Here is a 57,671-nt window from a genome sequence, read left to right on the forward strand (position 1 = left end):
ATGAGCCGCTGAGCCCGCCAGGCATGGCGACGAGGGAAGATTGCCGGTAGTGTCATCCGTTGCGTTCCCGCAACGGGTGAGCAGGAGGATGTTCGTTAATTCTGCTAGCGCGTTCGTCATGTTCTCTAATTCGGCCAATGTGGCTGCTGATCGACGCGACAGGTCCGCGAGCCGCAGGCGGCGGCAAGGGAGATTGACGAAGGTCATTTATTTCGATATTCAGGCGGTGCCAATTTTCTAGGTGAACGAAAACGCCATCCAAGGTGGGACTTTCTGATTTGAGTCGGAATCCTTATCAAGGGCGTGTTTTTCGACGTCAACAACCGAAGTATCGTGCTGCGCCTCGATAGTCGTTCCGGGCAGAGCATTCGTGTTCCGATGGAAAAGCCACGCTAGCAGAATTAACGGACGCCATTAGCGCCCTCATGGGCACCGCACGCTTCGTGAATCACTTTTTCAAACTCGTGATCAAGCTACAACGGCTGGCGTGTCTCATGAGATGATGCCTCTTCTGGGCTCTCATAGATGTACGCTGCGACACTACGTCGCTGCAGTGCATCCCCTAATTTCATCCTCAGGAAACTGCTTGTCGTGTACCGAGTCACGTCCGAGTAATATTTGACAACAAGCCCGGTTACCATCTCGGAATAGGCATCGATGACCTCAGGGGCTATCGAAAAATTATCGTAGTTGACGATAGCATGAGGCCTGACTTTGAGGCCAGATAGAGCAGTCTCGACTTCGGCCTGCACCGCCTCGACGTCGGCAGCGGTTGTGACCTTGTGTCCTTCGAAGTTGATGAAAAACATATTCTTGTCAGCGTCGTAGCTAAACCGCTCGCTGAGCTTTAATCGTAGCAACATTGCCCGCAGACCCATCGGACGGTCTTCGAAAATGCGTGGATCCATGATGCGCGGAGTGGATTTGATAATGGGAGCAAAACCCATCTGCAAAATGATGTCTTGCTGCAAGTCGACTCCAGGAGCAATCTCAACGAGTTCAAGTCCATCTGGGGTCAGCGTAAAGACACATCGCTCGGTGATGTAGAGGACGGGCTGCTGCCTTTCGTTGGCATAGCGCCCTCCGAAGGTTCGATGCTCGACTGTGTTCACGAACTTCTGACACGTACCATCCTTGAGAATCTGCAAACGGCCGTCTTTGATACTTATGTCGAGCTTGCCGGCGTTGAATGTGCCGACAAAGATGACCTTCTTCGCAGCTTGAGAGATATTGATGAATCCGCCTGCGCCGGCAAGCTTTGGGCCGAACCTGCTGACGTTGAGGTTGCCTTCGCGATCTACCTGCGCAAGGCCGAGAAACGCAATGTCGAGCCCACCGCCATCGTAGAAATCGAATTGGTAGGGTTGGTCGATGATGGCGTCCGTATTGGTCGCGGCACCGAAATTCAGGCCTCCGGCTGGGATGCCCCCAATGACGCCGGGTTCAGTCGTCATCGTGAAGAGGTCGCAGACCTTTTCCTCATTTGCGACGCTAGCAATCCCCTCCGGCATGCCAATGCCGAGGTTCACGACGCTATTGGCCATGAGCTCGAACGAAGCACGTCTTGCGATGATTTTCCGCTCACTCATCGCCATCGACGAAATCGAACTGGTCGCGATCCGCAGTTCGCTTGCAAATCCGGGGCTGTATGACTCGGCGAAGGTTTGCCAGTGGTTTTCCTGCTTCGCGACCACAACGCAATCGACCAGTATTCCGGGTATTTTCACCTGCCTCGGATTCAACGTCCTCGATTCGGCAATGCGCTCAACTTGAACTATGACTATGCCACCGGAATTGCGAGCGGCCATTGCAATAGCGAGCGACTCGAGGGTGAGCGCTTCCTTCTCCATGGTCACATTCCCGTTCGCATCGGCTGTCGTTCCTCGGACTATTGCGACGTCAACGGGAAATATCTTGTATAGCAGGCAGTCAGCCCCGTTGACCGATACCAGGCTGACCAGGTCTTCTGTTGTTCGGGTGTTGAGCTTGCCGCCGCCGTTGCGCGGGTCGACAAACGTATCGAGTCCGACCGTGGATAAATGACCGGGCCGATGAGCCGCGATGTCTCGGAACAACTGGGAGATGACACCCTGCGGAAGGTTATAGGCTTCGATGTGGCCTTCTACGGCCAAGCGTTGAAGGCCCGGAACAAGTCCCCAATGGCCGCCGATGACTCGCCTAACGAGCCCTTGATGAGCAAAATGATTCAGACCTTTTCCGGCGCCATCCCCCTGACCGCCCGCGTAGACTAGCGTCAGATTTCGAGGTGCGTCGCCATCGCTCTCGACAGCACTAAGAAACCGTTGCTCCAGTGCGATGGCAACGTCCTCTGCGAAACCAATGCCGACGAACCCACCTGTTGCTATGGTGTTGCCCGAACGAATCAGTCTGACGGCCTCCGGCGCACTGACGATTTTGCCTCGCGCGATGCTGCTCGCCGTTGCGGGGAACGGGTGTTGAAAGCCTGCACTCATGATGTCTCCAGTCTGCACCATGGAGCGAGGCTCCGGCGCTATTTACTAGTTTGGACCAGTTGGGATTCGACCACGTTCTCTGCGTGTCGGTTAATGTCGAATCATTCGCATACTACGGAATGCGTTCAGAAAACCCACATTGAGTTCGAACTCGCTGATGCTGCCCTTCATGCCAAGTATCAGCCGGTCACGATGAGTAATACGGCAATCAGCCGGGCAGTCTCATTGGCAAATAGCAACAGACATGCGGATGCCGGAGAAGTGGGGGGGCATTGACATTGCTTCATCCGTCTCCTGCTGACGCTCGGCAGTCGTGACGCGCGTATCAGCCCGACGCAGCGAACGCGACGGGCTGATACGCGCCGATCGTTGGCTCCGCGCCGCCCGGACACGTTGTGGCTGTCACCATGCCTCTTGCAGCAACTGGATAATCTGCGCTTTGCTAGTGATGGGGACGGGGTTGGTCGCGATGCTGCTGTCGCGAAGTGTCGCGATTGCGATCTGCTCGAACGACTCGGGTGAGACGCCAACGTCTCTCAGCCGGATCGGTACACCAAGCCCGGTTGAGAGAAGTGTCACCCGTTTAGCGACGTCCTGCGCTACATCCTCGACATCCCGGCCCGCGCGGCTCACCCCCATCGCTTCGGCGATCAGACGGAAGCGCTTGTTGAGGGCGCGGGAGTTGAAGGTGATTGTATGCGGCAGGAGGATCGAGTTCGCTTCGCCGTGCGCGAGGTCGCAGATCGCGCCCAATTGGTGGGCTATTGCACTGTTCACTCCTAGCTTCCCTGCACCCATGCCCATTGCGGACTGCCCCATGCTGGCGAGCATACAGGCGCCTTTGATCCGAAGGAGGCGATCCTCATCATTGGTCCATTCTCCTTGGAGGGTAAAGCCCAAGGTGCGAATCGCGTGCAGGGCGAGTGCATCGCTCATCGGGTTGTGCGCCGTGGAGGCATAGGCCTCGATCGCGACTCGCAGTTGCCCCATGGCGGTGCCTACTTGTACCGCGCGAGGTGTAGTTCGCAAAGCCTGGCCGTCGACGATGACTATACGGGGACTTGTCCTTCCGTCCCCGCTCACGATGATCTTGTGGCTGCGCCTTTCGTTAGCGAAGCCGCCTACTGCATGTCCGATCTCCGCTCCTCCCATGGTCGTGGGGATCGCTATCACTCGTGTAGTCACCTCGGGAAGCTGCGCCAGAGGCGGGAGCACCCGATCAGGCGGCTCGAAGCGCATCGCAAAGTCACTGAGGTCACGACTAGTACTCAGCAGCAGGGCGAGTCCTTGTGCAATCGTAACGGTACTGCCGCCGCCGACGCTGATCACCGTATCGGGCTGCTCGCGCCGAGCCACTATGAGTGCGGCTCGAAGAACGTCGATCGGTGAGTGTGGCGCCACGTCAGCGAAGCGGCAGACCAGCCGGTCGCCCGCGGCCCGCTCGACGCGGTGGACGACATCTGATGATCGCAGGATGTTTGGTCCGCAAATCACCATGACGCGCCGCGCGCGAAGCGCGTCCAGGTGCGAACCAAGACGATCGATCTCGCGACCGCCCGATACAATTTTGCTGCTAAGCCCTGGATATGCGTACTCAACGTCGGACATACAGACTCCTATTGAGATCGCCTCAACGAGTGGCAATCGCGGGCATCACACGATAGGCCAATTGTCTGGATCGGATTGGTCAGTATTGGTCGATACAAGATCAAGGCTTGGTGGCGCGTGCCGACCTGCATGCGCGTTTGGTCCGCAATCTTGCGCGATGATCAAGTCCGCAGCACGCCAAGCTATTGCCACTACGGGACCGTAGGTATTTCCGGCGGGCAGGATCGGTGCGATTGATAGATCGACGACATGTAGATTGTGGACGCCGCGAACTCGGGTTTGAGGATCGACAACTGACTCCAGATCAGAGCCCATGCGGCATGTCCCGACCGCATGGAAAACTGGTCCGCCCAGTCGTTGCACGCAGCCTAGAATCTGTTCGTCGGTTTGAAACTGCGCTCCTGGGCGGGTCTCTTCCAGAGCGAAATCCGAGAGTGGCGCCGTAGCCACCATTCTGCGCACAAAGCGTATGGAGTCGATCAATTCGCACCGATCGTCTGCGTCCGCAAGCGCGTCGAAGACGACCTTGGGGCCCTTCGCTGGATCTTTTGACTCGATCCGAACTCGCCCCTTCGAGCGTGGCCGCAGAGGATAGGTACAGATCATGAATCCCGGTGACTGCTCGACGGTTCTTGTGCGATGCGAAGAGTCGGTGAACGAGTGGGGGCCAAAGAAGAGCTGGGCGTTGGGCCGTTCCAAATCAGGCCGCGTTTTGAAAAATCCCGTCACCTCGAAAATTGCGTTGGCCAATGGTCCCGAACGGGTCAAGTAGTACTGCATTCCGCTCAGAACTGCTCCGAGGCCCCGATAGCGCGAGTTATTGGAAAAGCCCTTGGCGCGCCACTGCATGTTGAGGCATGTATGCTCAAGCATGTTTTCGCCGACCGCGGGACTGGAGGCGACTAGGGGGATTCCATGGCGCGCCAGCAGATCGGGCGGACCAATGCCCGATCGCTGCAGAATTGCTGGCGACGCCAAGGTCCCTGCGCTTAGGATGATCTTTTTACCAAACACACGCGTGACCTTGCCACCCATCACGCACTCGACAGCAACCGCCTTGTCCGCGTCGAAGATGACACGCTCAACGAGCGCGCCCGTCCGTATGACCAGGTTATGCCGGCGCTGTATCGGACGGAGGAATGCGACGGCCGCACTCTGTCGCTTGCCCCTATAAATTGTCCGGGGTGCGTAGCCGATCTTCTCACAGCTGTCGGGTTCGTTAATATCCTCCTGATACTTCAGGCCGAGCATCTGTCCAGCAGAAATTGCCGCTTTTAGAAGAGTTTCGTCGCCACTGTCTCCGGGGTAGGTTGTCACTCTGAGAGGGCCAGCGTTGCCTCGGGTTTCGCTAGGCTCGAGATTGTGATGCTCTAATGCCTTGAAAGCAGCACCGATGTGAGCCCAGTTCCAGTCGGCGCTTGTCAACTCGGCCAGTTCGTCATAATCCTTCGGTTCGCCACGCACGTAGACGAGTCCGTTGATCGCGGAACTCCCTCCAAGCGTGCGACCTCTCATCCATTGCTGCGTGGACTCGGCGCTATCGTCACTTTGATACATGTCAAACGACCACATGTAAGAAGAGTTGGCACGGATTCTCCCGATCCCCTTCGGCATATGGATGTAGGGATGCCTATCCTCTGGACCACTCTCTAGCAGCAGGACTCGCTTGTCTAAATCTTCCGACAGTCTGTTGGCGAGGACGCACCCGGCCGGACCCGCACCAACAATGACGTAATCAAAGTTTTCCATGAGTTCAGTGTTTGGGGGAGTGACCCGGCGTCATCACGATCAGGGCAACATATTCCACGGTGTGGACGGTCCCAGGCATTGGCACCGCCGGCCGCTGAGACAAAGAACCCGAGAGCGTTAGGCAATTATCAGGATGCTACGAGTCGGTCGATGGTTCATCTACTTGCCTCGATGACAAGGACCTTTGCGTGCACTGCAAGACCTGTTGGGACACTGTGCATCGCAAGTTATCTCCCCACTGACCGACGATCGAAACCCTCGTCGGAACGTAACTTGCCCTTACGGAATTGTTCAACGCACTATTTATTGTTGACGATCACTACTGCGCACTCACTTGGTTGCGGCAAAAGGCTCGCAACTACGCTGTGCTCTGCCGACGAGGTGGGCCTGAGGATATTTGCGTTTTTCGGGAAGGTGCTTGGTGAACGCATCCATCGACAACAGATGGCCAGCTTCTAAAATCTTCACGGGTGACAATTTCCCCTCCCGTGACGTTCCTCGGTAAGCCGATCTTTGTCTGGGCGAAAGTTTTCCAAATGTACTGCCTACGCGACGCAGGATGTTGGCACTAACCACTGCGATGAAAGGTTCGGTCCGCTCGAACTCGCGGCATTGATTCGTCAGTTACTGCTGCTACGAGGAACGTCCGGCTCTACGCGGATTACGACTTTTTGACCCAGCTGGGATGTCGGCCCAGTTACTTAGTGGACTCGGCGCCCGTCTAAAGTGCTTAACGACTTTCACAATCGATCTCTCACGGAACTAGATCAATATGAAGATTAGTCTCGACAATGCGCGGGAACTGTGCGTCGCCTACCTTGTTCGGCACGAGATGCCCGAAGAACATGCCGGCGTGGTCGCCGAGCACTTGATCTATGCGACGTTGGCCGGCCACGATTACGCCGGCCTGTCTCGACTCCTGCCAATAGCGAAAATGCTGCGTGAGCGTGGACCGGGTGGGACAATCACGACACTACGCGAAACAGAGAAGTCAGCGTTCATTGATGGCGCGAATGTCAATGGCTACGTCACCTCAGTGCTGGCCATGGATAAGGCAATAGCGCTCGCGAAGAAAAATGGCGTCGGCATCGTCGGGTTAAGTAACAGTTGGTTCTCCGGGATGCTGCGCTACTACGTGGAGCGGGCTGCTCGGGCGGGGATGATTGGAATGCATGCTGCCAACTCGACGGCGCGTGTGGCGCCTTACGGCGGAATCGATCGGTTGCTAGGCACTAATCCGATAGCGTTCGCTTTTCCCGCTGGCGACACGCCGCTGGTGGTCGATTTCTCCTGCGCATCGATGATGTGGGGTGATGTCCTCTACCACCAGCAGACAGGTAGGCCGTTGCCTGAAGGACATGCTGTCGATTTGGACGGATTTCCGACCGTCGACCCGGCGAGTGCCCTCGCTGGCGCCATCAGGACGTGGGGAGGCCCGCGTGGGTCCGGTTTGGCCGTCGTCATACAGGCGCTGGGCATCTTGGGCGGGAGCGATCCCATTATCAGTGAGGCCGGAAAGTGGGGTTATTTTTTTATGGCGTTCGATCCTGAGTTGCTCATGCCACTTAACGATTTCAAGAAGAACATCAGTAGCATGCAGGAACAAATCGAAACATCCCGTCCGTCCCCTGGCGGAGCCGCAGTCAGAGTGCCTGGCAGTTCCGGAACAAGGAAAATTCAGGAGGGTCAAGCTCGAGGCTGGATTGAAGTGGATGATGCAATCTATCAGGCTATCACTCTTCCTTGTAATCACTAGTCTGACTCGGATAGTTTTCGGACTGCAAATTTAGTGAATTGATTAGTATTGCGTCGGCTGTGGTCCCAAACAATATATGCAAAGTCGTGACGCAGTCGTGAACGCGGCGCAATGCTGCACGGAGGTAGGCTCTGATGATTTTGCCAGACGGGGCATAGGTGCAGCTGGATCTTTGCATATTTCGGTAAGCACCTTGGCTCCGTACTTTCGTTGACTGATCTCGACGCGTCCCCATCACGTTGTTACTCTGTCTCAAAGCCGCATCTGGACTGCAACCATGAGGGCTGCGATTGAGACAGCCAAAACAGGAGACAAGGTGCCTATGGATACCGTCGAACGACGCACCATGAAGAAGGTGTTCACGCGCCTGATTCCATTTTTAACTGTTTGTTATCTGGTGGCTTATCTTGATCGCGTGAATGTCGGATTCGCTGCCCTCGAAATGAACAAGGACCTCGGGCTGAGCGCGTCAGCATTTGGCCTTGGCGCCGGCATCTTTTTCGTCACGTATTTTATCTGCGAGGTCCCATCGAATTTGCTGCTGGTTCGCTTTGGCGCTCGTCGCTGGATCGCACGCATCATGCTGACGTGGGGTCTGGTGTCCGGTGCCACTGCTTTCACTACAGGACAAACAAGCTTCTATATTTTGCGGCTATTACTCGGCGTGGCCGAAGCGGGCTTCTTTCCCGGGATAGTCTTCTTTTTGACGATGTGGTTTCCGTCCGCTTACCGTGCGCGCGTAATGGGCTATTTTCTTGTTGCGGCTCCGCTATCCTCGGTGATCGGAGGTCCGATTTCGGGGGCGCTGCTAAACCTTGACGGTTCCATGGGGCTTCATGGCTGGCAATGGTTGTTTATCCTGGAGGCGGTGCCGGCCGTGCTGCTGTCAGGCATCGTGCTACTGTTTTTGCAGGATCGACCGGCTGATGCAGGTTGGCTAGCCCCTTGCGAACGCAACTGGCTCGGTCAACGCATTGCAGCTGAAGAACTGAAGCTCCAGACGGTTTCTCAGTACAGCCTTGTGCAGGTCCTCTTCAATCCGCGCGTATTGCTACTGTCTTTGACGCTCTTTCTGCTCGTTCTGACGATTTACGGCGTTAGCTTCTTCCTGCCGCAAATCGTTAAGGGGTTCGGTATGAGCAACCTCGAGACAGGCTTTATCTCCGCGATTCCCTATGCGGTCGCCGTGGTCGGAGTAGTCTGGTGGGGCCGGCGATCTGACGCGACAAAGGAGCGGCGCATTCATACCGCGCTCCCAGCACTGATCGCAGGATTGGCTCTCGCAACCGCAGCGCTCGTGGAGAATCCCGCCGCGAAGATGATCGCATTCAGTATTGCTGCCTTTGGTAGTTTCGGCGCGTTACCCGCCTTTTGGGCGACCTGTACCAACATGCTGTCCGGTCCAGCGGCAGCGGTCGGCATCGCCGCGATCAATGCGATCAGCATTCTTGCCGGGTTTTTCGGACCTGTACTGATGGGCCTCGTCAAGGAACATACGGGAAGTTTCGCGGGCGGACTTTTCGTGCTGGCTGCAGTGGCCATTGTCGCAGGGGGGATTGTGATGGTGCTCCGTGATGATTCGCCGGGCGAGATGGAGGTGCCCCGGGTACAGCCAGTCGAGTAATCTGACGGGCATTTTTTAGGAAGGGCCATCGGAGAAGCGTTAGGGGCTGGCCATGAAGCGCAGCGATCATTTGGTAAGTCGCCAGCTAACGGCGTGTTGCAGGCATGGGAGCAATGTTTCACGGAAGCGTACGCGTATGGTCTCGATCACTGGTGAAAGATTCACTCGACGCGTTCGGAAGTGTAGTTGCCGCTAGGCATCACATATCAGCAGCGCGTTGCGCGTCTGGTCGCAGCCCCCGGGCCCGATTCGAGCGAACTCTTGTCGAGCACTAATCCGCACAGACGACAGCTTTTGCTAAAGTTTGATCGCGATCCGTGGCTTCATACTGGCAGACAGACGATCAGCCGGAGCATCTCGCTGGCCGAAGGGCGCATCAGGTCTGTCGCGATCGTCGGCGCGACAAGTCGAACGCTCTTTTTCGGTTCTTATGCGGAAGTAAGCAACCGTTCGCCCGTAAATCGATCTGTAAGAACGTGCAACGTCTTGCGCAGCCCATTTAAGCGTAAACGCGTCCGTGTGTCCGTCGGGCGGCACGAGTGCGATTGGTACTATCGGAAAGACGACAGGTTGAATGTTCCGGGGCGGCGGGATGTTCGGTTGACGTGATGCACGTCAACCGCCCAAGGTGGATCAGTGACCCCCACCCTCATCGATCGTCAGCGCGTTCTTTACGGACGTAACGCCGGCGACACCGGTCGCTATCGCGCCGGCCTTGTCGATATCGGCCGAGTCTGAAACATGTCCCGCAAGCGTCACTGCGCCACTTTTCGCGATTGCATTGATTCCGGATGTATTAACACCGCCTTTCGCAAGCGACTGCAGCACTTTTTTGCTGAGTGCCCGATTCGCCTTCCTGATTGAGGCCTTCGAACTTCCTACGCTTGACGACGCGGCGCCGGACTGACTGGACGCGGGCGCTGGCTGGCCAGTTTGTGACCACGCATTGATGGACGCGACGACGATCAATGCACCGCCAGTCAACTTGAGTGTCTCGATTGCATTCATTGCTCGCTCCAGTATTTGTAGGTCACTCTAAATCGTATCAGGATCCTGATCTGCCGAAACTGTGCCACCCTTGCACATATGTGCAGTCTTCTGCTGCCGCGCAAGGTCCTCATGCATCGATCTTGTCGACGATTGCACGACTTTCCATTGCGCAGGCAGGCGCGCGAAGCTCAACAAACAATCTGGTCCCGCTTCGTCGGCAACGCCATGAGATTTTGGTCCGATAGACGCATGAAAGCAAGCATGTAAGTATGCCGAGGTCCCCCGCTATCAAACGTCGGGATTCGCTCTGTCAATCGCTTACTAGGCGGCTTAGGGTAAGCGATGGTCCGAAGACGATGAGTCCGATTGGTCCTTCATCGCCATGGCCGCTGTGGCGTCATGTGCAAATCTGGCGAAGTTGGTATTCCGCAAACACCGCATGACGTGGTGACGCCTAGCCGACGGTTGCTCGCAGTTGCCGGATACAAGCGAATCCGGAATTCTGATCCGCGACGTTCGCGGCACGTATGGGGCCCGCCACTTGGGCACTCTGTTCCGGGGCTCTATCCGGTGCGGTTCGGCAAGATTAGCCTCTCTCACACGCGAGGTTCCGGATAGCGCCTCCCCGCCTGAGCCTGGAAGCAGGAGATCATCACGGAACGCTGCAGGGATGGCATTCCGCGACGACAAGTCAAATCACGATGACCATACCAGGCGTCAGTCCACCAGCCACTGCAAATGCTGTGTCTCGAGGAACTCGAGGATCCCATCTTCACCCCATTCACGGCCCAACCCGCTGTGCTTCCAGCCGGACAACACGCCGTCGATCCGCAGGCCACCCGTACCATTGATTGCGATGGTACCGGCTCTAATCTTGGTAGCCACCTCCTTGGCTTCGTCAAGGGGACCCCAAATCGCACCGCCCAGACCGAGATCGGAATCGTTTGCGATCTCGATCGCGTCGTTGACCGTGTCATATGTAATGATGACGCCAACCGGACCAAACAGTTCCTCGCGCGAAATCTCGGCTTGGTTGGTCACATGTCCCACCAGTGTCGAATTCATGTACCAGCCCCGCGGCAGGTCGGGTCGCCCACCTCCGATCGCAATCTTTGCTCCGCTTGCTACAGCTCGGGACACATAGCCTTCCACGCGTTCGCGATGCTTTTCCGTGATAAGCGGGCCGGCGGTGGTCGCGGGGTCCCACGGATCGCCTACCTGGATCTTGGCGTACGCTTCTCGGCTTGCGTCAATGAAATCGTCGAGCTGCCGCTTCTGCACAAGAACTCTGGTCGGAGACATGCAGCCTTGACCAGCGTTGCGTAGATACCGGCCATGAATAGGCAAGGCAATCTTTGCAAGATCGGCGCCTGGCAACACGATAGCGGCTGATTTTCCGCCGAGCTCGAGCACGGTACCCTTGAAACTGTCAGCAGCTTGAAGCGCAACCTGACGGCCAACCTGTACCGAGCCCGTGAAGCTGACCTTGTCGACATACTTATGCATCGTCAGGGCGCGACTGATTTCCAGACCGCCGATGACGACGTTCACCACGCCGGGCGGGAAGCCAGCCTCGCGGATCAGGTCGGCCAGCATAAGTGTGGCGAGCGGCGTCAGAGGGCTGGGCATCAGAACGACGGTGCATCCCGCACTCAAGGCAGCGGCGATCTTGCCGACGGCGATCAGGATTGGAAAGTTGTATGCGCTAATCGCAGCGACCACCCCCACTGGCTCGTAACGGATCAAACTTTCGCTGGCTGGCGGCCCGGCGTCGCGTCCAAGTGAACGCGTCCGATCTTTGGTGGCCGCATTGGCGTTGAATCGCAGCATGCGAATGGGGGCCCCGAGTTGCATGGCGTGACAGATCGAGAGTGGCGTGCCAACTTCTTCGATCAGCGCGGCACAGAATTCATCAGCGCGCTCTTCAAGCAGGTCCGCCAGGCGTAACAGCAAGCGTTGGCGTTCTGCGGCATTACGCCAAATGCCCGAATCAAAAGCCCGGCGTGCGGCAATAACTGCCTTGTCGAGCTGTGCCATCGAGGCTTCACGGGGACTCGCCAGGATCTCCCAAGTAGCGGGGTTCTCGACCGGCAGCGGAACACCGTCTCCCTTGACCATTTCACCATCGATCAGGAGATCGAGGCACCAATTGATATTGCGACTTTGCACGGTGTTATTCATCTCGATAGTCATTCCAAGGGTTCGTGGCCAATTGCATCAGTTCTACGATAGGAGAGCAGCGGGAGCGAATCAACAAGCCCGCGGAGCAAGGAGCTTTGCGTCGCGCGGGAAAGCATCGAGCTTTTGGACCTTGGGTGCCTGTCGTCCAATGTCGAAGGGCAAACTTTGCATGATGGTCGTCGTGAAACACCATGTGCCTCCTACACCCAGCGAGGCCTCTACATCAAGAGGCCAACGTCAAGGTGAAGTGTTCCATGTTCGGCGGCCGCGCAAAGAATTTGCTGACGATTGAACGCCAAACTTCACGTTCAGGGCTATTGATGTAGGTAACCATATGGTCTTCCACCGACTCCCACGAAATCTGCAAGACGTAGCGTTCGGGCGACTCGACGCCCTTATGCAGCTTGTAGTCCGTCACGCCCTTTGCCTTCGAAGTGATTGTTCGCAGTGCCCGTCCGATAGCCTCCTCGAAGGCCTCGTGTTCGCCCGGACGGATGTGAATTTCTGCGATTTCCAAGAACATGCTTTGCTCCTTCTACAGGTTTGAGAGAAGTGTGGCGAAGCCGGGCGTTTAACCTAGTCTTGACGACGCCGTCTGGTCGGGTAAGAAAAGTGGCACACTGCAGCAATACCGAAAACGGCTTCCATACATTCGTGGCCTGTGGATCCTCGAACAAGCTGCAGTCCAAAAGCGAAAGTGGATTGTTTCCGCATGCGTAAGCCTCAATCGTCACCCAGCGGCAATTCGGCGATGCGGCGCCAATGGTCGAACGTTTCGTCACCCAGCGAATCAATCAACGTTTTCAGACCACTCACAGCCGGGTACCTCCCTTGGGCATGGGAGGCCATATCGAATGCCAGGCTCAGGTCCTTGCGCATGATCGCGCTGACCGCCGCGAAGGATGCACGATCTCGAACTAGCTCCGCATAGCCGGCCTGCGGACCTGCAGGATTTTTTGAGCGGGCGCTTCTCCCCGAGCAGGCTTCGAACACCTGGGAGACGCGAGCGGGATCGAGGCCGCGCTCAATGGCAAGCCGGTACGCCTCACCCGCAATGACCGTAACGGAAACGCCAATGATGTTGTTGACGATCTTCATCGTCTGCGCGGCGCCTAGACCACCGCAATGAATCTGCTGTCTACGCAAATTCTGAAAGACCGGCTTGACTGCCTCGATGTCTTGCTCATGGCCGCCGGTCAGGATCGTGAGCATGCCTTGTTCCGCCCCGCGCACGCCGCCGCTAATCGGCGCATCGATGATGCGCAGTTTCGACGAGCGCAGCTGAAGGGAAATGTCTTCGATAACTTCCGCAGAAACTGTACTCATCACTGCGAGAACGGGGGATTGCTGTGCGGTGACGCCGGCCAGGATGCCGCGCTCGCCTAGGATCACTTCCCAAACCTGGTCGGGCGTAGCGACAAGAACCAGGATAACGTCCGCATTCGCGCAGTCGGCTGGCGCCGAGGCGACTCGCACACCACGCTCGGCGAACTCGGCCGTAGCAGCCTCGTTCCTGTCGCATACTATGAGTTCAAAGCCCGCAGCCTGAACGCGCCGCGCCATCGGAGCACCCATGGCTCCGATGCCGATGACGGCCACCGATCGGATCATCATGAAAATCCTTGTTGGATGAGGCGACGACATCACTGTTAGCTCGTCGATCTAGCGTTGGTTCCGAAAGCGTCTGCAGCCTTCCTGCGCATAAGCCCGCGGCAGCGTCGGTGATGTACATGCTCACTGGTACTGACACGACCTCCTGAAATGCGCTGGACGTCTACCGAATAACGCATGTCCGTTTACCCTGATCACACAAGTTGCACCATAAAAGCCTTCGCCGCCTGGGACAATCCTCTCGGGCAGAAAGGATCTTTGCGCGGGGTGGCAAGGCCAGTACTGCGCCATCTGCGAAGCGGGAGCGTCCGTTGCGGCGAGACCTGGCGTCGGAAGCAGTCGAGACTCTTGGGATATGTCTGGGGGCCGATAACTAAGCGGGAACGTCCCGTTAGACCATTAATTGATAAGCGGATGAGATTTCATGTGAGCCAATCTGTATGGGTCTCGCCGTTGCCAATCGGCTCAAGGCCTTGGCGGAATTGGACTTTCCCTGCTGGCGCAAAGCTCCTTGCTGTGGGGGCGGGATGTCGGGGGCGGTGAAACTTTCTAGAATTTTCTGATTCGGGTTCGATTGGCGCAACGACGGAAAGTGATTTCACGCTGTCAGTCTTGCTGCTACGCCGGCGCCTCACGAAAAGTGTGACGGCAATACATCGGATGCGTCGATTGCCGCAGGAATACGATTCACAGCTTCGACACAGCGTGCTCGCAACGCGTTATCAACAACTGTTTTCACAGGGAATTTGCGCATGAACCAGACGGCCCGCACCCTCGACGTTGGATCCTTCATCGACGCCGAGCGGTTTTCTCCATGCCAATGGATGATTCTTGTTCTATGTTTTCTCATCCTCGCTGCCGATGGCTTCGATGCCGCAGCAATTGGCTTCATCGCGCCTTCGCTAGTGAGCGAATGGGGGATCGAGCGCGGAGCGCTGGGCTCGGTGATGAGCGCGGCGCTAGTCGGTCTTGGGGTCGGGGCGCTACTGGCGGGACCGTTGGCGGACCGTTTCGGTCGAAAAGCGGTCCTCGTTCTGTCCGTGGCGTTCTTCGGAGCATGGAGCCTCATCGGGGCACATGCGCATACGATCGGCGCGTTGACCGTCTACCGTCTGTTGGCGGGGCTAGGACTCGGTGCGTCTTTGCCTAACGCAATTACGCTTATGTCGGAATACGCGCCGGCACGCCTGAGGGGCATCGTGGTGAACGCTATAGTCTGCGGATTCTCATGCGGACTAGTTGTGGGTGGCGTCGCATCGTCGTGGCTCATCCCGCACGCGGGCTGGTCGAGCGTGTTGACTGCGGGTGGTGTAGGGCCGCTCGTTCTCGCCCTGTTGCTCTTTTTTCTGTTGCCTGAATCGGTCCAGTTTCTCGCGGTACACGAAGGAACTCATCGACGTATCGCTCGAATTCTTCGGCGCATCGCGCCGCAACAGCGCTTTGACAATGTCGCCTTTGTCGTCACGCAGACCGATACAAAATCGGAGGACCGGCGTAGGTCGGCACTCGCCCTCGTCATGTCGCGTCGCTACCTTTCACGAACGCTTTTGCTGTGGCTCGCGTACTTCATGGGTTGTCTGATCTACTACCTGTTGACCAACTGGATGCCGACGCTGTTCCGGGACGCTGGATTCAGCATCGCGTACGGTGCGCTGCTGACTTCGCTTTTTCCACTGGGCGGCATGCTGGGGACGTTAACGGCCGGCTGGCTGATGGATCGATTCAATGCCAATCGAACCATCGTTTTCGCATACGTGTTGGCGGCCGCACTCGTGTTAGTTGTGGGCTGGTGCGTCGGCAACTGGCCGTCGCTACTCGGCACGCTGGTGTTCCTCTGCGGGATGGTGGTCACGAGTGCGGCGACCTCCACGTCCGCATATGCCGCTACGCTATATCCAACCGAGGGGCGTGCAACCGGAGTAGCCTGGACGCTGGGCGTCGGACGGATTGGCGCTGTTGCTGGAGCCTTCTTAGGGGCCGCACTACTGGGATTCGGCTGGCGATTCGGCAGCGTCTTTGGGCTGCTCGCTCTGCCGGCGCTTGCAGCCGCTGGTGCTTTGTACGCAATTGCGCGCGGCACATCTGGAAGCGCCGAGGAGTTCGTGGGAGGTGCTGGCGTAGGAACGTTGGAACGGCGGCCCGAATAGCTTTGAAAAGCAGAAGGTACATGCGGCCATTGATCGAGTCTGAATCGTGCTCAGTGTCGTTGCCCAAAGGGAGCCTCCACGGTGAATCCAGCGCTAGCGCAGAGGGGCGCTTTTGAAAGGCTTGAGCAACGACGTTGGGAGCGATTGCGGGCGCTGGTCTTCAGCTCTACGCAAGTGCGACGTCATGGCGATGCATTGATTGCATTTTTCGTAACCGCCGACAGATCGGGGGTTTCTGCGGGTGCTTCCTGTCCTTGAAACAGTTGGACCAGAAAGTCGATGAAAATGCGTACTTTGCGGGAAAGGCCACGGCTACTGGGATATACAGCGTAGAGTTCGGCGTCCCCCGCTTTAGGGCTCACGCAATAGTCACTCAGAACCTTTATGATACGCCCTTCGGACATTGGCAAACGCACCATCCATTCATGGACCATGATGACGCCCACGTCCGATAACGCGGCCGAAAGTAGAACCGAACCATTATCCGAGCGCAGATTGCCCTGAACCTTGATCTCCTGGCGGATGTCGTCTTTTGCAAACCCCCACACGTTGCTGTAAGAACGTGCCGTATAGAGCAAGCAATTGTGACGTTGTAAGTCATCCGGGCTCTTCGGCACGCCATGGCGCGCGAAGTAGCCGGGCGAACCGCACACGATTCGGCGGCTCGGACTTAAGCGTCTGGCAACGATCTCAGAATCAGGTATGTGGCCCATCCAGACAGCTACATCAATATTGTTGGCGACGAGGTCCAGTCGCTCGTCACTCAAGGAAATATCGAAGCTGAGCTCCGGATATTGATTGAGAAGGTTCGGAAGGGCCGGAATAATAATTGTCGTACCTGTGGAAACACGGAGCAGGATTCTCAAGACGCCTTTCACGCTATCCTGAAACGACGTAGCTTCCGACTTCGCATTGCTCAAGTCTTTGGCGATGGCGCCGACCCGTTCATAGAACAACCGACCTGGCTCGGTGAGCGACAGACTACGGGTGCTTCGGTTGAGAAGCCTGATTCCCAGTTCTTCTTCCAGTGACTGGACCTGCCTCGCCACGGAGCTTATGGAACTGTTGGTAGCACGTGCTGCGGCAGAAAAGCTTCCAACTTCAGCCACTTTGATGAAAGTCTCAATTCGTGTGAAATCGTCCATTTAATCCAACCTTGGACCCTTAGGAAGTAGAAAGCGGTCTGTCAAACCGTCGTAGTAGTGACACACACCCTGCATAAGCGCGTTGGGATCCGGCCTTGATCGGATGACGCGCCAGCCGCATCACAGCGTTTTTTAGGCGACGGACGCAGGCGCGCACACGGCCGATATGACAGGTCTCTATCGCAATCCTGCCATATTTTTCGTCGATACCTCATTGTGAGATTCCCTATGTCGGTGCGGGTTCCACGTGACGTCTAGAACGTGGTGCAGCCCGGAGCCGGACTCTCCTTTTTCCCAGCCTGGTTCGTGGCCGCTCCCGCAAGGCCGGGAAGACGCCCGCCGCGCCAAGGTTGATTGCGCGAATCGGCATTTTGCGGCCTCAAAGGGGGGCGCTGTCGCGTGATCGGGCTCTTTTGCATGTTCGATCGCGTCGCAGCACGCAGTGGAGGAATAAGGCGACGGCGTCCCGCCGGAATTCGTCAATATTTGGGGAGTTCAGTCATTTGTGCGGCGCAGCAGAATGATGTAGCAAATTCCAGTCAAACCGTGCCGGTGCCGTTGGACGCGGATCTTATCCAACGGCGCGCCCTGACAGAGTATGGTCTAGGCACCCCGCACCACCGCAAGCGCCGAGCGGGACACTGATTCGGTCATGAGGACGGTACCACTGCAGCGGCAGTCGTGATGCCGACGGTGATGAGTTGGAAGCGCGTGTGCTCCTCGCGGAGTGACTGCCCGAATGATCGTTAAACCGGGCAGTTAGCGCGACGAAGGCGCCGCCGACCGAGCGCAAGACTCCAGCGATTGAACCAGTCAATTCTATGGTCGGCAAGCTCGGCGGATCGCGCGCGCCGATGTCCCGTCTGCTCTTGGGTATCACGCAAAAGCGTTTCCTACGTCCACAGATATCTGATCCCATCCATGAACTGCTCGCATCAAAAGCCGGCGCGCGTTCCGCAGCACCCCTCGAGGAGAAGAGGTGCCAAGGTGCTTCCCGAAAATTGCAAAAATTGGCGGATGCAGACCCAACTACAATGGGCTCGAGAGTGGAACGCACGATTGAATGGCAACGTTCTGTTTCTCAAAATTGTCAGCGAAAGTTCCAATCAATGAAACCAAAATGTTGATTTGCTGTGCTTAATTGTTGGTAACCGTCTGGGTCGGAACTGCCCGACGGAAGGTCTCCGGTCTAAGCCGCGTGCGTAGGTATTCGACGTCATTTCGTCGCATGCGGGCGTCCAATCGGTGAAGCCGGAGCGTCGAAAACATCAGCCGAAACGATAATCTAAATATGGTAGTTAATACTACTAAGAAAGGAGACAGGAATGAAGAGCAAGTTGTTGTGTTGCGTATCGCTTTGTGCGGTGACTTCAATTGTGCACGCGCAAACATCTGTCACGCTTTACGGGATTATCGATGAAGGCATCATGTATCAAAGCAACGTTAACGGCGGAAAGCGTGTCTCTCTCGATTCGTTGGGCGGACTAAATGGAAGTCGGTGGGGCATGACCGGAAAAGAAGACCTCGGTGGTGGGTTGCGAGCGATTTTCACGCTCGAATCAGGGATCAATGTAAATAACGGCGCGTTCGGGCAGGGTGGCACGCCGTTTGGACGTCAGGCGTTCGTTGGATTGGCTAGCGACCAGTATGGCAGCCTCACCTTCGGGCGGCAGTACGACATGATCTTCTATTTTCCGGAGCCTCTTACTATTTCGGGGCTGATCTCGACGGTCGTTTTCTCGCACCCGGGCGACCTCGATAACACGGCCAACTCGATTCGTGTAAACAATGCGGTACGCTACATGAGCCCGAGTCTTTACGGGTTCACTTTTGGCGGAGAATACAGTGTCGGCGGAGTGGCGGGAAATACGACCGCCAATAGCGGCTATTCGTTGGGGATAGGCTATAGCGGCGGCCCATTCTCAATTGCGGCGGCGTTCGAATACTTCAAGAATCCTACATCAGCGACACCAGGGCAAGGTTTCTTCACGGGCAATGCTAACGGGGCATCGCTGCTTGCCTTCTCATTGAACAAGGGATATGCCACTGCGTCGTCCTATCAGGTGGGTGTTATCGCTGCCAACTACAAGGTCGGACCGTTCACTTTCGGCGCTTCCGGATCGAACGTGCAGTATTCGAACATGGGTGGAACCTTGTTGGGCCAGACTGCACACTTCAACAACGTCGATGTCGGTGTAAGTTATTTGTACAGCCCGTCTCTGACATTAGGCCTCGGATATGAGTACCTTGTCGGAAAAGGCGTGACGACGACGCAGGGATCGACCATCGGTAATCAGCACTATAACCAGGTGGCAGTCATGGGAGACTATTTCCTCTCGAAACGCACCGACGTTTATCTCGCGGCTGGCTACCAACGGGCGAGCGGGACGTCATCGACCGGAGTTCCCGCGGTTGCGAATTTTACGAATCAAGGCGACTCGTCCAACAATCATCAATTCATTGCGCGCCTCGCTTTCCGCCACAAATTCTAGGCCGTCGGGATCCGGCACTTGGCTTTTGCACGACAACCTTCTCACAACGATTGTGGTCTCTCGCGCATGAGCCTTGGCCGGATTCACGCCCACTCATTTTGGCCTGGCGGGACAGTAGAGCTCCTACAGTTGACAACGCGACATGCCGGTGAGGGGCGCACCATTCGGGACCGCGAGTTGCCGTCGCTTGAGCACCCAATCGCGGACGGGATTTTCTACAAAATTGTTCTGGACGCTAGAGCTCGTTTCGGCCGGCCGACAATCTGGAATCGGAGCGCACCACTTGCCCCGCCGACATTGTGGTGTCTGCTTCGGTTTTGGACATGGACGTCACAACACGGTCTACTGGTGTCGGTGTTCAACAGTGCTCGAAAGTCGACGTGTATCCATGTTGTCATCGCGAAAATTCAACAAGGCTAGCGTCGGAAGCTGGAAGGCCACAGAACGGACAACGAGTTCGTTCTCGATTCGGCTGTCACGCGGTCCAGAAGCCGTGCGGACGGACCTTTGCGACTTGTGGCAAGGAGTTTGCCCGGACAGCATGGTTGACGCAATAAGCGCAGAGTCCTAACCTTGCACACACCAGCCAAAACGGATAGGCACGAGATGAGTTCAGGACCGAAACAGGATGACCTTGCGCGGCTCGATTCGGTTTTTGTCGACTCGGCGGTGCCGAACCGCCTCCGGGAGATCGCTGCGACCTCGTTCTCGACTGCGGCTCAATTCTGGCAAGCGGCGTTCGATGGCAAGCTTCTTTCTCCTCGTCTGAAGGAACTTATTCTTCTTGCCTTGCACGCTTCGGCCACGTCAATCAATGCGCATGCTATTAAACGTCACGTTGAGCGGGCGAGAACTGGCGGCGCCTCTGAAGAAGAGATACTGGAAGTCTTATTATCCATCGTGGGGGTCGGCAACCATGCGCTGTATTTCGCGGTGCCCGTTCTCATGAAAGAGCTTGCCGCTGCTGGACGCGACGAAGAGGCGAAGACCCCGACACTGCGTCCTGACGTCCACGCCATTAAGCAGGACTTCATGGAAACCCGAGGTTTCTGGAACGAAGAGCGGGACCTCCTTGCGGGGCTCATGCCCGATTACTTCCGAGCATTGTCTGAACTGTCTATGGAGCCTTGGAAGAATGGCGTTCTAACTCCTAAGGAGCGCGAGTTTGTCTACATCGCGATCGACTGTTCGGTAACACACATGTATGGCCCCGGCCTTGGGATACACATTCGCAATGCGCTCAAGCACGGGGCCACTCGTGACGAGATTCTGGAGGTATTCCATCTTGCCGCCTTGATGGGCATGGAGGGCTATATTCTAGGAGCCGACGCCTTGCTGACGAATGCCCAGTATGGGCCCTGAGCCGTCTCCGGTTGCGTCTGGTCCGGATGCACACCGAGTGCGGTGACGCCCTCCGTCAGCACTCTCTCGATCTATCTCGCAGATGCGGCGTCACGAAGCATATTTTCCGAATGCGTGCTATGTACGCCTTATTGCTCAGCCAAGAAGATCAAGCAACTGCCGCACGTGAGTCACGTCACGGAAATGCTTCAGCACGTGGACGCTTTTGTCAATATTGGATGCGCTTACGCGGGCGAGCGGGCATAAGGCCCGGAATTTTCTTTCAACGTCCGGCCACTCGACTCCCCTGGTCGCAGATCCTAGAGGGGCATAGACCGTCTTGGAAAAACTTCGACCGTCGCGAGTTTTCACGGTCACAGTGGCTCCCTGCTTATATCGCTCCAAATTCTCAGTCGGCGGTTCACCCACTTCCACGAGGTCGAGAAGCCGACGGATCTCGGGGTCTAAAATCTTTTCGAGCGAGAGATGCTGCCAATCGAATCCACGGTCCGCCACGCTCGCCGCAGCGAAATAGACGGGACTATGTGCCGCACCGATCAGGTCTGTAGGATGGCGTGGGCCGCTCAATGTCCGCATTTTTGGCAACGAACAGACTATCGAGACGACCTCGCTGGCCGGAACGTTCGCCATGGTCGAGGCCTCGGCGGCGGCTTCAGCCATGGCGTGGTATGGGTGCGCGCCGGGTACGAGTTTGACCGCCATTTCACTGAGAATTTGCCAAGTCTCGCCTAAACCCTCGGTGACAGCGGCCACGCGGCCGGATGCATGAGCGTCCACCCCATACGTATGGAAAAATCCGTGGGGATGTTCGAAGATCGTTTCTTCTGCGGTGTAACCGAGCCCAGCCAACTGGGCGGCCTCCACGCCTAGCATGGCAGCAAGGCCGGCGTGGTACTCACGCGCGATGCTGGTATTGGCCGCTGCCAGCAGGCCGGCGTTGGAAGTAGCTGCCAATGCCAACGCGTGAGTCATCTGCTGAGCGCTCAACTTGAGCAGTAACCCAGCAGCGACCGCTGCACCAAAGATTGCGATCATGCATCCGTGAAAGCCTTTTTCCCAGATGAGACCAGGCACGACTCCACCGTTAATGCGTCCCGCTGCTTCATACCCGAGCGCGATGGCAGCCAGAACGTCCTTTCCGTCAGCGCCTGTCTTCTCCGCCATGGCGATTGCAGCCGCGACGAGAGGCGTACCGGGATGAGTTATGTTGCGTAGGTCACTATCGTCCGATGCAGCCGCATCGCTCATAACAGCATTAATGCGAGCTGCCTTTGCCACAGGTAATCGCGTTGCGCCTGCGAACCATGCGCTCGAGTCCGCAACTCCGCCGCGCTCAATCTCGAATCGACGCACGATCCCGGAAGAATCCAACGGTGCCCCCATGGCCGCGCTTGCGACGGTGCTGGCAATCAACATGGCAGCATAGTCGATCGCGCTTGGAGGAATGTCCTCATAGCGCGTTTGCGTTACAAACTGCGCAAGCTCTACTGCAATCGTCATACGATCTCCACGTAACAGGTAATGGTCGGCTGTCGACTGTTGCGCGAGCTCTTGGCGCCTCTCCGCAAGCCGTCTCGCGGTCGGTTGATAGCGTGAGGCCTCCGTGCCGTTGCCAGATCGACCTCATTCGGTGCTTCGCCTGAATGGCAATAACGCAGTGATTCCGAGTATATCGACCGACCACGCCTGCGCCTTTGCAGAAGACGGCAAGGACCTTGCGCTCTGCTTCACTGATGGCAATAGCTGCGAGTTGTAAGGTTGGTAAAGTTGCCTGAAAAGTCCGGTAGCGTGACGGTGAGGCGTTCTGCGAAGGCAAGGGGGAAAACGAGAATCACATTAGTGAACGCTCTGTTCCACACGTTTTCTTCACTCCTTGTGCTTTACGTAGTTCGGCAAGCACCTTTGCTCTTGTGCGTGTTGATCAAAGCAAGCCCAACACGTAACTTGAACCGGGAGGTTTGAGAGGGGCACAGACCAGCATGATGAACGTGAAATGTCAGATTCTCGCGATCCGCTCTCGCCTTTGGAGGATGGGAAGCAGACCAATTCATTTGAGGAGATATCGTAATGGCGGGTTTGTACTTCGAGGACTTCGAGATCGGAAGAGCTTTTGAGCATGCGTGGTCTCGAACAGTCACGGAGATGGACAATGTTCTTTTCAGCTGCCTGACGCTTAACGTCCAGCCGCTACACATTGATGCGGAGTTCGCAGCGAAGACCGAATTCGGCAAACCTCTTGTGAACAGCCTCTTCACTCTGGGGCTACTCATCGGCATAACGGTCAATGACACCACGATGGGAACGACGATTGGAAACTTGGGGCTGCGCGAGGCAACGTTCCCACATCCGGTATTTCACGGCGACACGATCCGGGCACGTACAACCGTGCTTAGTCTGCGGGAAAGCAAATCGCGTCCAAATGCCGGACTGGTTGAGTTCGAGCATGTCGCCACAAAACAGACCGGTGAGATGGTTTGTCGATGCATCCGCACGGCGTTGATGCGACGGAGTGAAGCATGATTCGTTCATTCTTGTTCGTGCCGGCAGACAGTTCGCGGAAACTGGAAAAGTCGCTCGTAAGTCAATCCGATGCCTTGATTTTCGATCTGGAAGATTCAGTAGCGTTAAGTAAGAAGGCTGAAGCACGAGCGTGCCTGGATAGCTTTCTTTCTCAGCGTCGATGCGAGATCGAAAAGGTTGTGTACATTCGTGTCAATGACCTTTCAACTGACGCGACACTCGCCGATCTCGCTACCGCGATGCGGCACCAGCCCGATGGAATCGTCTTGCCCAAGTCAACCAGCGGGGATGACGTGCGCCGACTCGGAAATTACCTTGATGCGTTCGAGGTCGCATACGCCCATAGGGGATCGCCGGTAAAGATCGTCCCTATCGTCACTGAGACTGCATCGTCGCTTTTCACGCTTGATTCCTACAAGAATGCCTCACCACGCCTCGCAGGTCTGATGTGGGGGGCAGAGGACCTCGCCGCCGATATTGGTGCAACCCGCAGAAAGGCAGATGGACGCTGGGTAGGTGCGTTTTCACATGCGCGGGCACTATGCCTCATCGCCTCGGCCAACGCAGGCGTGCCAGGCATCGACGCAATCTCAGCCGAGATCGTCGATATGGACCTGATCGAACGTGAGGCACGAGAGGCAAAAGAGGACGGATTTTCGGCGAAGGCCGCGATCCACCCCTCTCAAGTCAATCCAATCAATGACGTCTTCACACCCTCCGACGAAGAACTCGATTGGGCGCGCCGGATCATCGAAGCGTTCGACAAAGGGGGCGGCGTAGCAACAATGGACGGAAAGATGATTGACCGGCCGCATTTGCGGCTCGCAGAGAGACTGCTTGCCGGTGAGCGGACACTCGCGATTCCCTCGTGAAGCCATCATCTGACAAGACCACTGAACAGGCTAACAAAGCTTGGGTGTCGGACATGCTGGAGTGATACGGGCATTGTCCCCGTTCGCTAGTGTAAGCCGATCTAGCCACCTCAAGGAGTGCATTTGAAATGAATTTCGACCTCAATGAAGATCAATTGTCCATACAGGCGTCGATCGAAAAGGTCTGCGAGAAGTTTGACGACGAGTATTGGCTGGAGCGTGATCGTCACGGTGGCTTTCCGCACGACTTTCACCGCACGTTGGCGGACAACGGCTGGCTCGGGATTGCTATGGACCCTGAGTATGGAGGCTCAGGATTGGGAATGACCGAGGCTGCGTTGATGATGAGGACGATTAGTGCCTCAGGAGCAGGCCTCTCGGGTGCCTCAGCCGTCCACATGAACATATTCGGTCTTAACCCGGTTCAAGTGTTTGGAACTGACGACCAAAAGAAGCGGTTTCTCCCACCGCTCATCGAAGGTAAAGATAAGGCGTGTTTCGCTGTAACCGAGCCTGACGCCGGGCTCGATACCACGCATCTGAAGACCCAGGCTGTGCGCGATGGCGACTTCTACGTCATTACCGGAAGAAAGATCTGGATTTCGACGGCGCAGGTTGCAAACAAGATGCTCATCATTGCGCGTACCACGCCACTGGAGCAGGCGGCCAAGCCAACGGATGGGCTAAGTCTTTTTTACACCGATCTCGATCGTGACCACATCGAAGTACGTGAGATTGAAAAGATGGGCCGCAAGGCCGTTGATTCAAATATGTTGTTCATCGACGGTTTGCGTGTACCAGTCTCCGATTTGATTGGTGAAGAAGGACAAGGATTCAAGTACCTGTTGCACGGGCTCAATCCTGAACGCATTCTTATCGCAGCAGAAGCCATCGGCCTCGGACAAGCGGCTCTTCGACGGGCCACGCAGTATGCAAAGGAGCGTGTAGTGTTTGGGCGTCCGATCGGGCAGAACCAGGCAATCCAGCACCCACTCGCGCAGGCGTGGATGCAACTTGAGGCCGCAAACCTGATGGTGATGAAAGCCGCAACACTTTACGACGCGGGTAAATCGTGCGGTGCCGAAGCTAATAGCGCCAAATATCTCGCCGCCGAGGCCGCATTCCAATCTTGTCAGACGGCGATCGCCACGTTGGGTGGAATGGGGTACGCGAAGGAATATCACGTTGAGCGATATTTGAGGGAGTGCATGATTCCCCGCCTTGCTCCCGTTAGTCCGCAAATGATCATGTGCTTTATCGCCGAGAAGGTGCTTGGGCTGCCGAAATCGTACTGATCAGCGGCGGCATTCGCAAGGAAGCTCATTGTCGTTTCCCAACCTGACGCAGCGTCCGGGATGGTTGCGGGTCAATCGAGTGAAAGTTTGTGAGGAAATATGAGAGTGCTCGTGGCAGTAAAAAGGGTGATTGACTACAACGTCAAGGTACGCGTGAAATCGGATGGCACGGGTGTTGACCTTGCTAACGTCAAGATGTCTATGAACCCCTTCGACGAAATCGCCGTAGAAGAGGCAGTACGTATGAAGGAATCCGGCGTGGCAACCGAGGTCATCGTGGTCTCGGCAGGTGTTGTCCAATGCCAGGAAACGTTGCGTACTGCACTTGCTATGGGAGCGGACCGCGCGATCCTGATCGAATCCAGCGAGGAGCTTCAGCCGCTCGCCGTTGCAAAGTTGCTCAAGGCCGTGGTCGATAAGGAGCAGCCACAATTGATCGTTCTCGGCAAGCAGGCGATTGACGATGACTCTAATCAGACTGGCCAGATGCTGGCAGCTTTGGCCGGGGTGCCGCAGGCAACGTTTGCTTCTAAGGTCACCGTTTCTGGGGGAAGGGCAATTGTTTCGCGTGAGGTCGATGGCGGTGCGGAGACGCTTTCGCTGACACTCCCGGCGGTGGTGACGACTGATTTGCGTCTGAATGAACCGCGCTATGTGACGCTGCCGAACATCATGAAAGCGAAGAAGAAACCACTGGAAACCGTGAGGCCGGAAGACCTGGGCGTCGTTGTGACGCCGCGGCTCAAGACACTCAAAGTGGAGGAACCACCGAAGCGTCTGGCTGGTTTGATCGTGCCCGACGTAAAGACGCTGGTCGAGAAGCTGAAAAATGAAGCGAAAGTGCTGTAAGAGGAGCAAGTAAAATGACAATCTTGGTACTGGCTGAACACGACAACGCGACGATCAAGGGTGCGACGTTGAACACAGTGACGGCGGCCGCGGCTATATCCATTTTCACAGGCAGCGAAATTCATCTGTTGGTGGCCGGGCACAACGCGCAAGGTGCAGCCGAGGCAGCCACGAAGATCGCCGGCGTTTCGAAGGTAATGCTGGCCGATGCGCCTCACCTCGCTGAAGGACTTGCTGAAAATGTCGAGGCAACCGTCCTGAATGTAGCGAAGGGCTATTCACATATTCTCTTACCGGCAACGGCCTACGGAAAGAACGTTGCGCCGCGTATTGCAGCGAAGCTTGATGTCGCGCAGATCAGCGACATCACAGCAGTGGACAGTCTGGACACTTTCACACGGCCGGTCTATGCCGGCAATGCGATTGCGACGGTACAGTCGACCGACGTAATCAAGGTGATCACGGTGCGATCGACCGGCTTCGATGCAGCGGCAACCGAAGGGGGCGGCGCGACGATCGACAGGATAGAGGTTGCACCGGATGCGGAGATATCGCAGTTCATCAGCCGCGAGGTAACAAAGCTCGATCGGCCGGAGCTTACCAGCGCAAATGTCATCGTGTCAGGCGGCCGTGGACTGGGAAGTGGGGAGAACTACAGGAAGGTGTTAGAGCCCTTGGCCGACAAGTTGGGCGGCGCGCTGGGCGCATCACGGGCGGCGGTCGACGCAGGCTTTGTACCGAATGACTATCAGGTCGGACAGACAGGCAAGATCGTCGCGCCGCGGTTGTACGTGGCAGTCGGTATTTCTGGTGCCATCCAACACTTGGCGGGGATGAAGGACTCGAAGGTGATTGTTGCCGTCAACAAGGATCCGGAGGCGCCTATTTTTAGTGTGGCCGATTACGGTGTTGTTGGCGATCTATTTAGCACGGTCCCGGAACTCGTCAGTCTACTGGAGTAGGGGGTGCTTTTTATACTTGCGGCGACCTCATGGTAGAGCTGCCACATGTTACGGTGCTTCTGGTTTCAATTTGACGGATGCACCTTGTCGTCTCGTGTGGATAGCCACGATAGCCCGCATGTTCGACAGCCCCCGCAATAGATGCGCAAAACCTGCGGATGGGCGCGATTTCGAGGCTGACGTGACTGAAGTTGCCATTGCTAAAGAGTGGACTAGCGTGTTGAGCAGGCGTGTGACGTAGTGGCCTTAGGGGGCGAAGCATCGTGGCGCAAACTGCGCCACACCGCTCAACCGTCGAAATAACTCTCAAGCGCTGTAATAACCCTCGCAGCGTCCAATAAGTTGTCGCTTTGCTTCTTTCCAATAGATGAAATCAGGCAAGATGCAGCAGCGATATCTGGATCGTATCGGTCGCGAAGCCTAAGGGATTACACGAGCACCGCGCGACCCTGCTCGCGATTAAATGGTTAGCTTGTACGTCTCGGCCGCCGTCTTGCTGAACATGAATTCTCGCTCCTCGGCGGAGTAGGGACGCGTCATCTTCTTAAAGGCGTTCCATAGCACGTGATAGTTGCACATCCCGCGATCGACGGGAAAGTTGCTCTCGAACATGCATCGTTGGGGGCCGAAGCTGGTGATGCAAACATCAATATACGGGCTCCATTTTTCGACGAGAAGGTCGGACGACGGTGGCGCGGGGAGCTTATTGAAATTGAATCCGCCGTACCTCATTGCAAGGCCGCCGAGCTTGATGACAGTGTTGGGACAACGGGCCAGTGCCTCGATTCTGGTTCGCCACTCCTTGAATACGGCCTCGCGTTGATCCACGTACGGGCCGATCCCGACCGGCCCGCCCACGTGGTTGATCACCACTTTCAACTGTGGGAACGCGCGGCAAACGTCGAGTACCTCGTCAAGTTGAGTAAAGAAGACCCATAGATCAAGCGACAGTTGAAGGTCGTCAACGCATTTGATCGCAGCTCGGGCTTGCTCGTGCATCAAAATATTCGGCGGAATATTCAGCGCTCGCACCTCGGAGCTTTCGTGCCATGCAGTAGTCGGCCTGATTCCTCGGAAGCGGCCGCCACCTGCCTGGAGATGGGCCTCGAGTACGGGCTGGATCCGATTACCCAGCATGAGATCGGTGGTTCCGATGATCCCAGCGCAGACCCTGGTTGATCCATATTCTCCGCTGGCGCTTTGCGCGGCGACGCCGTTGACGAATTCCGTTTCGCCGACGGGCCGCATTTCCTGTGGACCTTCAGCGCGGTACATTGAATGACACTGAACGTGGACCGTGGCGACTACGTTGTGCCCCGACTGGAAATCCGCGAGAGCCTCGTCGAAAAGGTATCGGTTGCCCGGCATGTCCCAGACGTGATGATGTGGATCGACGATTTTCAAGTCGGCGTCGACAATGTCTTCTCGCGTTTTCGCGAGCCATTCCAGGTTGACACCAAGATGTGCCTTAATGGCAGCCCGAATGGAATCGTCCGACATGTCAGTCTCCGTGGTTTTCGTTTTTTACAAGAAAAGCAATTAGCGTTAATACTCAACGCCCTGCCTGCCGCCACAAGGGCTGCGGAACAAGACGATAGAGTCGAAATGCGCAACTCATGCGTGAGTGATCTATCGGTGCATGAAGCATGAAGCGGGTTCGCTCCCGCGTGGGAAGCGGAAGATGCCGAAGATCATCCTCCGGGCGCCGATATTCAACGTATTCCACGTATCGGATAGTAGCAGTTCGAAGGCACTGGAAAGGTGCAAGATCCTTGCCGTTTTGCGCAAAAATAGACATCAAGGTGGGGGCTATACTTGGCTAAAGAGGGCTGGTTCTGAGTTTCGGCTCACACCTGCCTTAAAGTGTTTTCGTTTCCAGGAGAGGTCGGGTCCATGTCAAAGACAGCAGTAGTAACCGGGGGAGCATCAGGCATCGGTCAGTGCTCAGTCGAAAGACTCGTCGCAGATGGCTGGACCGTTTGGGTACTCGACCTGTCGGAAGGCAAGCCGGCACAGTTCGCAGACCAGCCGGAGGGCGCAGCCCGCTATCGCTTTCGACAGTGTGACGTTGGAAACGCTGAGAGCGTTAAAGCCGCGTTCGAGGAGATCAGTCAGAGCACAGAGAAGGTCGATGCGCTCATATGTTCTGCCGGAGTCATCAGAACAGGTTCTTTGGAGGACCACACGTTAGAGCAGGTAAACGTGATGATCGACGTCAACATGAAAGGACCGTGGCTCTGCGTGCGAGAAGCGCTACCCTTGCTGCGAAAGGATTCGAGCGTCGCCGATCCCGCGCGGGTAGTCGTTGTCGGATCCATTGGGGGCATCAGGCCGAAGGTTGGCACGGGCTTCTATGGTGCTACTAAGGCGGCAGTCCACGTGCTTACGGGCGTATTTGCTGCGGAACTCGCTCCAACGGGGGTGCTTGTCAATGCTGTCGCTCCCGGCACAGTTGCTACACCGATGATTGAGTCGGTACAGAATCAACGCGAAGGTTCGGGATATCGACTATCTGGCGACTCGCCGCTCGGTCGGATTGCCCAACCCGACGATGTTGTGGACGTGATCATGTTCTTCCTGAGCGATGCGGCGAAATTTGTGACTGGTACCGTTCTTCCTGTCGACGGCGGAACACGCGCTGCCTTCATCAAGAAGTAGTGTTTCGTAAAAAGACCAGGAGTTTGGCAGTCGAAGTTACTCGCAAGTCACAGGAGAGACCGGTGCGCCGTCAGTCGTCTGGGAGCTCCCACCTGTTTTGGTCAGGATAAATCTTCCGCCGCACACGACGGCTCGTGTATGTCCCGAGCCCGCTCGACTAGTTCGCCAGTGACGTAACTTGTTCTCGGCCTGTGCGGTGGCATCCCAGCGTTCATGCTGGCGGCGTCGCGACGAACAGGGCCATGAGAGGCGGGCTGATGTGCAATGACCGCGTGGCAGACGCTCGCACATTCCGTACGGACCTTTGGCGACGCCACGGTCTAAAGTGGCTTTTGTTCGACAGTTGCGGTGCACTCGAAAATCAGATTTCGCAATTCTGTGGGCAGTTCAGCAAGGAGACGATGGGATGGCTACGCATATTTCAGAATCTGGTGCGCGCCAGAGGCGGTTTGTGGTTGCTTCGACACTGGCCGGGGCAACCATAGAGTGGTATGACTTTTTCATTTTTGGCGTTATATCAGCCCTTTTCCTGAACAAGCTCTTCTTCCCGACGTTCGACTCGACAACAGGAACCATCCTTGGCTTTATGACGTTCGCTACGGCGTGGCTGGCGCGACCGATCGGCGGCATGGTCGCCGGGCACCTGGGCGACAGAATCGGGCGCAAGACCACGCTTTTGTGGAGCCTGGTCTTGATGGGCGCGGCTACCGTGATGATCGGGTTGCTGCCAACTTACGAGTCCGCGGGTCCTATTGGGGCAATCCTGCTGGTTTTGCTGCGCATCGTCCAAGGACTTTCGGCAGGCGCGGAGTACGGAGGCGCGGTGGTTACCGTTGTTGAGCACGCTGAAGAGTCGAAGCGAGGCCTCTACGGGAGCGCGCCTCAGGTAGGGGCGATGTTGGGCCTTCTGCTCGGCAATGGCACTTTCTTCCTTATAACCAAGATGGACCAGACGGCACTTATGTCGTGGGGATGGCGGGTTCCCTTCCTGGTCAGTGCGATCATGCTCGTCGTTGGAATCTTGATTCGCGGACGGATGGCTGAGTCACCGGACTTCGTCAAGGCAAAAGCGGAGGGTACAACCGAGCGACAGCCGCTTGTGGCATTGATTCGGCACTACCCACGGCAACTGGTTGCGGTGCTGTTAGCGCAAGCGGCTCCGAACACGTTCTTCTGGATGTGCGCAGTTTTCATGGTTTCGTATGCGGTGAAAACTCTGGGTATCAGCCAGACGGGGATGCTCGGCGCCGTCTGCGCGGGCGCGGCTCTAGAGGTCTGCACACTGCCTCTTTTTGGCTTGATGGCGGACCGCGTGGGACGCCGAAAGGTGTTCATTGGCGGCCTGGTGTTTTTAGGCCTTTTCGCGTTTCCGTTCTTTCTTATCCTTCAGACGAAGGAGTTGCCGTGGATCATGGTTGGGTATGCCGCCCTGCTGGGGATCGGTCACTCGGCGACCTTCGCGTCACAAGCCTCGCTCTTCGCTGAAATGTTTCCAACCTCTGTTCGTTACTCGGGACTGTCCGTGGCTTATCAAGCCTCGGGAGCCATCTTTGCGGGTCCGCTGCCAATCGTCGCGACGCTGCTGATCGCTGCACAGGGGGGTGCACTTTGGCTCTTTGTGAGTTATACGGTTTTGATCGCAGTTGTCAGCATGCTCGCGATTATTACGGGGCTGCCGCATTACACATTGATATCTCCCGTGGGGGTCGAGGGTAAAGGCCGGTCGCGTCGAGCCGGCATATCGATCTAGGCGCGCCCACGGTGTCGTTAAGGCACTTTGCATGGTCAGGTCGCGTGTCTTTTGCGGTGAAGCCGGGGCGAGATCGGCTCGCTCTTACCGACGTATTCGCGTTGGATGGCGAGTCACCGGTAAACGGTCGAGGACCTTGAGCGGCAATCTGATAGCTGACTCGTTGATCATGCCGCCGGCCGACAGAGACCGCAGCGAACAGGGGATGAGTTAAAACGCACAGTGGCGAGTAGTACGAGAGCCCATCTGTGATGCTCAGATTGCCGCGTGGGCCGGGTGCGGCCGCTCGATACAATTTACGGCGATTTCACCTGTACTCGCGCAACGGACTGGCCGGAAGCCGTGCGCGCTGTGTTGCGCCGGCGGCAAATTCCCTCTACTGCGGCGCTGCCTGATTTGGGGGCACGTTGGAGAAACCTGTAGGGTCTTCGTCAAACCATTACTCAAGCGGCAGGCTTTGCTCGCGTCACTTGGGCGCTAATGGTGGACACCGGAAGCGGCAGTTGCAGCGTTCGCGACTGCGCCGACTCGAGGGTGACATTTTGCGTACAGACAAAAATGTATCGTGTGCGCTGCCCGCTGAAAGAGAGCGTCAACGGGCGGCGAAATTGCCGCTGTCCGCGCGGCGTAGCTTGGCCGTCATGGGTCCTTGCAGTTCCAGACCTACTGTGTGACGACGGAGTCGTATGTGTCACGAGGCCGCTCGCCGTCTGCGATTTCCAGCCGACGCGCGTTCTTTCGCGACCCGAATAGCCTCATAGAAACTTGATTCGGTAGCCAAATGGCGATGGTCTACACTGACCAGCCAACCTGCAGGGGCCTTGCACCACCGTACCCGGCCGTCGTCGAGGAGATCACAGAACCAGCGCCATACGGCTGCGTCTTCTGCGTTAGCGTTGTTCGCGGCCCTTTCTCTAGCCGCCTCGAAGGAGTTTTGCACGGTCGTCAATCCAAGATGGCACCTGTAGTCAGCTCAACTGCGCGCTAGATATCAAGCGTGGTGGTCAACGACAATGACCCTCGACCTGTTGTTGAAGCAGCGCGCTTAAGCAGTCGATTCTTGCAGCGAGGCAAGTTGACGTTTCGGCGCGAGCATCGAAGTAACCACGTGTCTTCGGGCCCGCGCATCCTCTGCGGCTTGAAATGATCGAATTCCTGAAATGTTGTGATCGCTTGAATCTGTACGCCAAGATTAGGAGCTTCGAGCCAAAGCGTCAACAAGCGGACCTATGCAAGCTCTTTACCGGTACGCGCAAAACCTTCGGTCATGTTCAGTTACTGAAGGAACAGTGATCGCCGGAAGAGAATTGCCGACAACAGTTTCGCGTCCAAGGGCTCCGCGTCGCACGGAGCGTGAAATTTCTGTGATACAGGATGATCAAGGATTCGGGCGTTTGCCTGGTTGGCGAGACTCCTCGGAATACTATCGATTCACCTATCCCATGCCGTTGGCTCTGGAACATCGAAGGGAACACTGACGGCAACGCTCTTGAAATCTGCGGGGCTCACAATTTCCAGATACTCCATATCTTCCGAGTAGTCGAAGAGATAGTGACGAATGCCTGGTGCCTGATGGACGCAGTCGCCGGCGGATACGAGCGTCTCCTTGTCTTCGTACATAAATCTTGCCCATCCCTTAAGCATGATGACAATCTGAAAGTCAGCCTCGTGAACGTGCCAGCCGGTTCCAACTTCAGGTGCGTTCTTCGCGCGCACGAGGTGCGCGACCACCTGACCTTTGGTTGCTTCTGCAACCCCGAGATCGCGGTACTCGAAGAAATCCCGCAAGCCGCCGCTTTGATAAGGGGTGCCGTCTGGACGAACGTGAGAGAACAAGGTATTTGTCTGCATGATAAGGTATCCGTATCGAAGTAAGAACGAGGTTATTATAGAAAGCGCGGCTAACGATCACCTATACGCAAAATTGCGTAATGGGTCTTATAGATGCCGGCGTTCACCCAACCATCGGAAGGACAAAGATGACGTCTGACCGATTTACCTGCTGATAAGCTGCGCGGCGCTCGTCACATTCGCTAGTCGTCGAAGTGCCGAAAGGAAGATTGACAAGTCAACGCTAAGAATGGCGCGCGGATTCTGGGAGCACGCCATCGCCGGATGCAACGTTCGGATTGTGCTCATCAGAGCAACACGCCCCCTCGCGACCGCGTCAATCTGGATCGGTCGAGAGACAAGGTGCTTTCCGGATTGCGCAAAGACCGAATAGCGGAGAGCGGATGGAATAAGGCACACGATGCTGGTGGACACTAAGGTGTTATCGATCAAGACTACTGATCAATCGATCAGCGAAAAAAATCGATTCAACGTAGACCTATCACTATTGAGAAGTCCGCATTTGAGTAAGGATTTTGAGCGCCTACCAGAACAGATCGGTATCGACCAGCTAGTTTCGACATCAACTTGAGTAAGGCGTGGAGCCTAAGCACGCCAAAAAATCCGCATTTCAGTCTCTTCGATCTACCGGTTGCCGACGCCAGGCAAGCGTGGATCGAAATTGCAACTTTGTCTTTTCATAGTTCAGTGGTGTTGCTCTCGTTAGCGCAGCTGCACCCATAAGTGGTGAGAGCGGCATTCGTTGCGGTCACTGTCGGTTACTAAACGAACGATGGATGCACTATGCTCATTGGAGTCCCTGCTGAAACGCGGGCGAACGAGGCGCGCGTCGCCGCTACGCCCGAGACGGTCAAGAAGCTCGTGTCGCAAGGTCACCGGGTCACGGTACAAAGCGGCGCGGGATTGCCGGCAAGCTATATCGACGGTGTTTACGCTGAAGCGGGCGCGGATATCGTCGATGTGAATACCGCTTTTGCCGCTGAGATCGTTCTCAAGGTCCAATCTCCGAGCGAGGCCGAGTTGCCGCTGCTGAAGTCAGGCAGCGTGCTGGTCGGCATGCTCGACCCCTTCGACTCTGATAACACGACGAGGCTCGCCGGCGCAGGTGTCACAGCGTTTGCGCTGGAAGCCGCGCCACGCACGACGCGCGCGCAGAGCCTCGACGTGCTTTCGTCTCAGGCGAACATCGCGGGCTACAAGGCGGTACTGGTTGCGTGCAATCTATATCAGCGATTCATGCCGATGCTAATGACCGCCGCCGGTACGGTGAAAGCGGCGCGCGTGCTGGTCTTGGGTGCGGGCGTCGCAGGCCTTCAGGCGATTGCAACTGCCAAGCGTCTCGGCGCGGTAGTCGAAGCGTCCGATGTGCGGCCCGCTGTTAAGGAGCAACTCGAATCATTGGGTGCGAAGTTTGTCGACGTGCCCTTCGAAAGCGATGAAGAACGGGACGCGGCAGTGGGGGTCGGTGGCTACGCGCGCCCGATGCCGCCGAGCTGGCTCGCGCGACAGACCGCTCAGGTTCACGAGCGCGCACAGCTCGCCGACATCATCATCTCGACGGCACTGATCCCTGGGCGTCCCGCGCCGACTCTGCTTTCCGCCGACACCGTCAGGCACATGAAGCCGGGCTCCGTGATCATTGATCTCGCCGCCGGTCGCGGTCCCGAATTCGAGGGCCGTAAAGGCGGCAACTGCCCGCTGACCGAAGTGGATAAGACGGTGATGAAGCATGGCGTGCATATTGTCGGCTATACCAATCTCGCCTCAATGGTCGCCGCCGATGCCTCCTCGCTCTACGCACGCAACCTGCTCGAGTTCCTCAAGCTGATCCTCACGAAGGAAGGCGAGCTCAACATCGATCTCGCGGACGATATCGTCGCTGCCACGCTCCAGTGTCGAGACGGACAAGTGGCGCGTGCTGCATTGGCATGACAGAGAGACAGACATGGAAATGGACATCATCAATCACACTGTGATCAATCTGATCATCTTCGTGCTGGCGATCTACGTCGGCTATCACGTCGTCTGGAACGTCACGCCCGCGCTGCATACACCGCTCATGGCCGTGACCAACGCGATTTCGGCGATCGTGATCGTCGGCGCGATGCTCGCGACGGGGCTTACGATCGGTGGGACGGGCAAGTTTTTTGGCACCTTGGCGGTATTACTCGCGGCGGTGAATGTGTTTGGCGGGTTTCTGGTGACGCGGCGGATGCTTGAAATGTTCAAGAAGAAAGAGCCTAAAAGGCTCGTGAGCAGGGAGGGCACGTAAATGAGTATGAACGTCGTCACTATTTTTTATCTCATCGCCTCAGTGTGCTTCATTCAGGCGCTTAAGGGCCTGTCGAATCCAAAGACAGCACGCCTCGGCAACACCTTCGGGATGGCCGGCATGGCGACCGCCATCTTGACGACGCTCGCGCTGATCTTGAAGCAAGCATCATATCTCGGGTCCAACCTTGGCTTCGGCCTCGGACTGCTGTTTGCGGCGCTGATCATCGGCGGTGCGGCAGGCGCGTACATCGCGGCAAAAGTCGAGATGACAAAGATGCCCGAACTCGTCGCCGCCATGCACTCGCTGATCGGTCTGGCGGCGGTATGCATCGCGTATGCGGTTGTGTCGGAGCCCGCGGGCTTTGGCCTCGTTGCCGCTCCCGGCGATCCGATTCCTTACGGCAACCGTGTCGAGTTGTTCATCGGCACGTTCGTCGGGGCGATCACGTTCTTCGGGTCGGTCATCGCGTTCGGCAAGCTGTCGGGCAAGTACCAGTTCCGCCTGTTCAAAGGCGCGCCGGTTGTGTATCCGGGCCAGCACATGATCAATCTGCTGCTCGCCATCGCGATGCTGGGCTTCGGCGTCATGTTCGTGATAACGCAATCGTGGCTACCGTTCGTGATCGTGACGCTGATCGCGTTGGCGCTTGGGGTGCTGATCATCATTCCGATTGGGGGAGCGGATATGCCTGTGGTCGTGTCGATGCTCAACTCGTACTCGGGGTGGGCAGCGGCGGGCATCGGCTTCTCGCTGAACAACCCAATGCTGATTATCGCGGGTTCGCTGGTGGGTTCGTCAGGCGCGATCCTGTCATACATCATGTGTAAGGCAATGAATCGATCGTTCTTCAATGTGCTGCTAGGCGGATTCGGCAACGAAGGCGGGGCGACTGCGGCAGGCGGTGCGACGGAGCAGCGTCCGGTAAAGTCGGGGTCAGCTGATGATGCTGCCTTCATGCTTGGCAATGCGGAGAGCGTGGTGATCGTGCCGGGCTATGGTCTTGCCGTGGCTCGAGCGCAGCACGCGCTGAAGGAACTGACCGACAAGCTGGTCGAAAAAGGAATCGACGTGCGTTACGCGATTCATCCGGTCGCCGGGCGGATGCCGGGGCACATGAACGTGCTGCTCGCGGAAGCCGAAGTGTCGTACGAACTCGTGCATGAGATGGAGGACATCAACGGCGAGTTCGGTCAGACGGATGTGGTGCTTGTCCTCGGGGCCAACGACGTGGTAAACCCTGCGGCGAAGACCGATCCGCAATCACCGATTGCAGGCATGCCGATTCTCGAAGCCTACAAAGCACGCACAGTCATCGTGAACAAGCGGTCGATGGCAGCTGGCTATGCGGGTCTCGACAATGACTTGTTCTACATGGACAAGACAATGATGGTCTTCGGCGACGCGAAGAAGGTTGTGGAGGACATGATGAAGGCGGTGGATTAGCGTGTCTCTGGATGCCAGGCGCGCCATCCATACTCGGACAATACATCTCCGCAGCGCCGATTTGATGGACAGGCGCCCAAGGACGGAACGGACACTCCGTCGTCGGGCTGCAACGTGCCGGGTACGCGACATAGCTAGTATTGCAATGCGCTCGATTGACTCTCGCGCGGGGAAAGCGATTGACGAGTTTCGCTGAAGCCAGGGCGGCCGTCTCCGGGTCGTCAACTGATCGTGCTTTCCCGGGACTCGCGCTGGCTTGTCTGGTTCGTGTGATCAACAGCGCGCCGGATGCACTTAAACATACAGAACGTGTGCGTGGTGCTCTTTTGAAAGGCTCAAGCTGGGGGCGAACCACTGCTGCTATGGCTAAGCGGCTGCGGCCTGCTTTGCAGAAATCGATCGGCGCGCCTCACAACGAGAGGTGATGAACAGGGCTTCGTAGCCAACGGCCGCCCATGGTGGCATGGGGTGCGGAAGGTGGGAAGACGTTCCACGATCCGTCGCCATGACGAAAGAAGAATAAGGTCAGCGTTCCAGAACGTCGGTTGGCGACGATGGAAACGTATCGTGTCCGGCCGTTGGCAAGATGACCCGAACGAACAGTCTCGATTTCGGATTCCTGTTCCGCACCAAGCCACTTTTCAATGACCGCGCGGAGTGATCGCTCGACCTTAGACATCACGCACCTCCAATTTTACAGTCCATCGTCCACTCTCGACGCGAACCATGGACCCGAAATCACTACACTTCCTGAGTCAACTGTAGGCGCTCTCGGCATCGGTTAAAACCATCTGCGACGGCAATCACCTTCGCTTAATCCGATAAGCTGACGTTTCAATGGATGTCGCGACGATTTCGAACCGGTATTGGAATCGAGTGACCAGTGTCGGTTGTTTCAAGGGTTGAAACGAGAAGATGGAGGCACCGAAACGCGATCGTTCAGATGACGACGATCGGCTTTCGGGCCATGTACGCATAGACCGAGGAACCGTTTGCACGACATCGGATCATGTGACCATTGGTGAGGCCGAGTGGCTGAGGTCGCACTTCGTGGGTGTTTCGCCTTGAGGACGAAAAGGCGTCTTCTAGTTGTGCGTATCGTGGGAGGGCAGGCGGTAGAACCGTGAGGCGCTGCGCCAGAAGAGATCGGCCTTTTCCTCTGTGCTCGCGCCTGTCACGATTCGCTTCATCGCGTTCCAGCCGACGCAGTAATCGTAGCTGACCTTGTCTGCAGGAAAGTTGCTTTCGAACATGCAGCGTGCGGGTCCGAACGCTTCGATGCAGAACACAATCCAGCGCCGCCAGGCGTCGGCCAACTGGATGGAGGAAGGCGCACGCTCCGATGTGTCGAAAGCAAAGCCTGAGATCCGCATACCCAATCCGCCAAGCTTCACCATGACGTTCGGACAGGTGGCTAGCTCGCGCAGCGATGCCGACCACTGGGCAAACACTTCCTCGCTGCGTCCGGCATAGCGTCCGGCTCCGAGAATGCCGCCGCAATGGTTGAGTACGATCGGTGTCTGAGGAAATGCGCGCGCCAGCGCGGTCAGTCGCGGTATCTGGTGAAAAAAAAGCCAGGCGTCGAAGCTGAGGCTGAGAGAGGATAGGTGAGCGAACCCCTCGCGAAACTCCGGCGTGTCCAGCATATCCTCAGTTGTCGGATACGCCGGATTTAATAATGCCGGATCGGGATCCCAGGCCGCAATGTGCCGAATGCCGCGAAAGCGGCCCCCTAAGGCGGCAGGGCCACCCGCGGCGGCGATGTGAGCGTCAAGCACGGGCCGCACGGCATCGCCGATCCGCAAGTTCGCAAAGCCGACGATCGCGTCGCATACGCGAACGTCACCGTAACGGCCGCTGGCACACATGGCTGCAATGCCGTTGGCGAATTCCGTTTCACCAATCGGCTTCATGGGCTCAGGCCCAACGGCGCGGAGCATCGAGCGCGCTTGCACGAAGACCGTGGCGCGCACGTTATGACCGCTGCATAGATCGGCCAGCATGTCGTCAAGCAAGTACCTTGCTCCTGGCCGATCGTACAGGTGATGGTGGGCGTCGACGATGAGTTGCCCTGGATCCAACGGCGCTTCCTGGCGCGTGGCAAGCCAGTCCGGCCGGATTGGGTTGTGCGGCAGGGACGTGCCGCTCATGCTTCAGACGCGCCTTTGAACTCCGGATCCTGCAGCTCAGGTGCAATGCTGCCTGGCAAACCGAGCTCGAAGGTATTCAGCGTCAAGGAAACGAGGCAGTAGTATCCCAGCACGCCGACAAGTTCCACCATCCCTTGTTCGCCAAGCACGGTGGTTCCGCGCGCATAGATGGGATCGGGAACTCGACCTGTGGAGAGCAGAGTGGACGAGACGTCATAGACGGCCCGTTGACGGTCATCACTCAGTTCGGGGACGGAACGCGCGGCGATCGCGGCAATGACATCTGGATCGAGGCCGGCCTTCAACCCCATGGCCTTGTGCGCAGTCCATTCATGGTGCGAAGTCCAATGGCGTCCGCAGACGAGAATTGCGAGCTCCGTGAGGTGCGGCTCCAGTGTAGTCTCGTAGCGCAGCAATTCGCCCAGCTTCTGCCCTCGGCGCGCGAGTTCCGGATGGCGCAGCCAAGCGATCATCGGCGCTGGCACTTTGCCGCGACGGCCCGCGACGGTTTCGGCGCAGACTGCCAACTGCTCAGGGGACATAGCCGCTTCAGCCGGCATTTCCAGACGAGTCATGTTACGTGTTCCTCCAGGTAGGCCGCTCAGCCGATGTGCAGCAGCTCACGCGCCTGCGCTGGCGTAGCTACCTCGGCGTCGAGTTCACTGATGATGCGCGCGGCTCGTTCGACCATCGGCGCGTTGCCAGGAGAGAGCTGTCCACGTGTCAGATAGAGGTTGTCCTCCAGTCCGACGCGCACGTGGCCGCCCAGGAGCACCGCTTGCGCAACCATCGGGAACTGGTGCCGAGAGATGCCGAATGCGCTCCACTGCCCACCGGCGGGGACCATGTTTCGCAACGCTTGCATCGATTCGGTGCTTGCAGGCGCACCCCAAGGAATACCGAGGCAGAGTTGCAACCAGGGGGGATCGGCGAACAGACCCTTCTCGCAGAGGTGCCGAGCGAAGGCTGCGTGCCCTAGATCGAACACCTCGAGTTCCGGCTTCACGCCCGCTTCACGAATTGCGGCTGCCATCCGCTCTACATGGTTCGGAAGATTGAGGAAGGCGTAGCTACTGAAATTCATTGTCCCGATGTCGAGACTGCAGATGTCGGGACGCAGTTCAAGCACGTGTGCCATCCGTTCCTCCGGGCTGGCCATGCCTTGGATCGCGTTTCGATTGGGGTCGGCCTCGTCAGGGACAAAGCGGCCGCCGGCGCCTGTCGTCAGGTTGATCAGCACGTCGCTGCCCGTGCTGCGGATTCGGCGCACGACTTCGGCATAGAGGGCGTTCTCGCGGCTGGGCTTTCCGGTCTTCGGGTCTCGCACGTGGATATGCACTATCGCGGCGCCGGCGGCACGGGCGGCTAACGCCTCGTTCGCGATCTGTTCTGGTGTCACCGGAACGTATGGGCTGAGCCCGGACGTGTCGCCTCCGCCCGTCAGGGCGCAGGAAATGATAACGGGACGGCTCATGTGGGTCTCCTGTTTCTTTGCTTCGCGGGCAATACGGTGACTTCCGGAAGCACTAGGTGCTCGACGTTCTAATGGGTTTGATCTATGTGACTGCGCTTCACTCGCCGGGTCGTGCAGCAGTCATACCGCCATCCACGACCAGTTGCGTGGCAGTGATGTAGCGTGCTTCATCGCTGGCAAGGAAAAGCACAGCGTTGGCCACGTCCCACGCGTCTCCCATCCGGCCCATTGGCACGCTGGCATCCCGTTTGGCGACGAGGGCTGCGGCGTCGGAGGCGCCCAACTGGCTGACGAGTCGATGTTCGACCAGGGGCGTGTGCATGAGTCCGGGGACGACGGTATTAACGCGGATGCCCTTCTTGACGTACGCGATAGCAGTGGAGCGACCGAATGCTACGACCCCAGCTTTCGAGGCCGCATATGCGGCGTTTACGCGTCCACCGACCTGGAAACTTATGTATCCAATGCTGGATACGTTGACAACGGCACCACCATTCCCTTCGACCTCGAATTGCCGCTCCATGACGGGCAGCACGTGCTTGCAACCGAGGAAGGTTGTCTTGAGGTTTAAGTCCAACTGCGTGTCCCAAACTTCCTCCGTCATGGAGACTGGATCCCCGGGCGCGCTGCCACCGACGTTGTTGACGAGGATGTCAATGCGGCCAAACCGTGCGAGGCAGTCGTCGACCGCTGCCTTAACATCCGCGCTTACCATCATGTTGCAGGCTCTAGCGGTCCATTCACTGTGCCGCTCCTGCTCCATGATCGCGCTGGTCCCCGCGAGGGCCTCCGCACTGATGTCCACGCCGTAGACCTTGGCCCCCTGACGGGCCAAGAGGACGGCCGTCGCCTTGCCGTTGCCCCAACCTTCGCCAACGGAACCTGCTCCTGTGACGAACGCCACCTTCCCGCTCAGATCATGCATTCGACGCTCCGTGTTGCGTTTTCAGGCGATTAAACCTGCTTCGCGCGCCGTAATCTGCAGCGCCATGTAGTGGGAATAGATCCGCGCATGCGCAAATCCGCCGCCGATAAACCACAGACCCTTCTGGGCTGTTGGCTTGAACATGTTCGCCAGTTCCCCATCGCCATCGAGACCCCAGATTGGGCCAACCTTTCCCGCGATCTCTTCGCCAAGGATTTCCCGTACCACTTCCTGTTGGTTCTGATAGCCGGTGGCGGTGACGAGAAGATCTGCCTTTTCAACGTGGCCGTCCTTCATCAACGCCCCGTCTGCAACGAAGCGCTCGAAGTCCTCGTATTGCAGAAGGCCAATCTTGCCGCTGATGATCAGGTCCGAAGCACCGCAATTGAGATAATAGCCCCCGAAGCGCCGGCGCAGTTTCATCTGGTGACCGGTGCCGTCCTCGCCGAAGTCCAACTTCATTCCTTTCGCTTCGAGGCCCGCAAGAAGATTCTTATCGATCTCCTGCATTTTTTTGACGTTCATCTTGTAGCCGCGCACGAGCAATGGGTAAGTGCCGGACGCGGCGATCAGATCGCAATCCTCAAGTGGCAAGCCCTCGTTGTAGTAGAGCCCGTGATTGATGCCAGCGGCATCGACGCTCGCCACGGTGATCGAGCCGCGCTGAATGAGCTTGACGTTTGCGCCGCTTTCGCAGAGATCTTGCGCGATATCATGGCCGCTGGTACCAGCACCAAGAATCAGTGCATTTTTGCCGCGCCAACGGGAACCTTCCGTGTAACCATGGGTGTGCAAGACTTCGCCTTCGAAGTCCTCGAGCCCCGGACACTTCGCCCTCTTGGGCGCACCTACGACGCCGTTTGCGAAGACCACATGTCGTGGGTGCAGCACGCGCTCGGACCCATCGGCGCGGCGGACTCGCGCATTCCAATGGCCAGCGTCGTCGTCGTACCTACCTTCGACAAACGTCGTACTTGTCCATACATTGACCTCCATGGCCCAGGCATAAGTCTCCATCCAATTGCCGAGCATGTCCTTGGGGAGATATTTCGGCCAGCTCGGGGGAAAGGGCATGTAAGCCATGTGGTTGAGCGCAACCTGGTTGTGCAATGCCAGCGAGTGATAGCGTTCGCGCCAAACGTCCCCAACCTTCGCCAGTTTGTCGACGATCAGGGCATCGACACCCATCCGCTTCAACCGTGCCGCGACGCTGAGTCCTGCCTGACCAGCACCGATGATCAGCACCGCCGGCTCGCGGTCAGCGAACGCCTGTTCCTTTGCACGTCGATCTGCCCAGTTTTCACCACCGAAGTTGCGCGAGTAGGCAGAACCACCGGGACGCCGTTCATTGATCGGTTCTTCGTGACCCTTCAGTTCTTCCAGAGAAGTCATGAGCACCCATGCCTTGTCCGGTTGAGCGGCAAGCAGCCGAACGACTCCGTGCCCTCGCCCCAGTGCGGTCTCGAATTCGAAGATCGCTTCGATCACCGAGACGCCAGCACGCTTGACCTCTCGCGGAGCGGTACGGCCCTTGGCAACCGCGAATTTTTGCGCCTGAATTTTGGGCTGGACCTGAATCAACCTGTCCACGATTGCCGAGGTGCCCTCGTGTGGCGTGATGTTCCAGGTAAATGCGAGCAGGTCCCGCCAATGACATTCGTCGGCGAAAAGCGAGGCGAGGTTGGCAGCATCGCCGGCACGCAGTGCCTCTTCGAAGTCAGCCAGCCAGATGCCGACATGGTCCACATCGGCGACGCTGCCCGGACGGGTCCAGCTTGCGGTCAATTCTTCCATCGTTAATCCTTTCGGTTGCCGAACGTTGCACCTGAGTACAAATCTATGGGTTGGATTCTAGGACTCGAGGATGCGTGTGCCTACGTGGCTCAGCGGCAAGCTCCCTTGCTGGTGATGCAAAGGTGGGGCAGAGGGTAGCCGACTCGGCGTGATGGTCGGCGCGAGTGGTATTGGATGCCGCTCGCAGCGTGTCGGAAACGAGGCGGCCGGTGCCGAGAAGCGCGGCATGCGATTCCTCAGGAGTGGACACTGGAAACGCACTTGGCTCTAATGGGCTGGCACAGGGCCAAGCAGGTGACGAACACCGCTCCGCATTCCGATAAGTCACGTTCAGGAAATTTTTACTGGCTCATGTCGAGCCGTTTCGCGCGCAAGCCTGTGAGCGCCGCGTGTGCAGTGCGGCGGAGAGAGTGAAGCGAATTCGTTCGGATGTACGGGGAGTTATTGCAAACGTACTGACGTAGTGCTAGAGCTTCTGCTTTCCTCTCTGTTCGGAGGGACACGGCAAACTCCTCGCACGGCGCTGCATTGAAGTCATGGAAGTTGGCGCGCTATCGTTGCATGGGACGTACGCCGTCGCAAGGCCGCAAGTCGCCGCGTCGGTGAACATGCCCATGCGGTGCTCGCGCACTCGAACGATCGCGACCCACCGGACGCCACGCTACTTCGTATGGGTCAAGCCGCCGCCTTCATCTGCCGCGGACGTACGTCGTCACCATCTCTAGCCAGCGTGTCCACTCTACGATCTCCTGCTCGACGTGGGATTGCACTACGTGTTCCGGCACTGCGGAGACGACATACACGGCCACCTTCATCGTAAATCCCTCGGACGTATCCTTAAGCTGATTCATGAAGCGGACCACTTCCGTGCCGTCCGAAAGACGGCCGACCCCGACCATCATTGCGTCGAAACCAGGTGTTGTCTCGACAGGCGCCCAGGACGGATCGAAGGAACAGTACATCCGGAAGGGTACGTGTCCGAGCTCTTCGACGACGACATAGCACGGCTCGTCGACTCTGCGCGGATCCTCGACCCACCCGAAACGATAGTGCTCGGGGAACGCCGGGTAAACGACCCCATGCAGATCGCTGAGCGCTATGGACCACCAGTCCGTGAACTCCTTCGCCGATACACCGGCAACGTGAAATTCGGCTTCGGCGGCCTTCCAGGAACCATCCGAGGCGGCGGCCCATTCGCGCCACTGGCGGTCCGTCGCTTCGAGGTCGCCGGCGAGCAACGCGTCCATTTGCTCTGGAGTAATGCGCTCTCTCAGCAACTTAAGGGCACGTCTGGCCGACTTTAGTTCGAGCTGGTCGACATCGAACGTTGACGGCTTACCGTTAAGAAAAGCTCGTATATTCGAATGATCTTTTGATACGTCCTTCATCAGGCCCTCCTGCGATACGGCAGTAGAAATATCGAACGCTTGAAGCACAAGTGGTATGTGGGAGCTAAACCCTGCTAACAGGGGAGCTCGAATTCTTTCTCGGAGCTTGCTCCATCGGAAGGCGGCAGAAGGCAGCATATACCTACGTGATGCGCGTTCCTGATTTTATGTTTGTAGGGATGTACGCTTCAAGCCACCAAAACAAAACCTGAACCAGGTACCACTATTACATAGCGCTCGCCTGAGCGTAGGCCCCTGGTGGACCTTTGCGTCGAACGCAATGGACTTTGCCTTTGGCTCCTGTAGACGAACTTCCATGCGCTCCTGTACTGTTGTCTAGAAACGCTCTCAAGCATCTCTGCGCGGATTTCTCGGATCGAGATGAGATGGTCGACGGAAGCAAAGTACGACAAGGGGCACCTAGAGGCGGATAGCGTGTTTTCACCTGTCTTATCACACGTGAGTCTTTGGTCCACCACAGGATGCAAACGCACCAACGTTACACGCATTCGTCACAGATAGCAGGGTTTAATTTGTGGCGCGTTCTGCGGACCCCGTCCCACGAACACGACTCTGAGCCGATTGGTAATTCGACGAAGGAAAACAGATGGATTTGGGCCTGAGAGGCAGGAAAGTGTTGATTACCGGCGCGTCGCAAGGCATCGGGGAGGGACTCGCGTTGTCATTCGCCCGGGAAGGCTGCGATCTTCTCCTCGTGGCACGCTCCGCGGACAAACTGGCGGCGATCGCGGAGCGTGCAACGACCGAATTCAGTGTGCGGACAGAGATGCTGTCCATCGATATGACGGCACCGGGCGCGATCGCGCAGATCGCCGCGTTCGGCGCGGACGCCGACGCGCTGGTCAACAACGCGGGCAACATTCCGGGCGGAAATCTGTGGGACGTCGATGAAGCGCGATGGCGCGCCGGGTGGGAGCTGAAAGTGTTCGGTTACATCAACCTTACCCGCGCAATGTATTTGTCGATGAAGGCGCGCGGCGGCGGCGTGATCCTGAACAATATCGGCAGCGGCGGCGAGAACTTCGATTTCAACTACATCGCTGGGACGACTGGCAATGCCGCGTTGATGGCCTTCACCCGTGCGCTGGGGGGCCGCAGCCTGGCCGACGACCATGTGCGGGTGATCGGTGTCAACCCGGGTCCAGTCGATACAGAACGCGTCCGGAAAGTCCTTGCTGGGCACGCTCAGCGCGTGCACGGCGATCCGTCGCGTTTCACTGACCTGCTTGCGAACTATCCGCTTCATCGCGCAGCATCGGTCGACGAAATCGCCGAACTATTCGTATACCTCGCGTCCGACAAGTCCGCATACACATCGGGCGCGATTTTCACTGTCGACGGGGGGCTCACTTCGCGTCGGACAGTGGGGTGAAATTGCATTCTGGAAGCTCGGCTGGTTCACTACAGCGTCTGTAGGAGAAGGGCCAGCAACTCGGTCGGACGGGCTCCGACAGTCTGGATTCGGGAGAGTCCGAATTTCGCCTTGCATTGGGTTTGCTGACACCGCGTTCGGATGCACGTAGCTTTCGTCTGCCACACCTCGGCCGCTTCGCTAATCCATTTTCGGAAACTACGTTGTTCTCACCCCCGTGTTGTACGTTAAAAGCTCACACGAGGGGCACCACGAGAGGTTTTCGAAACTTCCTCAGGACACCTACCTCCGTGGTTCAGCGAACCCCGGAAACTGTGTTGGGGCTCGGCGGCGATGTTGACACTGCGTGGCGTGAAGGGCGCTGGAAGTTGCAGCGACGGCTTATTATCGGCCGACGGTCTTACCGACACGCCGCGTAGATGAACTCAACCCTTGTGTGCGCGGCTCACTTCTCTATATGTGCAAGGGAACCTCGTTGGCGTTCTCTCGATTCTGTTGACTCCCCCTTATCCCGACCAGTTGGCGGGCGAGCTTTTCTCCGATCATCATGCAGACAGCGTTCGTATTGCCACTGATAAGGTCCGGCATCACGGAAGCGTCAGCGATCCATAGATTCTCGAGACCCCGCACCTTCAGGTCCGGCGTAACCACCGCATCGTCATCGGTTCCCATCCGGCATGTACCCGAGGGATGATAGGCAAGACCGGTACGTGCCCGAACATACTCGGCCAGCTCTTCGTACGTCGTGCGTTCGACACCAGGCTCCGCTTCGTCGATGATCATGTCGGCGAGTGGCGCCGTCGACACAATGCGACGCACGAGTTGGAGCGCCCCCACCATTGTGGCAACGTCACGTTCGTCACCGAGCAGATTGGGCTCAATGAGCGGTGCTGCTTTAGGATCGGCACTGGTTAATCTGATTTGGCCGCGACTGACAGGATAGTTCTTGTTGACGAACACCGAAAACGAGGGGTATGGCAAGACAGTCAACCCCTTATGGATCTTGGGGTCGTCTGTATAAACGATACCAACCGGGGAAAAATGCATCTGTACATCGGGCGCGGCCTCTCTTGGATTTGTCTTCAGGAATGCCGTCGCCTCCATTGGAGTCGCGATCGGACCTTGTCTGGTGAAGAGGAATTTGGCCATGAAGCCGGCTTTCTGCCAGATTCCATGCGTTGGGTTGTAGCTGGGTTTCTTCGTTCGGTAAGACGGGCGCATGAGAGGATGCTCCATCAGGTTCTTTCCGACCCCCGGTCTGTCTACCACCACGCCAATACCCAGATCACGCAGGGCTTCTGCCTCACCAATCCCGGATAGCATCAAAATCTTCGGCGTGTTGATCGCGCCGCCACAGAGCACGACATTGCCCGCATGCGCAACATGCACTTCGCCGTTGCGCTCATAGCGTACTCCGGTGATGTACCGGTCCCTGACCAGCAGTTTGTGGACCGTCGCACCGGTCTGGACCTCGAGATTTTTCCGTCGCAAGGCCGGCTTTAGAAATGCGTCTGCAGAACTGCACCGCAACCCACGACGCTGATTGAACTGCATATAAGAAACGCCTGATTGGTCTGCCCCGTTATAGTCGCTGTTATAAGGGTAGCCGGCCGCCTGTGCGGCCTTCACAAACGCATTGGTGAGGGGGTGGCAGTTGCGAGCCTGCCGGATCGGCAAAGGACCAGAATCTCCTCTGATGGTGTAGTCAGGGGGCGTGCGATAGCCCGGCTCGCAGTGCTCAAGTGCTCGAAACAGGGGCATAACGTCATCGGCCGACCAGCCCACATTTCCCATGGCGGCCCAACGATCAAAGTCGGCGCGGGCGCCACGCACATATTCCATCCCGTTGATGCTGCTGGTTCCACCCAATACACGTCCCCGTCGCCACTGCTCTTTTCGCATGCCGCGCGACGGATCCGGGCGGGACCAATACCCCCATTCGAATCGGGAGAGGTCGACGTACCAACTTACCGCCGCTGGCTTCATCAGCGGTGTATCCGGTGGCCCAGCTTCAAGGAGCAATACCCGATGTGAACCGGATTCACTGAGACGATCGGCAACGACGCAACCAGCGCTGCCGGCTCCGACGACAATGTAATCCCAGTTCGATTGACCACTTAGCACAGGTGTCTCCTTCCTCTATATGGGGATTCAAGTAAATAATCTCCGCAATCTCGCGCTTTTGCGTCTGGCACCATGGTCCCCATCATGATTCATCCGGTTAAGCCATCACAGTGACCAAAATCCGCTTCTCACCACCGGTTTTAGATTGCGCTGCAGTTCCTTATCCGTGGCGTCGTCCAGCGTTACGAGCGTTGATTCGGGAATCATTGAGCGCAACCCTTGTCTTTGCTGCGACGTGTCCTGATAAGGCATTACGACATTGAACCGAACGTGCATCAAGAGGCTCGTCCGACAAACTGCTTACCGCTGGATGCAAAACAGCCGTCATGTCGCTATCCGATTCTCTGAGCTGGTGCTTCCGCTTCATTCGCTTAATCGTGACATCACTGTCCACTGTAAGCGCCTGCCCGGCGACGACACGAGCCTCATGTGAATCGAGCGAAACGGCCATGTGGACGGATGCCAGCCGGCACCAAGAGACCGAGCAGATACGCCTTTGCCCTCCTGGTACGATTAGATTCGGCTCTATTCGGAGATCGCCAGGTAGTATTGGACCTCCAGGAGAAGGCAGCCGTTCTTCGATCCGAAGGGGCCATGAGCTGTACCCGGCGGCCGCAGCGAATAGTGGGGCGCATCAGGCGCAACGCCATCGGGGAGCGGATACAAGTCTCCCTCTAGAACGAAGACATCCTCCCAATAGTTATGCACCTGCGCCTCCGGTGTCGTGGTGCCTGGTGCAACGCGAACATACCTGGTCCGTGAACCCGTTCTGGTCTCTTCGTCCAGGTCATTCGCGAGATACTTAACTTCCACCCCCGGGATGCCGCTCATCGGTGCCCAGCCTGAGTTCATGTCGACAGTTTGCATCTCAATGTGATTTCTCATGGATTCCTCTCCTCTAGACCTATTGTTTTGCCTTGTGGCGCGGCGCCGCTCAGCAGATCGTCACACCACTGTCCACTGCCAGCACCTGCCCGGTGACGACCCGCGACTCGTCTGAAGCCAGGTACACCGCCAAGTGAGCGATATCGATCGGCTCCGCGAGACCTAGCAGATGCCGCGCAGCCAGCGAATTCTCTCCCGAGTTGGCGTTGAGGTAAGCTTGCACCCTCGGAGTGCGCGTGATGCCGGGCGCGATCGCATTTACCCTGATCGCGTGACGCGCATAGCCTGCCGCCATCGAACGCGTAAGCGCCAAGACGCCGCCCTTGGCTGCTGTGTAGCAGTCTCGGTGCGGCACCGCCATCAAGGCGACCATCGAGGCCATGTTGATCACCGAGCCACCGCCTGCCTTGATGAGTTCGGGCAAGCCGTGCTTGCAGCACACGAACGTGCCGAACAGGTCAAGCTTGATGGCACGCCAGAACTCGGATTCCGGAGCTTCAGTAACGCAACCGTCTTGCGACGTGGAGCCACCTGCCACGTTGCAAATCACGTTCAGGCTGCCGAACGCTTCAACCGTATGGGCAATGGCGTTGCGTACGCTGTCGCTATCGCCGACGTCGCAACGAAGTACAATGAAGCGGCCTTCCGCTTCGGCCGAGCTAAATAGACCATCCAGGTCGGGATTTATGTCGGCGGCCGCCACCGACGAGCCTTCAGCCAGAAACCGCTCGCAGATGGCGCGGCCGATGCCGCCGCCTGCGCCGGTAACGAACGCGATCTTTCCGTTAAGCCTCGTCAAAGTCTTCTCCTATTGCTTGTCAGGCGCGAGTACTAACAACGCGCCATGAATGATGTGCCCATCACGCCCAGGCGTTTGCAGGGTTCTGTACGCAGAATTTTCCGCCAGCGATCTCCACGCTGGTTCCAGTGATGTAAGAAGCGCAATCGGAGGCAAGGAACAGCAATACGTTGGCGACCTCGTCTGGGGTGCCGAGCCGATTCAGTGCGACCTGGCTTGCCAGTGACTCGCGCTTGGTGGCAACGAAATCGGCCGTCATTGGTGTCTCGATGAGACCGGGGATGAAACCGACGACTCGGATGTTGAAGGGCGCCAGTTCGCCAGCCAGCGACCCGGTCATGTTGATCACTGCCGCTTTGGAAGCGGCGTAGGCTCCGCTGCCCAGTACGGGTATCAGTGCGCCGAATGATGCAGCGTTGATCAACACTCCGCCGCCGCGCTTTCTAAGCTTGTCTGCAGCGATCAAGCCTCCGTAGTAAACCGACTTGAGATTGACATCCATAGTCTTGTGCCACTCTTCCTCGGGTGTGTCGATCAGCTTCATCTTGAGGAAAGTGCCGGCGTTGCTGACCCAAATGTCGATGCCACCAAAAACCTCTTCGACTCGGTCGGCGAAGGCGAGAATTGCTTCCCGATTCGACACATCGACAGCTTGACCATAGACTTCGAGGCCTTTCTCCGCCAAGGTAGAGAGCGCTTGATCGACATTCTTTTGGGTGCTGCTGCAGATGGCCACTTTCGCGCCTTCGCGCGCGAACAATTCGGTGGCGGCATAGCCGATCCCTGTTGTCCCACCAGTGATCACTGCAACCTTGCCCCTGAGATTGACGTCCATTCCTTGAGCTCCTTTGGTTTCCTAATTTATGTGATGGCTTGCATTAACTTGTTCTTATCGGCTCACCGTGCTACTTTTCGACCGTATTCTTCTCGACGTCTAGAAGTTTCTGGATATCGATCGCCGCGAAGACTTGTGAGAGTTCTTCCTTGTAAGCTCGCCCGAGAGTGGGGTCAACAAGCCCCTGCGCCATTGCTTCGTAGCAAAGGCGCAACGCCTTCTGGCGCGCAAAGAACGGGGTTGTGGCGTCGATAACGAGTTTGTAGCCAAGGCCGGCCACATCTTGGAGCGACATTCCGATTGACCCCAGTCCCTCAAGCGTCATGTATACCAACGGACCTTCAATTCGTTCGCCGATTGTTCGATACTGCTCTGGATTCGTGGGAATAACGATGAGAAGGTCGGCGCCCGCTCGTCTGTATGCTTCAGCGCGTCTAAGTGCTTCGTCGAGGTCGTCGGTGATGCAAGCATTGGTCCTCGCGATGATCATGAAATCCGGATCGCGACGTGCCGCCACCGCTTGTTCAATCTTCTGGACCGCTAGTTCGAATGGAACAACATGTTCGATGCCAATGTGATGATGAACACGCTTTGGAAAGATCTGATCTTCGATCTCTATTGCCGCGAAGCCCGCCGCCTCCGCCATCGCCACCGTACGATGCATGTGCATGGGTTCGCCCCAGCCACATGCGCCATCGAGAATAAGAGGCAATGAGCTGGCGGCTCGGATGTCCAGGGCGGCCTGAGCCATCTCGGTTACGGTAAGGTTGGCCTCAGTCACCGTCTTCAAGTAGCCCAACGCGCCACCACCCAGATAGAGCGCCCGAAAGCCACTGGCTTCAGCGAGCTTCGCGCTGATAGGGTCAAGCACCAGCGGGACCACCGGCGGAGCGTCCAGCTTCAATAGTTGACGCAACGTTGCTGCACCCGTCTTCATATGTTTCTCCGGTTAAGATTGCCGGGGGGCGATCTTCGTTTCCAGTTCCCTTGCCATCAGCCGGTATGCATCGCGCGGGATCAGGCGGTATGATGATCTTCCAGATCCGGGGCATAGTGCGTGGCTGTCCAGCCGCCATCGACGGGCAGGATCACGCCCGTAATGAACGACGAGGCTCCCGAGGCCAGGAAATAGACGGCTTCCGCGATATCAGAAGGTGTTCCCGTTCTTCCGAGCGGTGCGCCATCGACCATCGCGCCTACCAACCAGCGATTGCTCTTGATGCGTTCAAATGTCGCCGGCGTTGCGATGAAGCCGGGCGACACGGCGTTAAAGCGAATGCCTCGGCGACTGTAATCTGCGGCCATTTGCCGAGTGAGACCGATCACGCCCGCCTTCGCAGCAGAGTAGGGCGCACTCCCGCGGAAGCCGACCATTGCCCACACCGATGCGAGATTGACCACCGCTCCACCATCCTTCATCTCTCGCACCGCCTGACGCGACATCCGGAATACGCTGCCCAAGTTGATATCGATGTAGCGATGCCATGTCTCGTCGGATGTCTCCAGGGCTTCCTTCGCGCTGCCCAAGCCCGCGTTGTTTACGAGGAAGTCGGGTGGGCCAAGGCGCTCGCGGCACAACGCGAAAATCTTCTCTGGACTGGTTTCGTCCGTTACGTCAAACGTTGCGCACGAGAGGCGTGATCCCGCGCTCGCATTGCGCTGTGCAAACTGTTCGAGGGCACCCGCATTCATGTCCACTGCGAGAACCGAGCAGCCCATCTGCAGAAACTTGACGGCGATGCCTTCGCCGATTCCGGACGCCGCCCCGGTAACAATTCCAATCATCCCCGGTGCAACGCCGCCATCAGCCACGTGTTCAGTTGAGTTCTCCTGCGCGTTCGTCATGTCAATCTCCATGGAATTACCTGTACTCCGTGTTGTCTCACCTGCGATGGCCGGCGGAGCCAGCCAAGATCGCAGGAGTGAAAGGCGTGCCTGAGCGCCGGTCTGTTCACGTCTCCGGTCTACATTGACTGACAGGAGCACGTCATTAACTCAACCAATGCGCCAAAACTTGCAGAGTGGGTCGACAAGAAGAATGGTCTCGCCACTCTGCGGCGCCAGATAAGAACAAAACCGTCTTCTCACGTGGCGTTCGACGGAACGTCAGATTCCGAGATAGGCTTTCTGAACCTCTTCGCTTTCGGAAAGTGACTTGGCATCGTCTTCCGCGATCACGCGGCCACCCTCGAGGATGTAGCCACGATCAGCCATTGAGAGGGCAACCTCAGCGTTCTGCTCGACGACGAGGATGTCGACACCACTCTTGGCGATCTTGAGAAGAAGGTCGGAAATGCGATCGACCACGACTGGTGCGAGGCCGATGGTCGGCTCGTCGAGCATCATGACGCGCGGGTTACTCATCATCGCGCGCGCGACTGCAACCATCTGCTGCTGACCGCCGCTGAACGTTCCGGCAATCGTTGAAAGCCGGTCTCGCAGTTCCGGGAAGTCGGTCAGAACTCGATCCATATCGCGGCGCACGGCGGCGGGATCATTGCGCGTGTATGCGCCAAGTTCGAGATTTTCCTTTAACGTCATCTTGCCGAATAGTCGGCGCCCCTCAGGGACCACCGAAAGGCCCTTCTTGACCAGGCGATCTGGGGTCAGGCCGCGCAGATCCTCCCCGAACAGCTTTACGGTTCCGGCCACCGGCTTAAGCAGGCCGCAGATGCACTTGATGATCGTCGATTTCCCGGCGCCGTTAGCGCCGATCATCGTGACAATCTCGCCGCGTCGCACCTCGAGCGAGACGTCGGTGACCGCTGGGACGTCGCCGTAAGATGCCGACAGACCGATGACTTGCAGTGAGGGGGCTTCACTTGGCATGGCTGCTCCCGAGATAGGCTTTAATGACTTGTTCATTCTGTCGGACTTCCGCGGGAGTGCCGGTCACCAGCTGACGGCCGTGGTGCAGCACGACGATGCGTTCGCACACGGACATCACCGCCTTCATGTTGTGCTCGACCAACAGGATCGTGCTGCCGAACTCACGCCGGATCGTTTGAAGCATATCCAGGGTTGTCGCAACCTCGGTCTGATTGAGTCCCGTCAACGGCTCGTCGAGGCAGAGCAGTTTCGGACGTGTGGCGAATGCGATTGCGATGCTGACGAGCCGTTGAATACCGTGTGGAAGGGAACTCGCGATGGTTCCCAGATGTGGGGTAAGCCCGAGGATTGCAGCGGTCTCCTCGACACGCTTCATCCGCTGTGCACTCGATGTGCCCGCGAGCCAGTGAACCGTCCCAACCAGGATGTTGTCGTGGACCGTCATGGTGGGCAGGTAGCTACCGTGCTGAAACGTCCGGGTAAGACCCATGCGGCTAATGCTAGTCGGAGATTTCCCGGTGCAGTCCTGTCCGAACACCTCCAGGGTCCCCGACGATGGCTTGATAAAGCCACTGATGAGATTGAAAGTGGTGCTCTTTCCAGCTCCGTTCGGTCCGATGAGGCCAAGGACTTCGCCCTCCCGGATGTCAAAGTTGAGGTCCGCGACGGCGACGAGGCCGCCAAATCGACGCGTTAGTCCAGTCGTTCGAAGGAGAACAGCGTTCTGGCCAGTCATATTCGTTCTCCCGATTCAGCGCGTGACGGTCTTGGAAACATGTGCAGGTGGCTTCGCCCTGCGCCCTTTGAAGCACTTGTGCCATGGCAAACCGACCAACCCTTGCGGCATGAGCAGCATTGCGAGCACGATGGCGCCGCCGTACACGTAGTGCTCTGCATCTCCCAGACCCAATGCGAAGGTATTGATTACCACCAGAATGACTGCCCCAAGAATGGCGCCAAATATCGACGATTCGCCGCCGACTTTGACGAAGGCGAGGGCGAAGACAGTAACTAAGAACCCGAAGTCACCAGGACTGATCACGTTGTTTACGAACCCGTGGAGGCTACCGGCGACACCGGCGCAGAACGATGCGATAGCAAAGCAGATGATCTTCAACGACAGAACTCGCAGTCCCACGGTCCGGGCAATGTCTTCGTTGTCACGGATCGCGACCAGCACTTTGCCAAAGTCTGATTTTTCAATCACATATAGACTGAACAGCAGCGCGATGACCACCGCCATGACCAGTGTGGGCATCCACGGATCGAGAATGCGCGGCGGATAGATGCCACCCATTCCTGCGACCCCCCCAATGACAGCGATCTTCCCGAGCGTTATCCGCACTACTTCCACAAACGCGAAGCCGATCAACATGAAGTACGGGCCTTTGACCCTGAGTGTTACCAGGCCGAACAGAATACTGATACCGATGACGACCACGGGGCCAAGAAGCATCGCAAGTGGAAACGGCCAGTTCAACAATGTTGTCGCGACACCAGCCCCGTAGGCTCCAAGCCCCACGAACGACGATGTCGCGAAACTCACTTCACCGATGAGCATGCCGAAACGAAGGCTCGCCGCAATCAGGGCCGAGATCGCAATCAGGTTGATTACACTGACGGCATATGGGCCCTTCACAAGAAACGTCGCCGCGACTGCGAGAGCGGTACCGACGGTCCACCAACGGATGTGGAGATTACGCATGAGGAATCAGCCCCCTCGGCCGGAAAACCAGAACTAAAATGACAAGGCTAAACATCGCGATTGTCGCGGTCGACGCATCGAAGAAATACCCGCCCACAGCCTCGATGACACTGATGAGGAGCGCACCGACGATAGCGCCGGGCACGCTGCCTAGCCCACCCATCACAATGGCGACGAATGACTTCATCAGGTAGTCCGTGCCCATCGTTGGTGTCACCATAGATACCGGAGCGATGAGTACGCCGGCGAGAGCGGCCATCATCGCAGCCAGCAGGAAGCCGACCAAGGCAAGTCGGTTGTATGGAATGCCCTGAAGCATCGCCGCTTCGCGATCGGCCGCCACCGCTCGTAGTGCCTTGCCGAGCTTAGTCGCAGCCAAGATCCAATACAGTCCACCTGTCATCAGCGCCGCGATCGCGCACAGCACGAACCGCTGTGTGGTCAGTACAGCGCCCAAGATCGCCATGTTTCCTTCAATGACTGGAGGTATCGATCTGACAGTTCCGCCGAACACCTGGAGAAAGGCACCGTCCAGGACGAGCGCCAACCCCATCGTCAGAATGAAGCCGCCCTCGAGGTCACGGAGGAAGCGGGAAATACCAAACTTGTAAACGATCACCGCAAGGGTCATCGACACAAGAATCCCTCCGGCGGCCGAAATCAGGTACGCGGACTGAATGGAGTAGCCTGCGAGTACGATCTTCGGAACTAGCAAGCCAACCATCAGCGCGGTCACGGCAAAGAAGTGTCCGTGCACGAAATTCACGACGCGCAAGATCCCGAACACCAGCGTGAGACCGAGTGAAAATAGAATGTAGACGGCACCAATCTGCAGGGTCGTCACAAACAACTGCAGCGCAGTTTGCATGATTTAAATCCTGAGGTCGAATCTATCAACTGCAGTTGCTTCCGTTCGCTGTCAAACGGCTTTGCGCCACAAATTCGGCGGATGAAGCAGGGCAGGGGCATCAACTCGAATGTTGCGGACGAACCGTTACGACTTCGGTGTGATCTTTGCCCGTTCGACGACCTTTCCGTTGACGATCTGCGTGATGTAGACGGGTTGCAACGGTTGTATGGTCGCGCCGTACGCTTCCTTGCCGCCAAAGCCGACGTTGTCCGCATAAAAGCTTTTGTACCGGACCGTCGGCATGACGGCGGCAATGTCCTTGGGCTCCAGGCTCTGCGCCTTTTCGGCACCAGCCTTGAGCATGTAGACCGCGTCATAACACGGGTTGGTGGCGATGCTCAGCGACTCACCAATCAAGGGTCTTGCCTCCGCGTTTAGCTTGCGCTGATGATCCGTGGCGCTGGGCCCGTCGAAGGTCATGGCGGCACCCATGTAGACGCCTTCCGCCGCCGCCCCGCCGGTGGCGACAATGCCTTCAGCGGCGGTCCCATCGGTGGCCAACTTGATGCCTTTGTACCCGAGGACTCCGAGCTCTTTAAAGACAGCGCCAACGACGGATGGTGGGGGTGACGCTAGGTCGATGATGTCCGGTTTGACGGCCACAAGTCGCTGCGCGGCCGGCTGGAACTCGGTCGTGCCTGCCGCATAGAAGTCGCTTCTCACCACCTTGACGCCGGCCTTCTCCCACAACTGGCGAACGACCTTTTCTGCGCCTCGGCCATTTGCGTCGTCAACATTGAGCAGCGCAATAGTTTTGGCCTCCGGATGTGTCTTGGTCACATACTGGACCATGACCGGCACCACTTCGATCGGCGAAACGATATCCGAGAAAGTCAGAGGGAAATT

General features: G+C 57.4%; 45 protein-coding genes (1 of these 45 cut by a window edge). 16 read left to right on the forward strand and 29 right to left on the reverse strand.

The features are described from left to right. Positions 1–473 precede the first annotated feature (473 nt). From ACQKRQ_RS26885 to ACQKRQ_RS26895, 3 genes are all read right to left on the reverse strand, one after another. Positions 474–2,474, reverse strand: coding sequence for an acyl CoA:acetate/3-ketoacid CoA transferase (locus ACQKRQ_RS26885; RefSeq protein WP_427480610.1), 2,001 nt, complete (start codon positions 2,472–2,474; stop codon positions 474–476). A gap of 402 nt (positions 2,475–2,876) precedes the next feature. Then, positions 2,877–4,082: an iron-containing alcohol dehydrogenase family protein gene (locus ACQKRQ_RS26890; protein ID WP_427480612.1), complete on the reverse strand. Its 1,206-nt coding sequence runs from the start codon at positions 4,080–4,082 to the stop codon at positions 2,877–2,879. A 45-nt stretch (positions 4,083–4,127) separates the two neighbouring features. Further along, positions 4,128–5,831, reverse strand: a complete 1,704-nt coding sequence (locus ACQKRQ_RS26895; RefSeq protein ID WP_427480614.1) for a GMC family oxidoreductase — start codon at positions 5,829–5,831, stop codon at positions 4,128–4,130. A 772-nt stretch (positions 5,832–6,603) separates the two neighbouring features. On the opposite strand from ACQKRQ_RS26895, the gene ACQKRQ_RS26900 reads away from it, so the two are divergent. Together ACQKRQ_RS26900 and ACQKRQ_RS26905 are read left to right on the forward strand one after the other, a co-directional pair. Continuing rightward, positions 6,604–7,587 carry an Ldh family oxidoreductase gene (locus ACQKRQ_RS26900; RefSeq protein ID WP_427480616.1) on the forward strand — a complete coding sequence of 328 codons (984 nt, stop codon included), beginning with the start codon at positions 6,604–6,606 and terminating at the stop codon, positions 7,585–7,587. A 322-nt stretch (positions 7,588–7,909) separates the two neighbouring features. Then, positions 7,910–9,211, forward strand: a complete 1,302-nt coding sequence (locus ACQKRQ_RS26905) for an MFS transporter (RefSeq protein ID WP_427480618.1) — start codon at positions 7,910–7,912, stop codon at positions 9,209–9,211. Between the two features lie 633 nt (positions 9,212–9,844). On the opposite strand, the gene ACQKRQ_RS26910 is transcribed toward ACQKRQ_RS26905, so the two are convergent. The 4 genes from ACQKRQ_RS26910 to ACQKRQ_RS26925 all read right to left on the reverse strand — a co-directional run bounded on the left by ACQKRQ_RS26910 (position 9,845) and on the right by ACQKRQ_RS26925 (position 13,996). Next, positions 9,845–10,219 carry a BON domain-containing protein gene (locus ACQKRQ_RS26910; protein ID WP_427480620.1) on the reverse strand — a complete coding sequence of 125 codons (375 nt, stop codon included), beginning with the start codon at positions 10,217–10,219 and terminating at the stop codon, positions 9,845–9,847. A gap of 699 nt (positions 10,220–10,918) precedes the next feature. Continuing rightward, positions 10,919–12,394, reverse strand: coding sequence for an aldehyde dehydrogenase family protein (locus ACQKRQ_RS26915; RefSeq protein ID WP_427480622.1), 1,476 nt, complete (start codon positions 12,392–12,394; stop codon positions 10,919–10,921). 211 nt (positions 12,395–12,605) lie between these two features. Then, positions 12,606–12,905, reverse strand: a complete 300-nt coding sequence (locus tag ACQKRQ_RS26920; protein ID WP_427480624.1) for an antibiotic biosynthesis monooxygenase family protein — start codon at positions 12,903–12,905, stop codon at positions 12,606–12,608. Between the two features lie 200 nt (positions 12,906–13,105). Beyond that, positions 13,106–13,996: an NAD(P)-dependent oxidoreductase gene (locus tag ACQKRQ_RS26925; RefSeq protein ID WP_427480626.1), complete on the reverse strand. Its 891-nt coding sequence runs from the start codon at positions 13,994–13,996 to the stop codon at positions 13,106–13,108. A gap of 749 nt (positions 13,997–14,745) precedes the next feature. Here ACQKRQ_RS26925 and ACQKRQ_RS26930 point away from each other — a divergent pair. Next, entirely contained in the window at positions 14,746–16,140 is a 1,395-nt protein-coding gene (locus ACQKRQ_RS26930) for an MFS transporter (protein WP_427480628.1), read from the forward strand. A gap of 182 nt (positions 16,141–16,322) precedes the next feature. Here ACQKRQ_RS26930 and ACQKRQ_RS26935 read toward each other — a convergent pair whose 3' ends face one another. Further along, the gene (locus tag ACQKRQ_RS26935; RefSeq protein WP_427480630.1) at positions 16,323–17,285 is read right to left on the reverse strand and encodes a LysR substrate-binding domain-containing protein; all 963 of its coding nucleotides are present in this window, start codon (positions 17,283–17,285) and stop codon (positions 16,323–16,325) included. Positions 17,286–18,610: 1,325 nt separating this feature from the next. Between ACQKRQ_RS26935 and ACQKRQ_RS26940 the strand changes: the two genes are divergently transcribed. Continuing rightward, positions 18,611–19,777: a porin gene (locus ACQKRQ_RS26940; protein ID WP_427480632.1), complete on the forward strand. Its 1,167-nt coding sequence runs from the start codon at positions 18,611–18,613 to the stop codon at positions 19,775–19,777. A 606-nt stretch (positions 19,778–20,383) separates the two neighbouring features. Then, complete coding sequence (locus ACQKRQ_RS26945) at positions 20,384–21,139, forward strand: carboxymuconolactone decarboxylase family protein (RefSeq protein ID WP_427480634.1); 756 nt, start codon at positions 20,384–20,386, stop codon at positions 21,137–21,139. 135 nt (positions 21,140–21,274) lie between these two features. Here the strand turns inward: ACQKRQ_RS26945 and ACQKRQ_RS26950 are convergent, their stop codons facing one another. Next, complete coding sequence (locus tag ACQKRQ_RS26950; RefSeq protein ID WP_427480636.1) at positions 21,275–22,639, reverse strand: MmgE/PrpD family protein; 1,365 nt, start codon at positions 22,637–22,639, stop codon at positions 21,275–21,277. Positions 22,640–23,206: 567 nt separating this feature from the next. Here ACQKRQ_RS26950 and ACQKRQ_RS26955 point away from each other — a divergent pair. From ACQKRQ_RS26955 to ACQKRQ_RS26975, 5 genes are all read left to right on the forward strand, one after another. Next, entirely contained in the window at positions 23,207–23,659 is a 453-nt protein-coding gene (locus ACQKRQ_RS26955) for a MaoC family dehydratase (protein WP_427480638.1), read from the forward strand. After that, positions 23,656–24,531, forward strand: coding sequence for an HpcH/HpaI aldolase/citrate lyase family protein (locus ACQKRQ_RS26960; RefSeq protein ID WP_427480640.1), 876 nt, complete (start codon positions 23,656–23,658; stop codon positions 24,529–24,531). The genes ACQKRQ_RS26955 and ACQKRQ_RS26960 overlap by 4 nt, the downstream gene beginning before the upstream one ends. A 128-nt stretch (positions 24,532–24,659) precedes the next feature. Then, entirely contained in the window at positions 24,660–25,826 is a 1,167-nt protein-coding gene (locus ACQKRQ_RS26965) for an acyl-CoA dehydrogenase family protein (RefSeq protein ID WP_427480642.1), read from the forward strand. A 99-nt stretch (positions 25,827–25,925) separates the two neighbouring features. Then, entirely contained in the window at positions 25,926–26,675 is a 750-nt protein-coding gene (locus ACQKRQ_RS26970; RefSeq protein WP_427480644.1) for an electron transfer flavoprotein subunit beta/FixA family protein, read from the forward strand. Positions 26,676–26,689: 14 nt separating this feature from the next. Beyond that, entirely contained in the window at positions 26,690–27,637 is a 948-nt protein-coding gene (locus ACQKRQ_RS26975; protein WP_427480646.1) for an electron transfer flavoprotein subunit alpha/FixB family protein, read from the forward strand. 459 nt (positions 27,638–28,096) lie between these two features. Here the strand turns inward: ACQKRQ_RS26975 and ACQKRQ_RS26980 are convergent, their stop codons facing one another. Further along, a complete protein-coding gene (locus ACQKRQ_RS26980) occupies positions 28,097–29,137 on the reverse strand; it encodes an amidohydrolase family protein (protein ID WP_427480648.1) in 1,041 nt (346 codons plus the stop codon). 393 nt (positions 29,138–29,530) lie between these two features. Between ACQKRQ_RS26980 and ACQKRQ_RS26985 the strand changes: the two genes are divergently transcribed. Then, complete coding sequence (locus tag ACQKRQ_RS26985) at positions 29,531–30,295, forward strand: SDR family NAD(P)-dependent oxidoreductase (RefSeq protein WP_427480650.1); 765 nt, start codon at positions 29,531–29,533, stop codon at positions 30,293–30,295. 406 nt (positions 30,296–30,701) lie between these two features. Next, entirely contained in the window at positions 30,702–32,045 is a 1,344-nt protein-coding gene (locus tag ACQKRQ_RS26990; RefSeq protein ID WP_427480652.1) for an MFS transporter, read from the forward strand. A gap of 1,431 nt (positions 32,046–33,476) precedes the next feature. On the opposite strand, the gene ACQKRQ_RS26995 is transcribed toward ACQKRQ_RS26990, so the two are convergent. Continuing rightward, the gene (locus tag ACQKRQ_RS26995) at positions 33,477–33,896 is read right to left on the reverse strand and encodes a cupin domain-containing protein (protein ID WP_427480654.1); all 420 of its coding nucleotides are present in this window, start codon (positions 33,894–33,896) and stop codon (positions 33,477–33,479) included. A 783-nt stretch (positions 33,897–34,679) separates the two neighbouring features. On the opposite strand from ACQKRQ_RS26995, the gene ACQKRQ_RS27000 reads away from it, so the two are divergent. From ACQKRQ_RS27000 to ACQKRQ_RS27010, 3 genes are read left to right on the forward strand one after another with little or no spacing between them, the layout of a single operon-like run. Beyond that, complete coding sequence (locus ACQKRQ_RS27000) at positions 34,680–35,828, forward strand: Re/Si-specific NAD(P)(+) transhydrogenase subunit alpha (RefSeq protein ID WP_427480656.1); 1,149 nt, start codon at positions 34,680–34,682, stop codon at positions 35,826–35,828. Between the two features lie 19 nt (positions 35,829–35,847). Next, positions 35,848–36,168, forward strand: coding sequence for an NAD(P) transhydrogenase subunit alpha (locus ACQKRQ_RS27005; protein WP_427480904.1), 321 nt, complete (start codon positions 35,848–35,850; stop codon positions 36,166–36,168). After that, the gene (locus tag ACQKRQ_RS27010; protein ID WP_427480658.1) at positions 36,169–37,614 is read left to right on the forward strand and encodes an NAD(P)(+) transhydrogenase (Re/Si-specific) subunit beta; all 1,446 of its coding nucleotides are present in this window, start codon (positions 36,169–36,171) and stop codon (positions 37,612–37,614) included. Positions 37,615–38,023: 409 nt separating this feature from the next. Here the strand turns inward: ACQKRQ_RS27010 and ACQKRQ_RS27015 are convergent, their stop codons facing one another. From ACQKRQ_RS27015 to ACQKRQ_RS27045, 7 genes are all read right to left on the reverse strand, one after another. Further along, positions 38,024–38,293, reverse strand: coding sequence for a hypothetical protein (locus ACQKRQ_RS27015; protein WP_427480660.1), 270 nt, complete (start codon positions 38,291–38,293; stop codon positions 38,024–38,026). A gap of 406 nt (positions 38,294–38,699) precedes the next feature. Then, a complete protein-coding gene (locus ACQKRQ_RS27020) occupies positions 38,700–39,764 on the reverse strand; it encodes an amidohydrolase family protein (RefSeq protein WP_427480662.1) in 1,065 nt (354 codons plus the stop codon). After that, positions 39,761–40,339: a carboxymuconolactone decarboxylase family protein gene (locus ACQKRQ_RS27025; protein ID WP_427480664.1), complete on the reverse strand. Its 579-nt coding sequence runs from the start codon at positions 40,337–40,339 to the stop codon at positions 39,761–39,763. Before ACQKRQ_RS27025 ends, ACQKRQ_RS27020 begins: the two co-directional genes overlap by 4 nt. 26 nt (positions 40,340–40,365) lie before the next feature. After that, positions 40,366–41,238, reverse strand: coding sequence for a 3-keto-5-aminohexanoate cleavage protein (locus ACQKRQ_RS27030; RefSeq protein WP_427480666.1), 873 nt, complete (start codon positions 41,236–41,238; stop codon positions 40,366–40,368). A 97-nt stretch (positions 41,239–41,335) separates the two neighbouring features. Further along, a complete protein-coding gene (locus tag ACQKRQ_RS27035; protein WP_427480667.1) occupies positions 41,336–42,163 on the reverse strand; it encodes an SDR family NAD(P)-dependent oxidoreductase in 828 nt (275 codons plus the stop codon). Positions 42,164–42,184: 21 nt separating this feature from the next. Further along, entirely contained in the window at positions 42,185–43,957 is a 1,773-nt protein-coding gene (locus ACQKRQ_RS27040; RefSeq protein WP_427480669.1) for an NAD(P)-binding domain-containing protein, read from the reverse strand. Positions 43,958–44,646: 689 nt separating this feature from the next. Then, positions 44,647–45,345 (reverse strand): hypothetical protein, encoded by a 699-nt coding sequence (locus tag ACQKRQ_RS27045; RefSeq protein WP_427480671.1) that lies wholly within the window; start codon positions 45,343–45,345, stop codon positions 44,647–44,649. Between the two features lie 607 nt (positions 45,346–45,952). Between ACQKRQ_RS27045 and ACQKRQ_RS27050 the strand changes: the two genes are divergently transcribed. Then, complete coding sequence (locus ACQKRQ_RS27050; protein WP_427480672.1) at positions 45,953–46,738, forward strand: SDR family oxidoreductase; 786 nt, start codon at positions 45,953–45,955, stop codon at positions 46,736–46,738. A 453-nt stretch (positions 46,739–47,191) separates the two neighbouring features. Here ACQKRQ_RS27050 and ACQKRQ_RS27055 read toward each other — a convergent pair whose 3' ends face one another. The 11 genes from ACQKRQ_RS27055 to ACQKRQ_RS27105 form a co-directional block, all read right to left on the reverse strand. Further along, positions 47,192–48,862, reverse strand: a complete 1,671-nt coding sequence (locus ACQKRQ_RS27055) for a GMC family oxidoreductase (RefSeq protein WP_427480674.1) — start codon at positions 48,860–48,862, stop codon at positions 47,192–47,194. Positions 48,863–49,387: 525 nt separating this feature from the next. Continuing rightward, the gene (locus ACQKRQ_RS27060; RefSeq protein WP_427480676.1) at positions 49,388–49,747 is read right to left on the reverse strand and encodes a cupin domain-containing protein; all 360 of its coding nucleotides are present in this window, start codon (positions 49,745–49,747) and stop codon (positions 49,388–49,390) included. Between the two features lie 49 nt (positions 49,748–49,796). Continuing rightward, a complete protein-coding gene (locus ACQKRQ_RS27065) occupies positions 49,797–50,546 on the reverse strand; it encodes an SDR family NAD(P)-dependent oxidoreductase (RefSeq protein ID WP_427480678.1) in 750 nt (249 codons plus the stop codon). A gap of 61 nt (positions 50,547–50,607) precedes the next feature. Next, positions 50,608–51,381, reverse strand: a complete 774-nt coding sequence (locus ACQKRQ_RS27070; RefSeq protein WP_427480679.1) for an SDR family NAD(P)-dependent oxidoreductase — start codon at positions 51,379–51,381, stop codon at positions 50,608–50,610. Positions 51,382–51,451: 70 nt separating this feature from the next. After that, on the reverse strand, positions 51,452–52,318 hold the full coding sequence (locus tag ACQKRQ_RS27075) for an isocitrate lyase/PEP mutase family protein (protein WP_427480681.1): 867 nt from the start codon (positions 52,316–52,318) through the stop codon (positions 51,452–51,454). Positions 52,319–52,398: 80 nt separating this feature from the next. Next, positions 52,399–53,226: an SDR family NAD(P)-dependent oxidoreductase gene (locus tag ACQKRQ_RS27080; RefSeq protein ID WP_427480683.1), complete on the reverse strand. Its 828-nt coding sequence runs from the start codon at positions 53,224–53,226 to the stop codon at positions 52,399–52,401. 261 nt (positions 53,227–53,487) lie between these two features. Continuing rightward, complete coding sequence (locus ACQKRQ_RS27085) at positions 53,488–54,210, reverse strand: ABC transporter ATP-binding protein (RefSeq protein ID WP_427480685.1); 723 nt, start codon at positions 54,208–54,210, stop codon at positions 53,488–53,490. Continuing rightward, on the reverse strand, positions 54,200–54,946 hold the full coding sequence (locus ACQKRQ_RS27090; RefSeq protein WP_427480687.1) for an ABC transporter ATP-binding protein: 747 nt from the start codon (positions 54,944–54,946) through the stop codon (positions 54,200–54,202). Before ACQKRQ_RS27090 ends, ACQKRQ_RS27085 begins: the two co-directional genes overlap by 11 nt. A gap of 15 nt (positions 54,947–54,961) precedes the next feature. Continuing rightward, the gene (locus ACQKRQ_RS27095) at positions 54,962–55,915 is read right to left on the reverse strand and encodes a branched-chain amino acid ABC transporter permease (RefSeq protein WP_427480689.1); all 954 of its coding nucleotides are present in this window, start codon (positions 55,913–55,915) and stop codon (positions 54,962–54,964) included. Next, entirely contained in the window at positions 55,908–56,783 is an 876-nt protein-coding gene (locus ACQKRQ_RS27100) for a branched-chain amino acid ABC transporter permease (protein ID WP_427480691.1), read from the reverse strand. Before ACQKRQ_RS27100 ends, ACQKRQ_RS27095 begins: the two co-directional genes overlap by 8 nt. 126 nt (positions 56,784–56,909) lie before the next feature. Next, positions 56,910–57,671, reverse strand: the 3' portion of a protein-coding gene (locus ACQKRQ_RS27105; RefSeq protein WP_427480693.1) for an ABC transporter substrate-binding protein. Its footprint extends 405 nt past the window's final position; 762 of the gene's 1,167 nt are visible here — the last part of the coding sequence; the start codon falls outside the window, past its right edge; the stop codon is at positions 56,910–56,912.

The organism is Paraburkholderia sp. NPDC080076 (assembly GCF_050281145.1).
Lineage (GTDB): Bacteria > Pseudomonadota > Gammaproteobacteria > Burkholderiales > Burkholderiaceae > Paraburkholderia.

What these genes read in the sequence shown, in the direction of transcription:
- ACQKRQ_RS27010 (WP_427480658.1), top strand. Translation starts at nt 36,169, where the DNA reads ATGAGTATGAACGTCGTCACTATTTTTTATCTCATCGCCTCAGTGTGC.
- ACQKRQ_RS26980 (WP_427480648.1), bottom strand. Translation starts at nt 29,137, where the DNA reads ATGTCGGACGATTCCATTCGGGCTGCCATTAAGGCACATCTTGGTGTC.
- ACQKRQ_RS27005 (WP_427480904.1), top strand. Translation starts at nt 35,848, where the DNA reads ATGGACATCATCAATCACACTGTGATCAATCTGATCATCTTCGTGCTG.
- ACQKRQ_RS27025 (WP_427480664.1), bottom strand. Translation starts at nt 40,339, where the DNA reads ATGACTCGTCTGGAAATGCCGGCTGAAGCGGCTATGTCCCCTGAGCAG.
- ACQKRQ_RS26900 (WP_427480616.1), top strand. Translation starts at nt 6,604, where the DNA reads ATGAAGATTAGTCTCGACAATGCGCGGGAACTGTGCGTCGCCTACCTT.
- ACQKRQ_RS27085 (WP_427480685.1), bottom strand. Translation starts at nt 54,210, where the DNA reads ATGCCAAGTGAAGCCCCCTCACTGCAAGTCATCGGTCTGTCGGCATCT.
- ACQKRQ_RS27075 (WP_427480681.1), bottom strand. Translation starts at nt 52,318, where the DNA reads ATGAAGACGGGTGCAGCAACGTTGCGTCAACTATTGAAGCTGGACGCT.
- ACQKRQ_RS26955 (WP_427480638.1), top strand. Translation starts at nt 23,207, where the DNA reads ATGGCGGGTTTGTACTTCGAGGACTTCGAGATCGGAAGAGCTTTTGAG.
- ACQKRQ_RS26950 (WP_427480636.1), bottom strand. Translation starts at nt 22,639, where the DNA reads ATGACGATTGCAGTAGAGCTTGCGCAGTTTGTAACGCAAACGCGCTAT.
- ACQKRQ_RS26940 (WP_427480632.1), top strand. Translation starts at nt 18,611, where the DNA reads ATGAAGAGCAAGTTGTTGTGTTGCGTATCGCTTTGTGCGGTGACTTCA.
- ACQKRQ_RS27000 (WP_427480656.1), top strand. Translation starts at nt 34,680, where the DNA reads ATGCTCATTGGAGTCCCTGCTGAAACGCGGGCGAACGAGGCGCGCGTC.
- ACQKRQ_RS27050 (WP_427480672.1), top strand. Translation starts at nt 45,953, where the DNA reads ATGGATTTGGGCCTGAGAGGCAGGAAAGTGTTGATTACCGGCGCGTCG.
- ACQKRQ_RS26985 (WP_427480650.1), top strand. Translation starts at nt 29,531, where the DNA reads ATGTCAAAGACAGCAGTAGTAACCGGGGGAGCATCAGGCATCGGTCAG.
- ACQKRQ_RS26970 (WP_427480644.1), top strand. Translation starts at nt 25,926, where the DNA reads ATGAGAGTGCTCGTGGCAGTAAAAAGGGTGATTGACTACAACGTCAAG.
- ACQKRQ_RS26885 (WP_427480610.1), bottom strand. Translation starts at nt 2,474, where the DNA reads ATGAGTGCAGGCTTTCAACACCCGTTCCCCGCAACGGCGAGCAGCATC.
- ACQKRQ_RS26945 (WP_427480634.1), top strand. Translation starts at nt 20,384, where the DNA reads ATGAGTTCAGGACCGAAACAGGATGACCTTGCGCGGCTCGATTCGGTT.
- ACQKRQ_RS27095 (WP_427480689.1), bottom strand. Translation starts at nt 55,915, where the DNA reads ATGCGTAATCTCCACATCCGTTGGTGGACCGTCGGTACCGCTCTCGCA.
- ACQKRQ_RS27100 (WP_427480691.1), bottom strand. Translation starts at nt 56,783, where the DNA reads ATGCAAACTGCGCTGCAGTTGTTTGTGACGACCCTGCAGATTGGTGCC.
- ACQKRQ_RS26890 (WP_427480612.1), bottom strand. Translation starts at nt 4,082, where the DNA reads ATGTCCGACGTTGAGTACGCATATCCAGGGCTTAGCAGCAAAATTGTA.
- ACQKRQ_RS26965 (WP_427480642.1), top strand. Translation starts at nt 24,660, where the DNA reads ATGAATTTCGACCTCAATGAAGATCAATTGTCCATACAGGCGTCGATC.
- ACQKRQ_RS26960 (WP_427480640.1), top strand. Translation starts at nt 23,656, where the DNA reads ATGATTCGTTCATTCTTGTTCGTGCCGGCAGACAGTTCGCGGAAACTG.
- ACQKRQ_RS27080 (WP_427480683.1), bottom strand. Translation starts at nt 53,226, where the DNA reads ATGACGAACGCGCAGGAGAACTCAACTGAACACGTGGCTGATGGCGGC.
- ACQKRQ_RS27030 (WP_427480666.1), bottom strand. Translation starts at nt 41,238, where the DNA reads ATGAGCCGTCCCGTTATCATTTCCTGCGCCCTGACGGGCGGAGGCGAC.
- ACQKRQ_RS26895 (WP_427480614.1), bottom strand. Translation starts at nt 5,831, where the DNA reads ATGGAAAACTTTGATTACGTCATTGTTGGTGCGGGTCCGGCCGGGTGC.
- ACQKRQ_RS26995 (WP_427480654.1), bottom strand. Translation starts at nt 33,896, where the DNA reads ATGCAGACAAATACCTTGTTCTCTCACGTTCGTCCAGACGGCACCCCT.
- ACQKRQ_RS27090 (WP_427480687.1), bottom strand. Translation starts at nt 54,946, where the DNA reads ATGACTGGCCAGAACGCTGTTCTCCTTCGAACGACTGGACTAACGCGT.
- ACQKRQ_RS26925 (WP_427480626.1), bottom strand. Translation starts at nt 13,996, where the DNA reads ATGATGATCCGATCGGTGGCCGTCATCGGCATCGGAGCCATGGGTGCT.
- ACQKRQ_RS26920 (WP_427480624.1), bottom strand. Translation starts at nt 12,905, where the DNA reads ATGTTCTTGGAAATCGCAGAAATTCACATCCGTCCGGGCGAACACGAG.
- ACQKRQ_RS26915 (WP_427480622.1), bottom strand. Translation starts at nt 12,394, where the DNA reads ATGACTATCGAGATGAATAACACCGTGCAAAGTCGCAATATCAATTGG.
- ACQKRQ_RS27035 (WP_427480667.1), bottom strand. Translation starts at nt 42,163, where the DNA reads ATGCATGATCTGAGCGGGAAGGTGGCGTTCGTCACAGGAGCAGGTTCC.
- ACQKRQ_RS27045 (WP_427480671.1), bottom strand. Translation starts at nt 45,345, where the DNA reads ATGAAGGACGTATCAAAAGATCATTCGAATATACGAGCTTTTCTTAAC.
- ACQKRQ_RS26935 (WP_427480630.1), bottom strand. Translation starts at nt 17,285, where the DNA reads ATGGACGATTTCACACGAATTGAGACTTTCATCAAAGTGGCTGAAGTT.
- ACQKRQ_RS27015 (WP_427480660.1), bottom strand. Translation starts at nt 38,293, where the DNA reads ATGTCTAAGGTCGAGCGATCACTCCGCGCGGTCATTGAAAAGTGGCTT.
- ACQKRQ_RS26905 (WP_427480618.1), top strand. Translation starts at nt 7,910, where the DNA reads ATGGATACCGTCGAACGACGCACCATGAAGAAGGTGTTCACGCGCCTG.
- ACQKRQ_RS26975 (WP_427480646.1), top strand. Translation starts at nt 26,690, where the DNA reads ATGACAATCTTGGTACTGGCTGAACACGACAACGCGACGATCAAGGGT.
- ACQKRQ_RS27040 (WP_427480669.1), bottom strand. Translation starts at nt 43,957, where the DNA reads ATGGAAGAATTGACCGCAAGCTGGACCCGTCCGGGCAGCGTCGCCGAT.
- ACQKRQ_RS26990 (WP_427480652.1), top strand. Translation starts at nt 30,702, where the DNA reads ATGGCTACGCATATTTCAGAATCTGGTGCGCGCCAGAGGCGGTTTGTG.
- ACQKRQ_RS26910 (WP_427480620.1), bottom strand. Translation starts at nt 10,219, where the DNA reads ATGAATGCAATCGAGACACTCAAGTTGACTGGCGGTGCATTGATCGTC.
- ACQKRQ_RS27070 (WP_427480679.1), bottom strand. Translation starts at nt 51,381, where the DNA reads ATGGACGTCAATCTCAGGGGCAAGGTTGCAGTGATCACTGGTGGGACA.
- ACQKRQ_RS27060 (WP_427480676.1), bottom strand. Translation starts at nt 49,747, where the DNA reads ATGAGAAATCACATTGAGATGCAAACTGTCGACATGAACTCAGGCTGG.
- ACQKRQ_RS26930 (WP_427480628.1), top strand. Translation starts at nt 14,746, where the DNA reads ATGAACCAGACGGCCCGCACCCTCGACGTTGGATCCTTCATCGACGCC.
- ACQKRQ_RS27020 (WP_427480662.1), bottom strand. Translation starts at nt 39,764, where the DNA reads ATGAGCGGCACGTCCCTGCCGCACAACCCAATCCGGCCGGACTGGCTT.